This is a genomic window from Streptomyces sp. NPDC001027 (genome assembly GCF_040299045.1).
Classification (GTDB): domain Bacteria; phylum Actinomycetota; class Actinomycetes; order Streptomycetales; family Streptomycetaceae; genus Streptomyces.
Genome location: NZ_JBEPBI010000002.1, coordinates 1 through 57671 on the forward strand (window position 1 = coordinate 1; position 57671 = coordinate 57671).

At 72.9% G+C, this 57671-nt stretch carries 44 protein-coding genes and 1 pseudogene (1 of these 45 running past the window's edge); 16 read left to right on the plus strand and 29 right to left on the minus strand.

Annotated elements, in window-relative coordinates; translation table 11 throughout:
- Positions 1–1011 (minus strand): MMPL family transporter (locus ABT300_RS01195; protein ID WP_351670273.1); only part of this gene is annotated, 1011 nt, incomplete at its 3' end.
- Positions 1012–1371: 360 nt separating this feature from the next.
- Here ABT300_RS01195 and ABT300_RS01200 point away from each other — a divergent pair.
- From ABT300_RS01200 to ABT300_RS01210, 3 genes are all read left to right on the plus strand, one after another.
- Entirely contained in the window at positions 1372–2805 is a 1434-nt protein-coding gene (locus ABT300_RS01200; RefSeq protein ID WP_351670276.1) for a flavin monoamine oxidase family protein, read from the plus strand.
- A gap of 35 nt (positions 2806–2840) precedes the next feature.
- Positions 2841–3326: an SRPBCC family protein gene (locus tag ABT300_RS01205; protein WP_351670279.1), complete on the plus strand. Its 486-nt coding sequence runs from the start codon at positions 2841–2843 to the stop codon at positions 3324–3326.
- 75 nt (positions 3327–3401) lie between these two features.
- Complete coding sequence (locus ABT300_RS01210) at positions 3402–3989, plus strand: TetR/AcrR family transcriptional regulator (RefSeq protein ID WP_351670282.1); 588 nt, start codon at positions 3402–3404, stop codon at positions 3987–3989.
- A 96-nt stretch (positions 3990–4085) separates the two neighbouring features.
- Here ABT300_RS01210 and ABT300_RS01215 read toward each other — a convergent pair whose 3' ends face one another.
- The 3 genes from ABT300_RS01215 to ABT300_RS01225 all read right to left on the minus strand — a co-directional run bounded on the left by ABT300_RS01215 (position 4086) and on the right by ABT300_RS01225 (position 8815).
- Positions 4086–4856 (minus strand): helix-turn-helix transcriptional regulator, encoded by a 771-nt coding sequence (locus ABT300_RS01215; protein WP_351670285.1) that lies wholly within the window; start codon positions 4854–4856, stop codon positions 4086–4088.
- Positions 4857–4952: 96 nt separating this feature from the next.
- Complete coding sequence (locus tag ABT300_RS01220; RefSeq protein ID WP_351670288.1) at positions 4953–5981, minus strand: alpha/beta hydrolase; 1029 nt, start codon at positions 5979–5981, stop codon at positions 4953–4955.
- Positions 5982–6067: 86 nt separating this feature from the next.
- Positions 6068–8815: an AAA family ATPase gene (locus tag ABT300_RS01225; protein WP_351670290.1), complete on the minus strand. Its 2748-nt coding sequence runs from the start codon at positions 8813–8815 to the stop codon at positions 6068–6070.
- A 426-nt stretch (positions 8816–9241) separates the two neighbouring features.
- On the opposite strand from ABT300_RS01225, the gene ABT300_RS01230 reads away from it, so the two are divergent.
- On the plus strand, positions 9242–9988 hold the full coding sequence (locus tag ABT300_RS01230; RefSeq protein ID WP_351670292.1) for a phosphatase PAP2 family protein: 747 nt from the start codon (positions 9242–9244) through the stop codon (positions 9986–9988).
- Positions 9989–10048: 60 nt separating this feature from the next.
- Here the strand turns inward: ABT300_RS01230 and ABT300_RS01235 are convergent, their stop codons facing one another.
- The 22 genes and pseudogenes from ABT300_RS01235 to ABT300_RS01340 all read right to left on the minus strand — a co-directional run bounded on the left by ABT300_RS01235 (position 10049) and on the right by ABT300_RS01340 (position 39180).
- Positions 10049–11383 carry a glutamate-1-semialdehyde 2,1-aminomutase gene (locus ABT300_RS01235; RefSeq protein ID WP_351670295.1) on the minus strand — a complete coding sequence of 445 codons (1335 nt, stop codon included), beginning with the start codon at positions 11381–11383 and terminating at the stop codon, positions 10049–10051.
- 7 nt (positions 11384–11390) lie between these two features.
- The gene (rfbC, locus tag ABT300_RS01240; RefSeq protein WP_351670298.1) at positions 11391–11942 is read right to left on the minus strand and encodes a dTDP-4-dehydrorhamnose 3,5-epimerase; all 552 of its coding nucleotides are present in this window, start codon (positions 11940–11942) and stop codon (positions 11391–11393) included.
- Positions 11939–13237, minus strand: a complete 1299-nt coding sequence (locus ABT300_RS01245; protein WP_351670301.1) for a polysaccharide pyruvyl transferase family protein — start codon at positions 13235–13237, stop codon at positions 11939–11941. The genes rfbC and ABT300_RS01245 overlap by 4 nt, the downstream gene beginning before the upstream one ends.
- Positions 13234–14181: a glycosyltransferase family 2 protein gene (locus tag ABT300_RS01250; RefSeq protein ID WP_351670304.1), complete on the minus strand. Its 948-nt coding sequence runs from the start codon at positions 14179–14181 to the stop codon at positions 13234–13236. Before ABT300_RS01250 ends, ABT300_RS01245 begins: the two co-directional genes overlap by 4 nt.
- On the minus strand, positions 14178–15485 hold the full coding sequence (locus ABT300_RS01255) for an MATE family efflux transporter (protein WP_351670307.1): 1308 nt from the start codon (positions 15483–15485) through the stop codon (positions 14178–14180). The genes ABT300_RS01250 and ABT300_RS01255 overlap by 4 nt, the downstream gene beginning before the upstream one ends.
- Positions 15482–16765: a DUF4910 domain-containing protein gene (locus ABT300_RS01260; RefSeq protein ID WP_351670310.1), complete on the minus strand. Its 1284-nt coding sequence runs from the start codon at positions 16763–16765 to the stop codon at positions 15482–15484. Before ABT300_RS01260 ends, ABT300_RS01255 begins: the two co-directional genes overlap by 4 nt.
- A complete protein-coding gene (locus ABT300_RS01265) occupies positions 16753–17778 on the minus strand; it encodes an NAD-dependent epimerase/dehydratase family protein (RefSeq protein ID WP_351670313.1) in 1026 nt (341 codons plus the stop codon). The genes ABT300_RS01260 and ABT300_RS01265 overlap by 13 nt, the downstream gene beginning before the upstream one ends.
- Positions 17779–17781: 3 nt before the next feature.
- Positions 17782–18429: a PIG-L deacetylase family protein gene (locus ABT300_RS01270; RefSeq protein ID WP_351670316.1), complete on the minus strand. Its 648-nt coding sequence runs from the start codon at positions 18427–18429 to the stop codon at positions 17782–17784.
- A complete protein-coding gene (locus ABT300_RS01275; RefSeq protein ID WP_351670319.1) occupies positions 18426–19235 on the minus strand; it encodes a glycosyltransferase family protein in 810 nt (269 codons plus the stop codon). Before ABT300_RS01275 ends, ABT300_RS01270 begins: the two co-directional genes overlap by 4 nt.
- Positions 19232–20467 carry a class I SAM-dependent methyltransferase gene (locus tag ABT300_RS01280; protein ID WP_351670322.1) on the minus strand — a complete coding sequence of 412 codons (1236 nt, stop codon included), beginning with the start codon at positions 20465–20467 and terminating at the stop codon, positions 19232–19234. The genes ABT300_RS01275 and ABT300_RS01280 overlap by 4 nt, the downstream gene beginning before the upstream one ends.
- The gene (locus ABT300_RS01285) at positions 20464–21672 is read right to left on the minus strand and encodes a glycosyltransferase (RefSeq protein ID WP_351670325.1); all 1209 of its coding nucleotides are present in this window, start codon (positions 21670–21672) and stop codon (positions 20464–20466) included. The genes ABT300_RS01280 and ABT300_RS01285 overlap by 4 nt, the downstream gene beginning before the upstream one ends.
- Positions 21673–21674: 2 nt before the next feature.
- Positions 21675–22922, minus strand: coding sequence for an O-antigen ligase family protein (locus ABT300_RS01290; protein ID WP_351670328.1), 1248 nt, complete (start codon positions 22920–22922; stop codon positions 21675–21677).
- 1 nt (position 22923) lies between these two features.
- On the minus strand, positions 22924–24462 hold the full coding sequence (locus ABT300_RS01295) for a right-handed parallel beta-helix repeat-containing protein (RefSeq protein ID WP_351670331.1): 1539 nt from the start codon (positions 24460–24462) through the stop codon (positions 22924–22926).
- Between the two features lie 14 nt (positions 24463–24476).
- Entirely contained in the window at positions 24477–26420 is a 1944-nt protein-coding gene (locus ABT300_RS01300; protein ID WP_351670334.1) for a heparinase II/III family protein, read from the minus strand.
- Positions 26417–28609, minus strand: a complete 2193-nt coding sequence (locus ABT300_RS01305) for a bi-domain-containing oxidoreductase (RefSeq protein ID WP_351670337.1) — start codon at positions 28607–28609, stop codon at positions 26417–26419. The genes ABT300_RS01300 and ABT300_RS01305 overlap by 4 nt, the downstream gene beginning before the upstream one ends.
- 28 nt (positions 28610–28637) lie before the next feature.
- Positions 28638–30563 (minus strand): asparagine synthase (glutamine-hydrolyzing), encoded by a 1926-nt coding sequence (gene asnB, locus ABT300_RS01310; RefSeq protein WP_351670340.1) that lies wholly within the window; start codon positions 30561–30563, stop codon positions 28638–28640.
- 3 nt (positions 30564–30566) lie between these two features.
- Positions 30567–32087, minus strand: a complete 1521-nt coding sequence (locus ABT300_RS01315; RefSeq protein WP_351670342.1) for a Wzz/FepE/Etk N-terminal domain-containing protein — start codon at positions 32085–32087, stop codon at positions 30567–30569.
- A complete protein-coding gene (locus ABT300_RS01320; protein WP_351670345.1) occupies positions 32084–33460 on the minus strand; it encodes a Wzz/FepE/Etk N-terminal domain-containing protein in 1377 nt (458 codons plus the stop codon). Before ABT300_RS01320 ends, ABT300_RS01315 begins: the two co-directional genes overlap by 4 nt.
- Positions 33457–34721 (minus strand): annotated as a pseudogene (locus tag ABT300_RS01325) (glycosyltransferase family 4 protein). The gene ABT300_RS01320 and the pseudogene ABT300_RS01325 overlap by 4 nt, the downstream one beginning before the upstream one ends.
- Positions 34711–36027, minus strand: a complete 1317-nt coding sequence (locus tag ABT300_RS01330) for a nucleotide sugar dehydrogenase (protein ID WP_351670351.1) — start codon at positions 36025–36027, stop codon at positions 34711–34713. Before ABT300_RS01330 ends, ABT300_RS01325 begins: the two are co-directional and overlap by 11 nt.
- An 82-nt stretch (positions 36028–36109) precedes the next feature.
- Positions 36110–37588: a sugar transferase gene (locus ABT300_RS01335; RefSeq protein WP_351670354.1), complete on the minus strand. Its 1479-nt coding sequence runs from the start codon at positions 37586–37588 to the stop codon at positions 36110–36112.
- Positions 37589–38562: 974 nt separating this feature from the next.
- A complete protein-coding gene (locus ABT300_RS01340; RefSeq protein WP_351670357.1) occupies positions 38563–39180 on the minus strand; it encodes a MarR family winged helix-turn-helix transcriptional regulator in 618 nt (205 codons plus the stop codon).
- A gap of 112 nt (positions 39181–39292) precedes the next feature.
- On the opposite strand from ABT300_RS01340, the gene ABT300_RS01345 reads away from it, so the two are divergent.
- The 8 genes from ABT300_RS01345 to ABT300_RS01380 all read left to right on the plus strand — a co-directional run bounded on the left by ABT300_RS01345 (position 39293) and on the right by ABT300_RS01380 (position 48357).
- Positions 39293–39808 carry a YceI family protein gene (locus ABT300_RS01345; RefSeq protein ID WP_351670360.1) on the plus strand — a complete coding sequence of 172 codons (516 nt, stop codon included), beginning with the start codon at positions 39293–39295 and terminating at the stop codon, positions 39806–39808.
- 188 nt (positions 39809–39996) lie between these two features.
- Complete coding sequence (locus tag ABT300_RS01350) at positions 39997–40386, plus strand: cell division protein SepF (RefSeq protein ID WP_351670363.1); 390 nt, start codon at positions 39997–39999, stop codon at positions 40384–40386.
- A gap of 82 nt (positions 40387–40468) precedes the next feature.
- Entirely contained in the window at positions 40469–41836 is a 1368-nt protein-coding gene (locus ABT300_RS01355; protein WP_351670366.1) for an AAA family ATPase, read from the plus strand.
- The gene (locus ABT300_RS01360) at positions 41833–42162 is read left to right on the plus strand and encodes a nucleotide pyrophosphohydrolase (protein ID WP_351670368.1); all 330 of its coding nucleotides are present in this window, start codon (positions 41833–41835) and stop codon (positions 42160–42162) included. Before ABT300_RS01355 ends, ABT300_RS01360 begins: the two co-directional genes overlap by 4 nt.
- Before the next feature lie 302 nt (positions 42163–42464).
- Positions 42465–42944: a DUF6099 family protein gene (locus ABT300_RS01365; protein WP_351670371.1), complete on the plus strand. Its 480-nt coding sequence runs from the start codon at positions 42465–42467 to the stop codon at positions 42942–42944.
- A gap of 150 nt (positions 42945–43094) precedes the next feature.
- Positions 43095–44018 carry an LLM class F420-dependent oxidoreductase gene (locus tag ABT300_RS01370; protein ID WP_351670374.1) on the plus strand — a complete coding sequence of 308 codons (924 nt, stop codon included), beginning with the start codon at positions 43095–43097 and terminating at the stop codon, positions 44016–44018.
- A gap of 284 nt (positions 44019–44302) precedes the next feature.
- On the plus strand, positions 44303–45790 hold the full coding sequence (locus ABT300_RS01375; RefSeq protein ID WP_351670377.1) for a 3' terminal RNA ribose 2'-O-methyltransferase Hen1: 1488 nt from the start codon (positions 44303–44305) through the stop codon (positions 45788–45790).
- Positions 45787–48357, plus strand: coding sequence for a polynucleotide kinase-phosphatase (locus ABT300_RS01380; RefSeq protein WP_351670380.1), 2571 nt, complete (start codon positions 45787–45789; stop codon positions 48355–48357). Before ABT300_RS01375 ends, ABT300_RS01380 begins: the two co-directional genes overlap by 4 nt.
- Before the next feature lie 582 nt (positions 48358–48939).
- On the opposite strand, the gene ABT300_RS01385 is transcribed toward ABT300_RS01380, so the two are convergent.
- Both ABT300_RS01385 and ABT300_RS01390 read right to left on the minus strand, forming a co-directional pair.
- The gene (locus tag ABT300_RS01385; RefSeq protein WP_351670383.1) at positions 48940–49854 is read right to left on the minus strand and encodes an NAD(+)/NADH kinase; all 915 of its coding nucleotides are present in this window, start codon (positions 49852–49854) and stop codon (positions 48940–48942) included.
- Entirely contained in the window at positions 49851–51014 is a 1164-nt protein-coding gene (locus ABT300_RS01390) for an SPFH domain-containing protein (protein WP_351670386.1), read from the minus strand. Before ABT300_RS01390 ends, ABT300_RS01385 begins: the two co-directional genes overlap by 4 nt.
- A gap of 196 nt (positions 51015–51210) precedes the next feature.
- Between ABT300_RS01390 and ABT300_RS01395 the strand changes: the two genes are divergently transcribed.
- Complete coding sequence (locus ABT300_RS01395; RefSeq protein ID WP_351670389.1) at positions 51211–52434, plus strand: arginine deiminase; 1224 nt, start codon at positions 51211–51213, stop codon at positions 52432–52434.
- Between the two features lie 59 nt (positions 52435–52493).
- On the plus strand, positions 52494–53519 hold the full coding sequence (argF, locus tag ABT300_RS01400; protein ID WP_351670392.1) for an ornithine carbamoyltransferase: 1026 nt from the start codon (positions 52494–52496) through the stop codon (positions 53517–53519).
- A 53-nt stretch (positions 53520–53572) separates the two neighbouring features.
- Here the strand turns inward: argF and ABT300_RS01405 are convergent, their stop codons facing one another.
- Positions 53573–54034, minus strand: coding sequence for an ATP-binding protein (locus ABT300_RS01405; RefSeq protein ID WP_351670624.1), 462 nt, complete (start codon positions 54032–54034; stop codon positions 53573–53575).
- A 326-nt stretch (positions 54035–54360) separates the two neighbouring features.
- Here ABT300_RS01405 and ABT300_RS01410 point away from each other — a divergent pair, with 326 nt between their 5' ends.
- Together ABT300_RS01410 and ABT300_RS01415 are read left to right on the plus strand one after the other, a co-directional pair.
- Positions 54361–55188 carry an enoyl-CoA hydratase family protein gene (locus ABT300_RS01410; protein WP_351670395.1) on the plus strand — a complete coding sequence of 276 codons (828 nt, stop codon included), beginning with the start codon at positions 54361–54363 and terminating at the stop codon, positions 55186–55188.
- A gap of 299 nt (positions 55189–55487) precedes the next feature.
- Positions 55488–57671, plus strand: partial view of a bifunctional salicylyl-CoA 5-hydroxylase/oxidoreductase gene (locus tag ABT300_RS01415; protein WP_351670398.1) — the 5' portion only. 210 nt of this gene lie beyond the right edge of the window; only the first 2184 of its 2394 coding nucleotides appear in the window; the start codon lies at positions 55488–55490; its stop codon lies beyond the right edge, outside the window.

Sequence of the window (57671 nt, forward strand, 5' to 3'; positions counted from 1 at the left end):
GCCGGGCTTCGGGGTCAGCCGGGCGCCGGCGAAGCCGGCGAGGGCCGGGACCAGGGTGATCGCGGCCAGGACCGCGACGAGCACCGCTCCGGCGGCGCCGAGACCCATCACCGTCAGGAACGGGATGCCGATGACGCCGAGCGCGGCCAGGGCGATGATCACGGTGCTGCCGGCGAAGACGACCGCGCTGCCGGCGGTGCCGGTGGCCAGCGCGATGGACTCGCGCGGATCGATGCCGCGGGCGAGCTGCTGGCGGTGCCGGGACAGGATGAACAGGATGTAGTCGATGCCCACGGCCAGTCCCAGCATCAGCGCGAGTGTGACGGCGGTGGACGAGATGCTGACCGCCGGAGTCAGGGCGAGCAGCCCGGCGAGCCCCACGGCCACGCCGAGCAGCGCGGGCAGCAGTGACATGCCTGCGGCGAGCAGGGAGCCGAAGGTGACGACCAGGACGAGCAGGGCCACGGCGACGCCGATGACCTCGGACGGGCCTATGTGCACGCCATTGCTGCCGTAGGCGCTGCCGCCGACCGAGGTCCTGAGTCCGTTCCCCTCGGCCGCCTCGGCGGCCCCCTCGATCACGTCCAGGGACGACGGGCGTACCTCGGCCCGTTGCACCGAGTACTGCACCTGCACGATCGCCGTGCTCCGGTCGGCCGAGACGGCCCCCGTGGCTGCCGGGCCCATGACGGCCTTGACCTGGGGCGCCTTCGCGGCCGTCGCCTCGGCCCGGGCGATGGCCGCGGTGTAGCGGGCCTCGGTCACGCGGTGGCCCTCGGGTGCGACGAAGACGATCTGGGCGTCCGCTCCGGAGGCCTCGGGCAGTGTCCTGCCGAGCGTGTCCAGCGCGCGCTGCGACTCGGTGCCCGGCACGGTGAAGCGGTCGTCGAGCCTGCCGCCGAAGACGCCGGCGCATGTGACGAGCGCGGCGAGGACCACGAGCCAGATGCCGAGCACCAGTCGGCGATGGCGGTAGGCGCTTCGGCCCAGCCGGTGGAGCAGGACAGCCATGGCGAACTCCCAAGGTCGGTGAGGGATCTGCCGGACGTCACGTCACGTCGCGGACGAGCGGGGGCGGACGCGGGACGAACGGCGCAACGGGTGGCCTGCGCGGCGAAGGGCTGCAGGCATGAGGCGGTCGGATGCCGTGGCCCGGCATCCGACTGCTTCGGCAGCGACTTTATCACTTGCTCAAGTCGATCGACCGAATCATCTAACCGAGACGTACGACATTGTCACTCGACCATGTCGTCTGTATGGTGTGGGCCATCGGAGCCCGCAGCCCCGGGGAAGAGCCAGGTCATGGGCCTGTGCCGCCCCCGCGGCGCCTGTCCGCGGCGTCCGGACCCACCCTCGCGACAAGGAGTGATCATGAGCAGTGCGATCGGCACGGGCGCCACGGGCGGCGGGCAGAACGAGGGCGGCGCCACGTCGCACGGGGCCCGCCGGGCGGATGCGGTGGTGATCGGTGCGGGGCTCGCCGGTCTGACGGCGGCGCGGGAGCTCGTCGCTTCGGGCCGGTCGGTGGCCGTGCTGGAGGCCCGGGACCGGGTCGGCGGCCGGCTGCTCAACCACCACCTCGGCGACGGTCGGGTGACCGAGGTCGGCGGGCAGTTCGTGGGCCCCACCCAGGACCACATCCTGGCGCTGGCCGAGGAGGTCGGCGTGGACACGTACCAGGCCGCCGTGCCCGGCGACGCCGTCTACGTCCACGACGGCAAGGCCAAGCGGTTCACGGGGCACACCCCGCCGGACCTGTTCGCGCTGCCGGACATGGCCGTCGCCCTGACCCGCATCGGCCGGGCCGCGGCCAAGGTGGACCCGGCCGCCCCCTGGCGGGCCCCGAACGCCCGTGAGCTGGACGGCATGACCTATGAGACCTGGCTGCGCAAGGCCGAGATCGCCGGCGGCGCCGTCGACATGGTCAACATCTTCCTGAACTCCGCCTACGGCGGCGAGGCGCGCGACGCGTCCGCGCTGTTCAGCCTCTGGTACGTGTCGACGTTCGGCAACGAGACCCATCCCGGCACGATGGAACGCGGCACCGGCACCACGGGCGGCGCCCAGGACAGCCGTTTCGTCGGCGGCTCACAGCTCGTCGCCCAGCGGCTGGCGGAGGAACTCGACGGCCGGGTCCAGCTGTCGGCGCCGGTGCGGCGCGTCAGCCAGGACTCCTTCGGCGTGACCGTGGTCTCCGACGCCGGCGACTGGCGGGCCGACCGGGTGATCGTCGCCGTCCCGCCGCTGGTGGCGTCGCGGATCCAGTGGGACCCGCTGCTGCCGGCTCAGCAGGACCAGCTCCACCAGCGACTGCCGTTCGGGACGCTCATGAAGTGCGTGGCCGTGTACGACAAGCCGTTCTGGCGGGAGGACGGACTGTCCGGCATGGGCCTGCTGCGCGGCGGCTCCCCCCTCCGCGAGATGTTCGACAACACCCCGCCGGACGGCGGACCGGGCGTCCTCATGGGCTTCCTCGGCGGCGCGGAGTGGCGCAGGTGGGCGCACCGCCCGGCCGCCGAGCGCCGCGGCGCCGTCCTGCGCTGCTTCGCCCGGGTCGTCGGGGAGCGCGCCTTCGACACCGTCGACTACGTCGAGCAGGACTGGACCGCCGAGCAGTGGACCCAGGGCGGCCCCACCTCCGTCGCCGCCCCCGGCGTGCTCAGCGAGTTCGGCCGGTGGATGGGCCGCCCCCACGGCCGCGTGCACTGGGCGGGCGCCGAGTTCTCCCCCTACTGGAACGGCTACATGGACGGCGCGGTGCGCTCCGGCCGCCACGCCGCCGCCGAACTCCTCCACCAGATCTGAGTGCGAGCAGCACCTTCGAGCAAGGGATTCCCGTCATGAACCGTTTCGTCGTCGCCGAGACCGCCGTCATCGACGCCCCCATCGGGCGGGTGTGGGACGTCATCTCCCGCACCGACCGGTACGCCGAGTGGGTCGCCGGGGTCATCGAGGTCACCGACCACCACGGCGTCGCCGCCGTCGGCAGGACCTACGCCGAGCGCAACCGCACCCTCGGCCCGCTCAGGACCGCCTCGGTCTGGACCGTCGGGGAGATCGAGCCGTTCAAGCGCCGCGTCGACACCGGCGCCGGCTTCGCCCCGCTCCAGGACGTCACCAGCACCTTCGAGTTCCGCCCGGTCCAGAGCGCCGACGGCCGGGAGGTGACGGAGATGCTCTACCAGGTCGAGTACGCCATCGCCCTCGGCCCGCTGGGACTGCTCCTCGACGCCGTACAGCAGCCCGCGATGCGCGTCGGCATGCGCACGTCCATGGCGAACCTGAGCACCCTGCTCCGTTCCGAGGCGCCGAGGAGCGCCCGCTGAGAGGCGGCGCACGGCGCCCGGGCCAGGCATGGTCGAGCGACCTGTTCGGCAGACTGAGTCGGATAGGATCGTGACATGGCTCATGTGTCCGCGGCGGAGCGCCGTCCACAACTGATCAAGGCGGCCATCGGGCTCATGGCCAGGGAAGGCGTCGCCGCCGGCAGCACCCGCGCCATCGCCGCGGAGCTCGGCGTGGCCCAGGCGACCGTGCACTACACCTTCGGCACGAAGGAGGAGCTGTACCGGGCCGTCATGGAGCAGCTCACGCACGACCTGGTCGAGCAGGTGACCCGGGCCGCGCCCACGGACGCGAGCTTCGAGGAAACCGTCGTCGCACTGGCCGAAGCGCTCTGGCGCACCGTGCTCGAACAGCCCGCCTCGCACCAACTGCTCGGCGAGCTGAGCATGTTCGCGCTGCGCACGCCGCATCTGAAGCAGGCTCTCCAGAGCCACTACGGCGAGGTCCTGGCGGTGACGACGAAGCTGGTCGACGAGGCCGCCGCACGCACCGGCCACCGGCTCGCCCAGCCCGCCGGGACCATCGCGAGGTTCTTCCTGGCCGGCTTCGACGGACTGACGATGCAGCACCTGTCCCTGCCGGACGAGGAGGCCGAGAGCGTCTGCCTGCGAGCCCTGGTCTCCTCCGTCCTGGCCATGGCCTGAGGTCGTCGATTCGGCCTCCGGCCCATGGCCTGAGGCCGTCGAGTCCGTGGCTTGAGGCCGCGGAGTCGGCCACCGGTCACGCCGGCGCACTCCTGGTCAGAGCACCGAGTTCTGCCACTGCTTCGGGGACAGGCCGTAGGTCTGCCGGAAGACGCGGCTGAAATGGGAGGGGCTGGTGAAGCCCCAGGACTGGGCCACCACGGCCACGCTGCGCCGACGCCGGCGGAGTTCGAGACGGCAGGCGGCGAGCCGGTGCTGTCTGATCCAGGCGCCCACGGTGGTGCCGCTGGTCCGGAAGAGCTTGTGCAGGTACCGCACGGAGATGTGGTGCGCCCGGGCTATCGAGTCCGGCGACATGCTGCTGTCCGCGAGGTTCTCCCGGATGTGCGTCTGGACCCGCGCCAGCAGCTCGTGAGCGGGATCGGCGAGGTCGCCCGGTCGGTCGCTCTCCTGGACCTCGGTCAGCAGCAGGGCGACCAGGTCGGCGGTGTTCAGCGCGAGTCGTCCGCCGACCGTCGGGTCCCGGCGCCGCGAAGTCCTCGCGAGCGCCGACAGGAACAGCGAGACGCATTCCGCCAGGCCGTGCCCGCCGCCCACCCGGATCACGGGAGCGCACCTCAGCGCTTCCTCCGGCACGTCGAGGAGGAAGCGCGGCACCCGGAAGAAGGCCACGTCCTCGGCGACGTCGCCGGCAGGCGGGACCGTGCCCCAGACCAGGAGGTCGCCCGGTCCCAGCACATGCGGGGACCCCGGACGCAGGGGCAGGCTGCTGTCGGACAGGTTGACGCCCAGGTACAGATGTCTGCCGTCGCCTCCGGCGGGCCAGGGCATCTCCACGAACGGGCGGGAGCGGTCTCCTCGGGGCATCTGTGTCGTGGCGGCCTTCCTGTGCGGGGTGTGCGGGACTGCCGCCGAAGGCGGCCTCACGGCTCTCACCCTCGCAAGCCGCCCGCTCCGCACGCATCAGTAAGGTGACGGTCCGTCTTCGACGGGAGCCGAAGCAGGGTCGGCGAGCAGCCTTCCGAGGAAGCGGCCGCCCTGCTCGATCGCCGCCACGGTCGGCGGACTGTCCCGCAGCACGCTCAAGGACACGAAGTCGTGCACGGTCCCGAGGTACCGGGCGGCGGTCACGGGGACGCCGGCCCGTCGCAGCAGCCGGGCGTACTGCTCGCCTTCGTCCCGGACGACGTCCGCCTCGGCCGTGACGATCAGGGCGGGCGGCAGCCCCGCCAGATCCGCCGCGGTCGCCCGCATCGGCGAGGCCGTCGGCTCGGCGAGCGCGCCCGCGTCGTCGGCGTACTGGCCCCAGTACCAGTCCAGCGCCTCGCTCGGCAGCAGATAGCCGGAGGCGAACTCGTCCCGCGACGGGGTGGCGGAGTGCGGATCGGTCATCGGGTAGTACAGCAGCTGCGCCCGGATGCGGGGGCCGCGCCGCCGTTTGGCCATCATGGCGAGCGCCGTGGCCATCGTCGCGCCCGTGCAGTCGCCGGCCAGCGCCAGCCTGCGGCCGTCCAGACCCAGCTCGTCGGCCTGCTGCGTCACCGCGGTCAGGAGCGCGTACGACTCCTCCAGCGCGACCGGGTACCGGGCCTCCGGGGTGCGGGTGAACTCGGGCACCACGAAGGCGGCGCCGCTCAGGTCCGACAGCTGCTCCGTCAGACGCGCGTGGGTCCTGGCGTCACCCAGCATCCACCGTCCGCCGTGCAGGTACACGACGACGGGAAGCGGCCCGGTCTGCCGCGCCGGCCGGAACAGCCAGAAGCCGACGAGTCCGCGCGGGCCCACCGGCGCCACCCGGAACTCGGCCTCCGGGCCGAAGCCTTCGAACGCGTGACCCTGCATCTCCAGCAGGGCCTGCCGTCCGTCGGCCGGTCCCAGCCGGTGCAGGTAGGGCGGGCCGGCGCAGGCGTCGACGAGTCGCTGCACGAGGGGGTCGAGCACGACGGAAGGGCGTTCCCGCCCGCCGCGAGGCTCTGCGGGTTCGGAGTTCAACGGCGCACGTCCTTCCTCGTCATGACCGGCCCGCCGTGGAGTCACCGACCGTGGATCACCGATCGTGCATCACAGGTCGTCGTGCATCACAGGTCGTCGAACAGGTCGCGGAGCTGGTTGCGGCTGCTGACACCCAGTTTCGGATACACGTTGTAGAGATGGGAGCTGACCGTGCGCGGTGAGAGCAGCAACTGCTCCGCTATCTCCCGGTTGCGCAGCCCTCGGGCCGCCAGCCGCACGATGTGGCGCTGCTGCGCTGTCAGTTCGGACAGCGGATCGGCCGGGGCGGGAGCGGTGGCGACGCCGCTCGCCCGCAGCTCGGCGCGGGCCTCCTCGGCCAGGCCCGACGCGCCGAGCCGGGTGAACGTCTCCAGCGCCGTGGCCAGGAGCGGGCGGGCGTCCAGGAGCCGCCGCTGTCTGCGCAGCCACTGCGCGTAGTGGAGCCGCGCCTGGGCCCGGGCGAGCGGCCACTGGTCGCCCACCGGGTTCACCGTGGCGAGCCGGAAGTGGTGTTCGGCGTCCTTCGCCTCGCCGATCAGTGCGGCGGCGTGGTGCATCAGCAGCGTCATCCTGGTCGTCGGACGGTCCCCCGCCGCCGCGCGCACCGCGTCGAGGACGTGCCGCGCCTGCGCCTGGCGGCCCGTCCGCTGGGCCGCCGAGGCGAGATCGGCGACCGACCGGGGGGACAGGAAGTAGTGCAGCGCGGCGCCGTCCTCGTCGAACAGGGAGCGGAAGTGCCGGAACGCGGCGTCGAAGTCGCCGGCCGCCCGGGCGGCCGTGCCGGCGGCCCTCGACAGCCACGCACGGGTGGCGCGGTTCTCCTCCAGCGCCACCGCCGTCCAGGCCCCGTCCGCCGGCGGGGACCCGGGCTCGCCTCGCAGGGCCCGCAGGATCGCCTGAAGCGCCTCGACGTCGATCTGCATGTGCCGCCACTTGTGGACGGCCGCCAGCGCTCCCGTCGTCTCCAGATGCCGGTCGGCCTCCGTCCACCGTCCGGTGTCGATCAGCGTCGCGGCCATCGGCATGAGCGAGGGCGCGGCGGAGCCCATGGCGCCGTAGGCGTCGAGCGCGCGGTAGACCCCGCGCAGGGACTCCACGCACAGGTCGGACTCGTCGGCGTACCAGGCCAGCGCGCCGATGCCGAGGACCCGGGTCGTCTCCGCGATGTCGGGCGACTGTCGCTGCGGCGAGCCCGGCCGGCGGCGGACGCGCCGCAACAACTCGGCGGCCTCGCTCGGATCGGCCCCGGCCAGCGTCGCGGCCACCACGGCGTCGGCGGCGTCGGTCGTCTTCAGCTCGGCGTATTCGGTGTCCCCGCTCCCGCCCCGCACCCCGCGCAACAGCGCCGCTATCGGCTGCCTGACCTCGGGCAGGCCCGACTGGGACGCCACCGCGTTGAGCACGCTGGTCAGGGCGAGCACCGTCATCGCTTCGCCGGGCGGATCCGGCTCCAGGGCGCTCATCAGCACCTGGAAGGCCTCGCGCTGGCGACCGAACAGGGACAGGGCCATGCCCGCCGCGCAGGCCGCCATGCCCAGCAGGTCCCGGTCCTCGGTCAGCGCGGTGATCCGGTCGTAGAGTTCGCCGACCCACGAGGGGTCGCCGGCGTTCTGGGCGGCTCGCAGCGCCTTCGCATAGCGCCGCGCCCGGTCGGCGGCCGCGGGGCTGCACTCGGCGGACCGTTGCAGTGCCTCGCCCGCCGCGAAGAACCCGCCGATCCGTGCGGCGAGTTCGGCGGTGTCCTCCAGGGCCGCCGCCACGGACTCGTCGTGACCGACGCAGGCCGCGGCCAGGTGCCACGCCCGCCGCGCCGGGTCGGCCGTGAGGGCGGCCGCCAGGTCCCGGTGCGCCTGCTGCCGGAGGTAGGCGGGCGCCGCGTGGTAGGAGGCCGCGCGTGCCAGCGGATGGCGGAAGACCACCCGCCCGTCCAGGACGGTCACCAGGCCCGCCTCCTCGGCCGAGGCCCACGCCCACAGGTCCGGCCCGGCGCCCGCGGCCGCCATGATCGTGTCGAGGTCCTCGTACTGCGACGCCGCCGCGTAGAGGATCAGCCGCTGGGTGATGCCCGGCAGGTCGCGCAGACGGGCGGCGTACAGCTCCTGGATGCGCTCGGTCTGCGGCAGCCCGCCGCCGGGCAGCGTGCCCGTGCCGCCGTCCGCCGCCGCGGCGCGGCACAGCTCGATGACGGCCAGCGGGTTCCCGCCGGCCTGCCGCAGCAGTTCGATGCGCGTCCGGCCGGTGGGCACGTGCGGCTGGGCGTCCAGGAGTTCGGCCGCGGCCCGTTCGGTCAGGGGCCCCAGCAGCACGCAGGGCAGGGCCTCCGGCGCCCCCTCGGGCGGCGTCTGTCCGCGTGCCGCCAGCAGCACGTGCACGTCGGCGGAGGTGAGGCGGCGCATCACGAAGCCGAGCACGTCGAGGGAGTCCCGGTCGAAGTGCTGGACGTCGTCGATCGTCAGCAGCACGCGCCGCCGGCGTGCGACGTCGGTCAGCAGCGTGAGCACCGCGACGCGCAGCAGCATGGGGTCGGACGGTCCCTGCGCGGGAGCGACGCCGAACGCCGTCTCGAGCGCCGTGCGCAGATGGCCGGCCAGCGACGCCGCCTCGGGCAGGACGGGGAGGAGCAACTGGTGCAGGGAGGCGAAGGACTGCCGCGACTCGGCCTCCGTGCCCTGGCACGCCAGCACGAGCGCTCCGTTGTCCCGGGCGTGGTCGACGGCGACCGCGAGCAGCCGTGACTTGCCCGTGCCGGCCTCGCCGAGCAGGATCAGCATCCGCTGTTCGCCGCCGTCGTCCATGCTCCGGAGCAGCCGGGCGATCTCCGCCTGTCGGCCCACGGGGGGCGCCTGCGGTACGGGCGAGCCCCCGCCGCTGCCGCTAGTCCGCATGCCGGGCCACGCGCGTCACGCACGTGCGGTGTAAGGGGGGAACGCCCCTGAACGCTTCGGCCACGATGATTCCCTCGCCCTCATGTGCAGCACCCCGGCCGGTCATGACGAGCGAGGCGGATGACACTCATTTTGTCATCCTCGTGGCGTCGGGACGGTCCTGTCCGCCGCCGGAGCGCGGACGCGCCGACTGCGGTGCACGGCACGGCACATGGATGTTCCGGCCGTCGCGGGAGGCGAACGCGTCGTTGTTAGGGTGGCGGGCAAGGACTGGCTCCCGGGCGGGCCACGTCGGACACGACGGGGGGTGCGTCGGTGGGGAGTCGGCAGGAGGGACGCGCGGAACGCGGAGCACGCGCGGAACGCGTCGGGCCGGTGAAAGGCCCGTCGTCGCATACGGCGCTGCCCGCGTCGCTGGGTTCGACGCTTCGGGGGGTCGCGGGGCTCGCCGCGCTGGTGGTCGTCGTCCTCGGAGTGCTGTACGCCGGCGCCGGCGAGCCCGGCAGGGTGGACCGGTGGCTCGTGCGGCCGACGGCGGACAGCGTGCGGCCGCCGTGGCGGACCGTCGCACTGGCCCTGGACTTCCTGGGGGAGCCCGCGGGGGCGGCGCTGCTGCTGGTGGCCGTCGCGTCGGGCTGCCTGCTGTTTCGGCGTCCTCGCTCGGCGGTGCTCGTCGTCGCCGGCGCCGGCCTGACCGTGGGGGCGGCGACGCTGCTCAAGTCCCTGGTGGGACGCACCATCCACGGCGCCGACAACCTGTCCTACCCGAGCGGGCACACCGCGTTCGCCACCGCGGTCGCCCTGGCGGCGGCGCTGCTCGCGGCCGGCCGGCTCGGCCTCGCCAGGACGGCCGGCACGGCACTCGTGCTCACCGCTGCGCTGGTCGCGGGGGCGGCCATGGGCTGGGCGCAGGTCGCGCTGGGCGCGCACTATCCGACCGACGCCCTGGGCGGCTGGTGCACCGCGCTGACGGTGGTGCCGGCGACCGCGTGGCTGATCGACCGGACGGCCGACCGGGCGGCGAAGCGGTCGGCGAAGCGGTCGGCGGGCGGATCGGCCGTCCCGCCGGACGGTCCCGTCGCCGCTCCGCCGGCCGACGCCGGTCGGCGGGAGCGGCACTGACCCCACGGCACGCCTGGGGCACGGCACGGCCGGGTCACGCCACGGCTGGGCCGCCTCGGGTCACGCCTGGCGGCGGAACACGGGCTTGACCGGCCGTCCGCCCATCCACGGGGTGGGGTCGCCGGCGTCCAGGGCCTTGCGGTACACCGCGCACGCCTGGGCCGCCACGTCGACGGTGTGATCGATGTCGGCGTCGCTGATCGCGCTGCTCACCACGAACGACGGGGCCAGCACACCGCCCGCGAGGAGCCGGCGCAGGAACAGGGTGCGGTACTCCTGCGAGGGGCGCCCGTGCTCGTCGAGCGTGGCGAAGACCAGGTTGCTGGCCCGGCCCCGGACGACGACGTGGTCGCCGACGCCCATGCCGGCCGCCGCGTCGCGGACACCGGCGGCGAGCCGCTCGCCGAGGGAGTGCAGCCGCGCGGTGACGCCCTCTTCGACGTAGGTGTCGAGCACCGCCATCGCGGCGGCCAGGGAGTGCGTCTCCGCGCCGTGCGTGGTGGACAGCAGGAACACCCGGTCGTCCGAGTGGCGCAGCCCGCCCCGCTCCATCAGCTCGCGGCGCCCGGCCAGGGCGGAGACGGCGAACCCGTTGCCCAGCGCCTTGCCGAAGGTGGAGAGGTCGGGGACGACGCCGTACAGCCCTTGGGCGCCCGCCTCGGACCAGCGGAAGCCGGTGATCATCTCGTCGAAGACCAGGACGCAGCCGTGCCGGTCGGCCAGCGCACGCATGCCTTCGAGGTACCCGGGCGGCGGCTCGGCGTGGGTCGCGGGCTCCAGGATCAGACAGGCGACGTCGCCGGGGTGGCGGGCCAGCAGCTCCTCGGTGGCGGCCAGGTCGCCGTAGGGGAACGCGACGGTGAGTTCGTTGGTGGCGTCCGGGATGCCGGCGGACATCGGCGTGGTGCCGATGAACCAGTCGTCGGTGGAGAAGAACGGGTGGTCGGCGCACAGGGCCACCCGGCGGCGGCCGGTTGCGGCGCGGGCCAGGCGCACCGCGGCGGTGGTGGCGTCGGAGCCGTTCTTCGCGAACTTCACCATCTCGGCGGTCGGCACCGTGGCCAGGAAGCGCTCCGCGGCCTCGACCTCCACCACGGACGGTCGGACGAAGTTGCTGCCGCGGTCGAGTTGCCGTCGCACCGCCTCGACCACCCGGGGGTGGGCGTGGCCGAGGCTGACCGAGCGCAGTCCGGAGCCGTACTCGACGTACCGGTTGCCGTCGACGTCCCACACATGGGCGCCCTGGCCGTGGCTGATGACCGGGGCCAGGTTCTCGGGGTACTGGTCGTCGCCCTTGGCGTAGGTGTGCGCGCCCCCGGGGATCAGGGCGTGCAGGCGCTCGTTCGCCGCCCGCGACCGGGGCAGGAGGAGCTCTCCGGTGTCTTCGGTGTCCACGCCGACCTCAACTCTCCTTGTGCTTCAGGACTTCGGCGAGGCTCGGCGCCTCCCGGTCCCGCTGGGACATCGACGTGACCGGCAGCGGCCAGGGAACGGCCAGCTCCGGGTCGTCGAAGGCGATCGTCACGTCCTCGGCCGGATCGTGCGGGCGGTCGATCCGGTACGAGGTGTCGGCGGTCTCGGTCAGCGCCTGGAAGCCGTGCGCGCACCCCGCCGGGATGTACAGGGTCGTCTGCGTCTCGCCGGACAGCTCGAAGGAGGCCACGTTGCGAAAGGTCGGCGAGTGGGGCCGCAGGTCCACGACGACGTCGAAGATTTTCCCGTAGGAGCAGCGCACCAGCTTGGCCTCGCCGGCGCCGGAGCGCAGGTGCAGGCCGCGCAGCACGCCGCCGGCCGAGCGGGACAGGCTGTCCTGGACGAAGGCGTCCGGGTCGAGGCCCACCGAGCGGAGCACGTCGGCGTCGAAGGTGCGGCAGAAGAAGCCGCGCTCGTCGGCGTACGGCGTCGGCTCGAACAGGTATGCGCCGGAGATCTCCGGGACTTCGATCGCTTTCACGGAGTCTCCTGCCGGGTGCGGGCCTGGGCCCGGGCGTGATCGGTGTCGGGGGCGTGGCCGGTGTCGGGGTCGGGGTCGGTGTGGCGGGTGCTGCCGGTCGACGGGAACAGGGCCGCGGTCAGGGCGGTGAACTGGTCGTCGAGTCGCCGGGCGGCGGCCCGGTTGCGCTCGACGAGCGTCTGCCGCAGTTCCGCCGATCGCCCCTCCAGCGACCGGAACTGCTCCAGCAGCCGGTCGGCGTCGACCTCGCGCGCCGGATGGCAGTACGCGCCGAGGCCCATCTCCGCCATGAGCGCGTCGCTCTTCGCCGCATAGCTGAGCGCGAGCGTCGGGACGCCGACCCGAAGGGCGCAGACCAGGTTGTGGTAGCGGGTGGCCACCACGGCGTCGGCGGCCGCCGTCTCCTTCATCAGGTCGGCGAGCGAGGCCGCCTCGGCGGCGGTGACCAGCGGCGAGTCCACCGCGTCGAGGATCGCCGTGACCACCGGCGCGTCGCAGGCGTCGCCGGTGAGCAGCCGCACCGGTCTGCCGTCCTCGACCAGCGCGCGGACGAAACGGGTCGTCCCGTCGAGATACCGCCGGTGGATCTCCTCGGCGCGGTCGCGGTCGTCGTCGCCGCCGTGGAAGTCCATCACGCCGACGCAGACCCGCCCCGGCGTCGGCGAGGGCTCGGCGGCCGGCGGCGCCGGCAGGGCGAACGCGAGGTCCGGGTGGACCTCGTCGCGCGAGGTGTCCACGCCCATCGCCCGCATCGCGTCGCGGGATTGGGCGTCCCGGTACGATCGGTAGGCGGCCAGCCGTGCCGACCAGCGCACCAGCGCCCGGGTCGAGCGGTTGGCGATCGGGGCGGCGCCGACGCCGACCAGCGCGACCCGGGCGCCGGACAGCCGGCCGCTCGCGCAGAGCAGGAACAGCGCGTACGGGAAGCCCCACGGCCGCAGCGGCAGCGTGGCCTCCAGGACGCCCATGCCCGGCACGATCACCACGTCGTGCCGGCGCACCCACGCGGCGGTGCGGAAGGCGTCGACGATCTTGCCCAGCCCCTTCCCGGCGATCGCGCCCGCCCGCGACGCGGTCCGGTACTCCCCGCGGTACCAGTGCAGCCGCGTCGCGGGGATCCCGTACCGGGCCTCGACGACCTCGGGTCCACCGCACAGCGCGTCCACGACCGCCTCCGGGCGCCGTGCGCGGAGGTACCCGAGCAGCGCCTCGAGCGACCCGTCGTTGCCGAGGTTGCCGGAGCCGAGCAGCCCGAACACCCCGACGCGCACCGGCGCTTCGTCCGCCGACGTCATGACCGCCGCCCCTCGCGGCCGGCGACGAGCGCGTCCACGGACACGGTGAGCCGGGCCGGATCGACCGGGGCACGGTCCTCCACCCGCTCGCCGGCGCCGGGCCGCACCCGGCTGGTCATCCACGAGGCCAGGTGGCCGTAACAGGCACGCCGGTCGGCCGGGGACAGCGGCGCCCGCCGGATCGCCGAGACGAAGCCCCAGACGTACTCGGCGAGCAGCCGGGGCGTCGGGTGCAGCGGGCCCGCCCTGCGCGGGTCCAGGTTGACGCACCGGGAGCGCTTGGACGGGTTCGCCCGCTCGGCGCGGGTGGGATGGTCGCGGCGGAAGTACAGCAGCTCGGGCACCTGGTGGAAGGGCCCGTGCAGGGTGATCTCGGCGACGAACGTGCGGTCCGCGTGGTGGTAGCTGTCGTGCGGCTTCACCCGGCGCAGCATGTCGGCCCGCATCACCCCGTAGAAGTCGTCGCCGCCGGGCTCGAACAGCAGGCTGCGGAAGCGCTCCGGCGCGTGCGGAGAGTCCGTGGCGAGCCCGTACTCGTAGGGGACCTTCACCTGGCCGTCGCCGTCGATGACCGCCTGGCCGCTGTGCGCGAGGACCACGTCCGGCCGCTCGTCCAGCGCCTGCACACAGCGCAGCAGCAGGTCCCGCGCGTACAGGTCGTCGTGCGAGGCCCACTTGAACAGTTCGCCGCGGCACTCGGTGAACACGTAGTTGTGGTTCGGGGCGGCGCCGATGTTGCGGGCCAGCCGGATGTAGCGGATGCGCGAGTCCTTCGCGGCGTACCGGCGGCAGATGTCCTCGGTCCCGTCGGTCGAGGCGTTGTCGGAGACGACCAGCTCGAAGTCCTCGTAGGTCTGGCCGAGCAGGGCGTCGAACGACTCGGCCAGGTACTCCTCGCCGTTGTACACGGGCAGGCCGATGCTCAGCCTGGGGTGGGCGGTCATGAGGTCCTCACTTCGCTGATGGTGTTCCGGTGGCGCTCGCGCGACGCCGAGTGCAGCTGCAGCCACCACAGGGCCGAGCTGCCGACGGTCGCGGCGGCGACCCCCCAGGCCGAGCCGACCGTGCCGGCCACCGCCGCCCCGCCGAGTCCGCCGCCGACGTAGCAGGCGGAGGCGAACAGTTGACAGCGCAGGCTGCGCCGGGCCGCGGCGAGCGCGCGCAGCCCGGCCGCCGCGCCGGTGCCGAGGCCGGCGCCGGCGACGCCGAGCGTGGCCGGCACGATGAGCTGCGAGGCGGAGGGCCAGACGTCGCCGAGCACGAACGCGCCCGCCCGGTCCGGCATCAGCAGCAGCGCACCGCCCCAGAGCAGCGCCGCGGCGGCCTGGCCGCCTCCCAGCAGCAGACAGAACCTGTTCAGTCGGTGCGGGGCCCGCCGCAGCACGCGCGCCGCCTCCGCGACGGTGACCAGCGACAGCCCCATCAGCAGCGCGAGGAACGGGCCGAGCAGCAGCTCCGCGCCCCGCACCGCGCCCACCGCGCCGACGCCGACGATCGCGCCGAGCCCGTACGCCCGCAGCTGGCTCGCGCCGCTGAGGCTGACGTTCTCGACCAGGTACCGGTAGCCGAGGTCGCGCTGCTCGCGCAGCCAGCCGCGCGTCCCGGTCGCCCGGGGCCGGATCCCGGACTGGAAGCAGCCGTACCCCGCGGCCACCGCCGCGGACGCGCCCCAGGCGAGCACGAACGCGGCCACGCTGTCCACGCGGGCCGCCACCACCATCGCCGGGACGAGCGCGACGCCCCACACGAGGTCGTTGACGAACGCCTTGCGTCCGGCGCCGGCGGCGAAGAACGCGAACCGCCAGGCGTCCTGCAGCAGCAGCGCCGGCAGCACCACGCCGAGGCAGGCGAACGCGGGCCCCACGCGGCCGCCGAGGCCGAGGCCGATGAGCAGACACACCGCGCCGAGGGCGGCGCCGACGCCGAGCGCGGCGCCCGACGACCGGGCGGCCGCCGAACGCCACGTCGCCTCCGGCACTCCGCTGAAGCGCACCACGAGGGGATCGGTGGCCAGCCCGCGGGCGACGTTCAGCGCCACGCCGTAGGTCAGCCAGGCCAGGCTGAACACGCCGAACGCGGTCACCCCCAGCGAGCGGGCCACGTAGACGCCCACCGCGAAGTTGGAGATGCTGGAGGCGGCCTGGTCGGCGAGCCCCCAGGACAGTCGGCCGACGAGGGCCCGCTTGGCGGACCCCGCCGGTGGCGCCGTCGTCCGCGGAGTCCCCTCCCCGGCGGTCATCGGCGTCATGCCTTGATCAGCTCGGCGTCGTGCAGGGCGCCGGCCGCCGCGGCGACGGTGTCGAACGGCAGCCCGGACCGCTCGGCGACGTCCAGCAGACTGTGCTCGCCGTCGGAGAGGCTGAGCACCCAGAGCATGGCCATCTGGGCTTCCTTCGCGTCGCTGCGGCCGCCGAGCGAGTCGTACAGCCCGCGCCTGCCCAACTGCGGCTCGCCGTAGGGGCTGAGGTTGACGTAGCGCCGGTTGCGGTCGAGGACGGCGAACGCCTCGCGGCAGACGGCGAGCGTGTCCTCCATCGCCTCCGGGGAGACGAAGTCGGGGTTGTCCGCCGAGGTGTGGTACTCGGGGTAGCCCGCGTACGGGGTCCGGCTGAGCGAGCCCACGCCGAGATCGAATCCCGGCGAGCAGTACTGCCGCTCGTCGTAGCCGTACGGGGTGAACTCCTTGACGTCGTGCGGGCGTCCGGAGACGGCCAGCACATGGCGCAGCACCCGGTCGATCTCCGCGTCGCCCCGCCTGCTCTGCTTGTACGTCAGACGTCCCCGGTCGCCCGCGCAGGCCAGCACCAGCCCGTGCTTGACCCGCTCCACCCGTTCCGCGTTGCGGGCCAGCCAGGTGATCGCCCCGATGGTGCCGGGCGCGAAGATGAACCGGTAGGTGTAGTACGGGTTCTGCTCCGCCAGCGCCCGCGCGAGGAACACCGCCACCGCGACGCCGGCCAGGTTGTCGTTGGCCAGCGACGGGTGGCAGACGTGGCAGGACACGATCACCTCGTCGGCGACCTGCCCGGGGACCACGTGCTCGGCGTAGGTGAGGTGGCCGTCGGCGAGCGTGGAGTCGACGCGGACCTCGTAGTCGCCGTCCGGCAGCGCGTCCAGGGTCTCCTGGGCCAGGCAGAACCCCCACTCCGGCTTGTAGTAACTGGTGCGGTAGGGCACCCAGGACGGGTGCTCCGGCAGCGTGTGCAGGTGGGCGCGCAGCTCGGCCAGCGGCATGGTCGCCGACACCGGCACGCTGTAGCCGAGCACATGCAGGCTGGACGCGGCGAAGTCGACGACCCGCTTCCCGGCGGCGTCGGCGATGTACGCCTCCCGGATGTTCCACTCCTGCGGCACCGTCCAGTCGAGCACCTGCGTCCCCGTCGGCACCTCGTGCACCTGCAGCGGGACGTACTCGCCGACGATGTCCAAGGTGGCGCGCACACCGTCGCCGGTGATGCTCCGGCACAGCGGGTACAGCCGCTCCACCAGTGCGTGCATCTCCTCGCCGGCCACGGTCATCGGCGCCACCGCAGGGTGTCGTCGACGGCGCCGGCGTCGGACGCCGCGCGCAGCACGGCGAGCCGGGTGAAACGCTGCTCGAAGGCCTCCCGGGTCAGCCCGTGCTCGCGGTAGGCGTCGGCGAGTTCGAGCGCGCCCCGCTTCACCGTCCACTCGCAGTCGAAGCCGGGCACCGCGGCGCGGAACCGGGAGAAGTCCACCCGGTAGGACCGCGGATCGGCCCCGTTCTCCCCGGTGATCACCACCTTGGAGCCGGCCACCGCCTCGGCGACCTGCTCGGCGATCTCCGCGACCGTGACGTTGTTCGTCTCGCTGCCGATGTTGAACGCCCGGTCGTGCACCGCTTCCCGCGGCGCGACCAGCGCGGCCGCGAAGGCCCGCGCGATGTCGGCGGCGTGCACCAGCGGGCGCCAGGGGGTGCCGTCGGAGAGCACGAGCACCTCGCCGGACAGCAGGGCGTGCCCCACCAGGTTGTTCAGCACGATGTCGGCGCGCAGCCGGGGCGAGTACCCGAAGGCGGTGGCGTTGCGCATGTACACCGGGCTGAAGTCGCCGTCGGCGAGCGCGTGCAGGTCGTCCTCCACCCGCACCTTGGACTCCGCGTACGGGGTGACCGGGCGCAGCGGAGCGTCCTCTGCCACGAGTTCGTCGCCGCCGGCGGCCCCGTACACCGAGCAGGTCGACGCGTACAGGAAGCGCCGCACCCCGGCCTCTCGGGCCAGCCGGGCCAGCCGTACCGACGCGTGGTGGTTGATGTCGTAGGTGAGGTCCGGCGCCAGCGCCCCCAGCGGGTCGTTGGACAGCGCGGCCAGGTGGATCACGGCGTCGACCCCGGCCACGTGCTCGGCCGTGACGTCGCGCAGGTCCACCCGGCGCCCCGGCGGGTCCGCGGGCGCCGGGCCGAGCACGCAGTCGGCGAACAGGCCGGCGTCGAGACCGACGACCTCGTGCCCGGCGGCCGCGAGTACGGGGGCCATCACGGTTCCCAGGTAGCCCTGGTGTCCGGTCAGCAGTACGCGCATGGTTCATTCCCCCAGGTCGAGAGTGAGTTTGGTGACGGCGAACGCCTCGGCGTAGCGCGCGTGACATTCGATGCCGCGGATCCGGGCCAGCCCGAGGAAGGCCTCCCGGTCGTACCAGGGCCGGTGGCGCTGCGAGGGGTAGTGCTCCTGCAGCAGCCGCACCTTCTGCTCGGCGATCTCCGTCGTCAGCGGCTGGTAGGCCGTCGGACGGCCGAGGTCGCCGTCCCACTTGACGATCTCGTAGCCGAGGACCAGGTGGTCGCGGAACGCGGTGGGCATCAACTGCGCCAGGCCTCGGTGGTCCTGGTGCGCGTCGTCGGTGCGCGGGGCCAGGACCAGATCCGGGTCGCTGCGCAGACGCAGCTCCTCGACCGCGGCCTTGGCCTCCTCCCAGTACGCGGGCAGCCGGCCGTCCGGCAGCTTGTGCACGGTCAGCCGCAGGTCGGCGCCCGGGCAGAAGGCGGCGAGCGCGGCCTGCTCCTCCTGCTCCCGGTCGGTGCCGCCGCCGGACAGCACCAGCGCGTCGACGCGGATGCCCGGCCGCGCCAGGCACAGCGTCAGCAGGCTGCCGCCGGCGCCGATGGCGATGTCGTCGCAGTGCGCGCCCACCGCGACGATCCGCTCCGGGCGCCGGGCGCCGAGCCGGATCACAGGGCCCCCGCCCCGGCGCTCGCCCCGGCGCCGTCGCGTTCCCACACGGCCCACGGGCGTTCGCCCCGCGTGTAGGCGTCGTCGAGCGCCGCCCGCTCCTTCACCGTGTCGGTCGGCTTCCAGAAGCCGCGGTGCTGGTGCGCCACCAGCCGCCCGCGCTTGGCCAGTTGGGCGCATCCGTCGGCCACCAGGTCGCCGCCCTGCGGGATGTGGTCGAAGACCTCCTGGCGGAGCACGAAATAGCCGCCGTTCTCCCACAGCGGCATGTCGCTCACCGCGGTGATGCCCCCCACCAGGCCGTCCTCGCCCAGATCCACGCAGTGGAACGAGGACTGCGGCGGCACCACCATCATCGACGCGCCGGCGTCGCGCCGGGCGAAGTTGTCGATCATCTCCGGCAGCGGGGCGTCGGTCAGCACGTCGGCGTAGTTGGCGAGGAACATCTCGTCGCCGTCCAGGTGGCGCCGCACCCGGCGCAGCCGCTCCCCGATCGGCGACTCGATGCCGGTCTGCGCGAACGTGATCGTCCAGTCCGCGATGTCGGTGGACAGCAGCTCCGTCCGCCCGCCCCGCAGCACGAAGTCGTTGGACGTCGTCTCCTCGTAGTTGAGGAAGAAGTCCTTGATGTGGTGGGCCCCGTACCCGAGGCACAGGATGAACTCCTTGTGCCCGAAGTGCGCGTAGTAGCGCATGACGTGCCAGATCAGCGGCCGCGGGCCGACCATCGCCATCGGCTTGGGCACGTCGTCCGCGGCGCCGCTGCGCATCCGCATCCCGTATCCGCCGCAGAACAGTACGACCTTCATGACGTGACCTCGACGATGCTCAGTTCCGGTATGGGAAAGACGAGTCGGCCGCCCCAGGCGTGCACGAACGACAGCTGCTCGACCAGCTCGGCCCGCAGGTTCCACGGGAGGACGAGGACGTAGTCCGGCCGGTCGAGGGCGATCTGCTCGGGCGCCAGGATCGGGATGCGGGTGCCCGGGGTGAACCTGCCGTGCTTGTAGGGGTTGCGGTCGACCGTGTAGGGGAGCAGGTCGGGCCGGATGCCGCAGTGGTTGAGCAGGGTGTTGCCCTTGCCCGGGGCGCCGTAGCCGACGACCGTCTCGCCGCGCTCGGCCGCCTCGATGAGGAACTTGAGGAGGTCCCGGCGCACCTTGGCGACCCGGGCGGAGAACTCGGTGTACCCGGACAGCTCCTGCAGTCCGGCCGCCTTCTCCCGGTCCAGCACCTCCGCCACCCGCCGGGTCGGCTCGCCGGCCGCCTCGGCCGGCCTCGCCCACAGCCGGATGGAGCCGCCGTGCGTCGGCAGCAACTCGACGTCCACCAGGGCAAGTCCACCGCTCGCCAGCGCCCGGATCGCGGACGCCACCGTGTAGTACTGGAAGTGCTCGTGGTAGATCGTGTCGTACTGGTTGTCCTCGATCAGGGTCAGCAGGTGCTGCACCTCGATCGACACCCAGCCGTCGTCGGCGACCAGGGCGCGCAGCCCCTCGGTGAAGCCGACCACGTCGGGGATGTGCGCGTACACGTTGTTGGCCACGACCAGGTCCGCCGGGCCGTGCTCGGCGCGCACGGCAGCGCCGGTGTCCGGGCTCAGGAACGCGGTGAGCGTGGGCACCCCCGCGTCCCGTGCCGCGGCGCCGACGTTCACCGACGGCTCGACCCCGAGGCAGCGGATCCCCCGGTCCACCACATGCCTCAGCAGGTACCCGTCGTTGCTCGCGACCTCGACCACGAAGGCGTCGGGGCGAAGGCCCACCCGCTCCACGGCGTCCGCGACGAACGTCCGCGCGTGCTCCACCCACGACGTCGAGAACGAGGAGAAGTACGCGTACTCCTTGAACGTCTCCTCCGGCGTGATCAGCGGAGGGATCTGCGCGAGCCAGCAGTCGGTGCAGACCCGCAGATGCAGCGGGTACGCCGGCTCAGGATCGTCCAGTCGGTCCGCGGCGAGGAAACTCTCGCACGGCGGGGTCGCCCCCAGATCGACGACGCTCGCCAGCGCCGCCGAGCCGCACAGTCGGCATCGTGTCATCTACTGCCCCCCATTGATTCCGTCCGACCCGCGATCGCGGTGCGGTACCCCTCCACCAGGCGCTCCAGGCCGACGGCCGGGCTGAAGCCCTGCTCGTACCGCCGCCGGGCCGCCCGGCCCATCTCCTGGTTGCGGACCGATCCGTCCGCGATCCGGCGCAGACACGACGCGAGCGAGGCCGCCTCGCCCGGCCGGTGCAGCAGCCCGGTCGTCCCCTCCTCGACGAGCTCGACGAAGGCGCCGTGCCCCGCGGCGACGACCGGGACCCCGGCCGCCATCGCCTCCACCACCACCAGGCCGAACGCCTCCAGCCAGGTGGAGGGAGCCACCACGGCCACCGACCGGGCGATGGCCTTGCGGCACTCCGCCGCGTCGTACAGGCCGACGTACCGCACGTCGTCGCGGTCCGCCGCCCACGCGGCCACCTCCCGCTCCAGCGGCCCCGTGCCGGCGATCACCAGCGGCACGCCCACCCCGCCGCCGGCGGCGATCTCGTCCCAGGCGGCCATGAGCAGCCGCACGCCCTTGGCCTCCGCGAGCCGGCCCAGATAGAGCAGATGCTCGCCGTCGCCCACGCGGCGCTCGTCCGGATCGGGCACGAAGTTGTGCTTCACCGCCAGCCGCTCGGTCGGCATGCCCGCCCGCGCCAGCACGTCGCGCTGCGCCCCGGAGATGCAGAAGAAGCGCTCCACGCCGGACCACCACCGCCGCCGGTTGACCGACAGACTGACCGCGAGCGGCGCCGTCGCCAGCCGGGAGCCCCGGTAGCAGCCGTGCCGGACGGCGGGCAGCGGCGTGGACCCGACGCACTCGGTGCACGGCCGGCCGTCTCGCTGCAGCGTGCCGGGCGGACAGATCTGGGTGTAGTTGTGCAGCGTGGCGACGGCGGGCACGCCGGCGTCGGCGCAGGCCGCCAGCACCGCGGGCGACAGCAGCGGGAAGACGTTGTGGACGTGCACCACGTCCGGCCGCTCGGCGCGCAGCCGCGCGGCGAGCTCCTTGCGGACCGCCGGATTCCACGGCACCAGCAGCGGTATCGCGGCCTTGCCCGGCAACGACCGGGCGGCGATGTCGTCGCTGCGCCGCTCGAACAGCCCGACCCGGTGTCCGGCGCCGCGCAGCAGCGCCACCTCCTGGTCGACGACCTTGTTCTCCCCGCTCGGCTGCGCCGAGGCGTAGCGGTTGTGCACCACCAGTACGTGCATGCTCAGGTCGCCTCCGATGTACGGGCCCAGCGCGGGACGGAACGCCGAGGGACTTCGGGCCCCGGCGGGGGAGCGGGTTCGGCGGGCGTCGCCAGCAGCGAGGCGGCCACCGCCAGATGCAGCAGATACGGCGAGGCGTCCCCGAGACCGGCCTCGGTGTACGAGGCGATCGCGCAGTAACTGATCAGGAAGATCGCGCAGGCCCTCGACAGCGACGGCGGCCGCAGCAACGCCACGCCGCCCAGCACGACGATGATCGCCGCCACCAGCGCGATGCCCGTCACGCCCTGCTCGTTGTAGACGGCCAGCCAGCTGTTGTCGATCGGCAGCCCGCCGAACGACTTGTCGCCCAGACCCGTGCCGAACAGGTGCTCCGAGGGCGTGCGGGGCGCCGCCAGCAGGGCGTGCCAGACCTTGGCCCGGCCGGTGAGGCTCGCGAAGTTCTCCTGGCTCTGCCCGCGCAGGAACCACGCCTGGAGCGCGGAGCTGAACCCCACCGCGGCCACCGCGGCGCACAGCACCGCCCAGGAGAAGACCCGGCGGGCGGCGGCGCTGGTCAGCACGAGAGAGGTGATCGCCAGCACCAGCGCGATGATCAGCCCGAGCGTGGCCGTGCGGGTATGGGTCAGCGCGAGCAGGGCGAGTGAGGGCACGACGACCACCGCCGCGCTGGTCCGGTCGGTGCGGCGGCCCAGCAGGAGCAGCACGGTGAGCCCGGTGATCACCGCGGCGTACTGACCGATCTGCGGCGGGGTGAGCGGCCACAACGCGCCCACCAGCCGCCCGCCGTAGAGGTCGGGCATGGCGGCGCCCGGTGAGACGACCAGGCCGGCGGCCACCGACCCGAGCACCGCGAAGTACATCCGGATGTGGTGCCGGACGAACGTCGGGCCGCCGTCCCACCAGCGGCTGAGCAGCCACAGCGTGCAGATGAAGAGAGCCAGCCGGAAGCAGCGGAACAGCGCGCCGAGTCCGGCCCCCTGGTGCACGCTGGAGATCAGGCTCGGCACCAGCAGCAGGGTCAGCAGGAACACGTAGGCGCTGGGCCGGATGCGCACCCGGGGGTTGACCAGGAGCGCCAGCGCGAACGCGGCGACCAGCGAGCCCATGGTGACCATCTGGATCAGCGAGCGGGGCAGCGGGACGATGGTCACGGCCCCGGCGGAGCCGAGGGTGTTGAGGACGAGCAGCCCCCAGACCGCCGCGACGATCTTCGACGTGGGGTCGGTGCGGGTCTTCGCGGACCTCATCTCACCCACCGTCCTTGGCGCGGAAGGTGCTGCCCGCGTCCTGCCGGTACGGCGCGGCCTGCCACTCCTTGACGTTCACCGTCCGGCTCGCGTCGTGGACGACGAAGGTCCACGGTCCGACGTAGACGTTGTCGTGCCAGCGGTTGTGCTGCCGGCCGGTGATCGCCTCCGCCACCCGCTCGCCCTGGTACGGCGACCAGTCCGGATACGTGCCGTAGTTGGAGAGCACCGCCATCAGGTCGCACTTCGCCGTGCAGCCCACGACGGACTTGTCCAGCACGAAGCGGTTGTCGTGGATGTCCACCCGCTGGGTCTTCCACCGGCAGTCCGAGTACAGCGGCTCCTCGGCGATCGCGGGCTGCACACAGCGGCCGGTGTCCTTCACCAGCAACGTGCAGTCACCGGAGGAGGTGTTGGCCGGGCTGTTGCAGAACCGGTCGGCGTTCTCCCACAGGGTGATCCCGGACCAGTTGTCCTCCAGCACGTTCCGGTAGATCTCGATCCTGTCCGTCCGGGCCTTGATCCGCGGCTCGCCCCCGGACTCGGACAGATAGACCGTCGCGAAGGGGAAGGTGTCGCCGCCGGCCGCGTAGGCGCGGCCCTCGACCCAGTTGTTCCGCCGGATCGTGTTGTTCCGGATGATCGCGTTGTAACTGATCTCGTAGATCAGCGCCGCACCGTCGTTGTCCTCGATCAGGTTGCCCTCGATGAGGAAGTCGTTGTTGTTCGTGTCCGCCCACAGCCCGGTCCCGCGGTTGCCGTGCACCCAGTTGCCGCGTACGACCGCGCCGTTCACGGCCCAGAACTTGACGCCCCCGCTGCAGCCGCAGTCCGGCCGCTGCCGCTCCCAGTCGTCCGTGTTGTTGCCCACGATCTCGTTGCCCTCGACCACCAGGCCGCTGACATCCCCGGCCTTGTACGCGTTCATCCCGTACTGGCCGTTGGCGCGCAGGCAGCTGGCGCGGACCTGCTGGCGGGCTCCGGCCATCAGCCCGGCGCCCGAGTTGTTCTGGATCGTCGCGTGCTCGATCACCCACCCGTCGGCCGAGTCGTGATTGACGACGCCCTCGTCCCGGGGCGCGACGAAGTTCTGCACGGTCAGGGAGCGGATGGTGACGTCGGCTGCGTCGCCGCCGAACGCGTAGTGGTTGCTCCGCCGGCCGTCGAGCACCGCGCCCGGCGCCCCCACGTAGACGTCGCCCTCCTTGGGGATCACCTGGTCGTAGCGGTTCGACAGGAGCGTGTGCCTGCCCGGCCGCAGCCAGAACGTGGTGTGCGCGGGACTGCTCTCGGTCTTCGCGGCGAGGTCGCCGGGCACCGCGGGGTCGACCGTGACCGCGCCCGTCGGCGCCTTCGCCGGCCCGGCGGCGGGCCCCGCACACACCCGGGCCGCGGACTTCGGGGGTGCGGAGGGCGCGGAGGGCGCGGCGGTCGGTCTCGGCGTCGCGTCCGTCGTCCCGCCGTCGCAGCCGGTCGCCGTCAGCAGTGCCAGAGCCAGCGATGCCGCCGGCAGAGCCCGGCGCCGCCACCTGATCCCCACGCGCCCTCCCCTCCTCAACCCTGGAACCTGAGCACGGTGGTGAAGCCCTCCGCGCCGTCGGTGAAGCCGGCGCCCACCAGGGCGGTGGCGGGCTCCTTGCGCCCGAAGCCGGCGGAGTACCAGCCCAGCGGCGGCTCGCTCTCCCCGCGGTGCGCCTCCCAGGACAGCTCTTCGGGCAGGTCCAGCACCGCGGAGCGGTCCTCGCCGTCCCGGGTCCAGGTCAGCCGCGCCCGGTTCCCCGCCAGGTCCGCGGTGATCGCCGGACCGAGGTGGAACGCCAGGCGCACGGCCCGCCGCGGGCCGCGCACCTCGTCGACGATCCGCAGCTCCCCGCTCGCCGCCGTCAGCTCCACCCGGCGCCGGTGCACCGAGCCCTCGTAGCCGTCGTGCTCGGCACTCCAGCGCGTCACGCCGTCGCCGAAGGAGTCCACGGTCAGCACACGCGTCTCGGCGTGCCGGGTCCACAGGAACGGCCCGCCGGAGACGGACTGGTCGGCGCCGTCCAGCTGGAGCGTGTTGTGGCCGAGGGTCGACCGGAAGTACTGCCGCCACTCGGGCTGGCCGTGGTAGCAGTACGTCCCCGGGTCGGCGAGGACGTCGACCCCGTCGTGCCGGACCTCCACGGACAGCGCGTCCGCGTGGGCGTGCGCGGCGATGGACAGGAAGCCGTGCGGACCGCCGTCACAGCGGCACCAGATCTCGCCCGGCCCGCGCAGGATGGTCATGCCCGCGTCGGCGAAGTGCGCCGGCCTCTGCGCCGGGCGGCGCGTGGAAGGCTCGGTGCGTGCGACGAGCGCGGCCAGCAGCGGTGTGCGCACGTCGGCGCCGGTGACCTCGGGCCACCAGGCCAGCCGGCCGAACACGGCGTCGCCGGTGGCCAGCAGCGAACCCCAGCGGTCCGTGCCCGCACCGTCCACGACCAGGCCGTGCCCGTCGTCCGCGTCCCCCTGACGCGGCGGCCGCAGCCGGTTGTCGACGACGGCCGCGAGCGCGTCGGTCATCCGCAGCAGCACCAGACGGATCGACGCGGGGACCGGTACGCCGGCGGCGTCGGCCTCGGCCACGGCGGCCAGACCGAGTTCGAGGACGAGCCCGTGGTACTCGCTCGCCAGCTCACGGTTGAGGCCGGAGAGATAGGTGTTGCCGCGCAGGTGCCGCTCCAACGACCGCAGCGCGTCGGCCCGCCAGCGCCCCGACGACGGGAACCAGCCGAACGCGCAGGCCGCCGCGAGCTGTCCGGCGGCCTCCGCGATGACGTGGTTGTTGGCCGAGGATCCCCGGCTGGGGAAGGCGGCCAGCCAGCGCTGGTGGTGCCAGATCTGGTTCAGCGCCACCGGGTTGTCCTCGAACAGCGGGGCCGCGCCGGACCAGCCGTCCAGCAGCCGGCGGATCCACACCCAGGACAGCAGCCGGATGCCCAGCTCGATGCCGCTGATCCAGTGGACGCCGCGCAACGGCGGGTTGGTCTCCCACCAGGACCGCAGGTGCTCGGCCACGCGCTCGGCGTACCGCTCGTCCCCGGTGACCGCGTAGGCGGCCGCGAGCTGGGTGAGGTACTGGTGCCGGGACGGCTCCCAGATCTGCTTGACGTCCCCGACCGCGTCCTCGCTGCGGTACGGCACGTCGAAGGCGTACCCCGCGGGAGCCCGGCGCCCCGTCCTGGGGTCGCGCCACCAGTCGGGGGCGGCCAGGTCGTCGCGGACCACGCCGAAGTACTCGGCGTGCCCGTCCATGAGCCGGTCCGCGTCGGCGACGAGACGCTTCGCGGCGTCGGCGGGCACGGCGGCGACCGTCCCGGCCGGCAGGACCGCGGTGAACCGGGCCCCGGTCACGCGCGGGCAGTCGGGCGGCGCCGACCGCCACCGGCGCCGGCGCACCGCGTCGCCCGCCCGGCCCGCGACCTCCTGGGGCCCCATCCGGGACAGCCGCCGCAGGTACCAGCCCGCGCTCATCGTCATGGCGTCCCCGCCAGCGTCACCGGCGCGCCGCCGGCGAGAGCGGTCTGCACGGCGAGGGTGGCCGTCGTCGTGGCGACCAGCGACTCCAGCGGCACCGGCATCGGCCCGCCGGTCCGCACGGCCCGCACGAACGCGGCCAGTTCGGCGGACTGGCCCTTGTCCCGTGCCTTGGGCAGCCGTGAGCTGACCCACCGCTTGCGCCCGTAGACCGAGGCGCGGACGAAGTCGTCGAGCCGCAGCACCTTCCCGTCCGCGACCAGGTCCAGCGTCTCCTTGGGGAAGCCGGGCGCGCCGGTGGTGACATAGCTGACGGTGGCCGTGGACCCGTCCGGGTAGCGCAGCACCACCTGAAGGTCCTCGTTGCCGGGCGCGGCCGTCGCGTACACCGACACCGGATCGGCGTCCAGCAGCCAGCTCGCCGTGTCGATGAAGTGACCGCCCTCGCCGGCGAACCGCGAGCCCTCGGTGCCCTGCCTCAGATACCAGCTGCCGTGATCGAGACGGCCCGCATTGACCAGGTAGCGCAGGCTCGCCGGTCCGGTCCGGGCCCCGAACTGCTTGCGGGCCTGAGTGAGCAGCGGCGCGAAACGGCGGTTGAAGCCCACCTGCAGCCGGTCGTTGCCGGACTCCTCCACCGCGGCGAGCACACCGGCGAGCTCGTCCTCGGACAGCGCCAGCGGCTTCTCCACGAACACCGTCTTGCCGGCCAGCAGCGCCTTGCGGGTGAGCTCGGCGTGCGAGCTGTGGCGGGTGACCACGAACACCGCGTCGACGGACGAGTCGCCGAGCACCGCGTCGAGATCGGTGGTCGCCGCGGCGAAGCCGAACTTGCGCTGCGCGTTCGCCGCGGACAAGGCCGTCGTGGTGACGACCGTGGACAACTCCACGCCCTCACGCTGCGCCAGGTGCGGCAGCAGCATCGACGTCGCGTAGTTCCCCGCGCCGACGAACGCCAGCCGCACCGGCGCCCCCGCGGCCCGGGCCGGGGCGGACGCCGCCGCGCCGCGCCGCACCGCGGGCACGGTCACCTCGGGGACCGCGGCCGTCCGCGCCGCTTCCTCCCGCTGGCCCGGATACCGGAACAGCACGGCCACCGCCTTCAACTCGCCGTCCTTCAGGCGTTGATACGTCTCGACGGCGTCGTCGAAGTCGGCGATGTGGGAGATCAGGGGCTCCACGTCGACACGGCCCCGGGCGGCGAGGTCGAGGAAGCACGCCAGGTTGCGGCGCTCGGTCCAGCGCACATAGCCGATCGGGTAGTCCCGCCCCTCCAGCTCGTACGCCGGGTCGTAGCGCCCGGGCCCGTACGAACGCGAGAAGCGGACGTCGAGCTCCTTCTCGTAGTACGCGTTCCACGGCAGGTCCAGACGGCACTTGCCGATGTCGACGACCCGGCCGCGGTCCCGGCTCAGCCGGGCGGCCAGCTCGACGGGCTGGTTGCTGCCGCCGCCGGCGGCGAGATACACCTGGTCCACGCCGTGGCCGTCGGTGAGTTCGGCGACGGCGTTCTCCACGGCCGCGGAGCCGGGATCGCCGCAGGCCGCGGCGCCCAGACGCTCGGCGAGCTCGCAGCGCGCCGGGTCGGGGTCGGCCCCGACGACGCGGACCCCCGAGGCGGCGAGGAGCTGCACCACCAGCTGGCCGATCAGCCCGAGACCGACGACCAGAGCCACCTCGCCGAGCCGCGACTCGCCCTGCCGCACGCCCTGCATCGCGATCGACCCGACGGTGCCGAACGCCGCGTGCCGCGCCGCGAGGCCGTCGGGCACCGGGGCGTAGAGGTTCTTCGGCACCCAGTTCAGCTCGGCGTGCAGCGCGTGCTCGTTGCCGGCGCAGGCCACGAGGTCGCCGACCTTCACGTCGTCGACGCCCGCGCCGACCTGCTCGACCACCCCGCACAGCGAATAGCCCAGCGGCGTGTACGAGTCCAGCTTGCCCATCACCTTGCGGTAGGTGGCGGGCACCCCGTTGGCGGCCACGCTCTGCACCACCTTGGCCACCTGGTCCGGCCGCGAGCGGGCCTTGCCCACCATCGACATGCCCGCCTCGGACACCTTCATCAGCTCGGTGCCCGTCGAGATCAGCGAGTAGGCGCTCCGGACCAGCACACCCCCCGCCTTGCACCCCGGCGCCGGCACGTCGAGCAGCGCCAGCTCACCGCTCTTGTAGTTCTGTACGACCTGTTTCACCCGAAGTCCTCTTGTCTCTACGCCGTCGTCAAAGGGAGTTCCGGCCGGACCCGGAGGTCGCGCCGCGATACCAGTGCTCGAGGGTCAGCACATGCCACAGATGCTTGGAGAAGTCCCGCTGCCCGGCGGCGTCCTCGGCGACCATGCGCGCCAGCGCGTCGCGGCGCAGGATCCCCGAACGCACCAGCTCGCCGTCGTTCACCACCTCGCGCACCAGCGGCGCCAGATCCCGGCTCATCCAGGCCCGCAGCGGCGCGCTGAACAGCCCCTTGGGCCGGTACACGATCTCGCGGGGCAGGACCGAGACGGCCGCCTCCTTAAGGACGGCCTTGCCCTGCCGCCCGACGATCTTGCGGGCGCCGGGCACCGCGAACGCCGCCCTGACCACCTCGACGTCCACGTACGGCACGCGCACCTCCATCGACGCGGCCATGCTCGACCGGTCGGTGTAGGCGAGGTTCAGGCCCGGCAGGAACATCCGGGCGTCGCCCAGGCACATGCGGTTGACGAAGTCGTCGAGGTCGTTGTCCCGGTAGACGTCCGCGTGCTCGGTCAGCACGTCGTCGACCGTCCCGGCCAGGTCCGGATCGATCAGGTCCAGCAACTCGCCCCGGTCGTACATGGTGTAGCTGCGCCGGAACGCGGTCTCCTCCGGCAGGTCGGCGAAGGACAGGAACCGCTTCGCGAAACGCACCGACCGGTACCCGCGCCGGGCCGTGGCGACCGGCAGCCGGTCCACGGCCCTCGACAGGCCCCGCCGCAGCGGCCGCGGGACCCGCTGGTAGCGCAGCGCGATCAGATTGGCCAGGTGCTTGCGGTAACCGGCGAACAGCTCGTCGGCGCCCATCCCCGAGAGCATCACCTTCACCCCGGCCTCCCGGGCGGCCGAACAGATCAGGAACGTGTTGATCGCGGCCGGGTCGCCGATCGGCTCGTCCAGGTGGTACGTCATCTGCGGCAGCAGGTCGAGCACGTTCGGGGCGATCTCGATCTCGTGCAGGTCGACGCCGAACCGCGCCGCCACCTGCCGGGCGTAGCGCAGGTCGTCCGGCATCGCCTCGAACCGCGCGTCCTCGGCGCGGAACCCGATCGTGTACGCGGAGATCCCGGGCCGGTCACGGGCCGCGAGCGCGGTCAGATAGCTCGAGTCGAGCCCCCCGGACAGGAACGTCGCCACCGGCACGTCGGAGATCAGATGACGCCGGGTCGACTCCTCGACGACGGCGGCCAGATCCGGCTGTTCGCCGCTTAGCGCGCGCTCCTGACCCTCGGCGGCGACGTCCTTCAGACGCCAGTAACGGCCGCGCTCCACCCGGCCGTCGGGCCGGCACCTCAGCCAGCTCCCCGGCGGCAGCTTCTCCGCCTCGCGGAACGCGCACCGCGAGTCCGGCACCCAGTAGTACAGCAGCGAGGCCACCAGCGCCGCGTGGTCCACCTCGAGCGATCCGCCCGTCACGGCGGCGAGCGCCTTGAGCTCCGAGGCGAACACCAGGCCCTCGCCGCGCCGGAGCAGGAACAGCGGCTTGATGCCGAGCTGGTCGCGGGCGAGGACCAGCTCACCGGTGCGCTCGTCGAAGATCCCGAACGCGAACATGCCGCGCAGCCGGGGCAGACAGTCCGTGCCCCAGCGCCGCCAGGCCTCCAGCAGCACCTCGGTGTCGGACGTCCCCCGAAAGCGCACCCCGCCCGCCGCCAGCTCGGCGCGCAGCTCGGGCGCGTTGTACAGCTCGCCGTTGTACGTCAGCACCAGGCCGTCCGAGACCATCGGCTGGGCGCCGGTCTCGGACAGGTCGATGATGGCCAGCCGGCGGTGTCCGAGGTGCACTTCGCCGTCGCCGACGGCGTGGCTGTAGCGGCCCGCCCCGTCCGGACCGCGGTGCGCGAGGGTGTCGGTGAGCCGGTCGGTCACGACCTTTCCGTCCGGCCATCGGTACGTTCCTGCGATGCCACACATGTGCTACTGAGCCTCCTGGTCGCTGTCCGGCACCCGTGCCGCCCACATCGGCTGCCGCTCCGCCCGCCGCGGGACCGTGCCCTTGTGCCGCACCGGCCGCTCGCTGCGGTCGCGCGGCGCGGCGGGCGGCCCGTCCCACAGCGTGCCGTCGGTCCGGTCCCGCGGGTCGGGGTCGATCAGCACCACGCCGATCACCGCGATGTGCTGGTCCGCGAGCTGCCGGGCCACGGTGTGCAGCCACGCGGCGCTGCCGTGCCCGGCCCGCACGACGAGCACGGCCCGCGTGCCGAGGTACTGCAGGTCGGTCCACGCCGTGCCGGGCGCCACCGAGCCGACGCCGATCCGGCGCCCCTGCGGCGACTCGGCCGCAGCGCGCTCGCCGGTGACCACGGTCGGATCCCCCGGCTTCGGGCGGCGATCGGCGAGCTGCCGGCCCGGCAGGCCGTCCACGACGACCACCGGACCCTCCGCCGCCAGCGCTCCCGCGAGGTCCAGGGCGATCGCGCTCGTGTTGCGCGCGCAGCCCAGTTCCAGCAGCGACACCGGCTCCGACCCACCGCGCACGACCCGCGCCAGGGACGTCGTGAGCCGTTCGCGCGACGCCCGGACCCGGCGGCGCTGCCACCGCCCGCCCGGCCGGTGCGGCAGCTCCGCGACGACCGAGGCGCCGAGGTTCGCGGCGATCTCCCGGCGCAGCACGGGACGGTCCGCCACCACCGCGCCGACCGCCGCGAGCGCGAGCCCGACGAACAGCCCGAGGAAGAGACCGATCGCGGCGTCGGTGGCGACGGCCCTGGGCAGGGAGTACGGCACCACGTACGGCGCGTCCACGATCTGCGTGCCGGCGACGAGCCGCGGCGTGCCGATGCTCGCCTCCCCGGCGCGCTGACTGAAATCGGTGATCTGCGAGGTGAGTTCGGCCCGGCGGGCGTACAGGGACTCCAGGTCCGCCGACGCCCCCGGGCCCTTCGCCTCCGTTCCGTCCCCGATCGTCCTGTTGACCTGCGCCAGTTGCTTCTTCAGCTCGTCACGCTGGTCGAGCAGGGCCTTGGCCTCGGCCTTCGAGGCCTCCTGTATCCGCCGCACATGGTCCGCGACGAACGCGTCGGCCAACGCCCCGGCACGGGCCACCGCCTCCGCGTCGCTGTCACCGGTCACGGTGATCTGCAGCACGTTGTTGGTGATGCCCATGCCGCTGTAGTCCTGCATGAAGTCCTCGGCCTTCTCCCCGGACCGCAAGGACTTCAGGGCCTGCTCCGCGATCCGGGTCGTCTGCAGCAGCGCGACGTCGGTGCGGATCAGCGTTCCCGGGTCGTTCGGCTGGTCCTCCTCGTGCGCGACCAGCACCTTGGTCACCGCGGTCGGCGGCTGCGGCAGCAGGAACGCCGCCGTCGCGCCGGCGAGCAGCCCCAGCAGTGCGAGGGAGCACCACAGGCGGCGCCGTCTCCGCACCGCCGCCACCAGCGCCTGCAGATCCAGCAGCGGAGCGGCGGCCGACGACTCCGCGGTCGTACTCGTCGTCACCCTGTGACTCCTGTCGCGTCGTCCCGTTCGCCCTCGATGCCCGCGCTCGCGGGCGCGGCGGTGCGCCGAGGCCGGCCCGCCGGACGCGCAGCCCGGACCGGACCGGCCAGGACCACGCCGACGACCGCGTGCTTGGCGTCCGCACACGCCTCGGAGACGCCGGCGAGCTCCGCCGCGGTCCAGCTGCCGGCGCTGAGCACGACAAGGGCCCCCGACTCGCGTTCGCGGTCCGGCACCATCGGCCGGGACACCGGCACCGGCACCGCCCGCAGCAGCGGATCGGTCCCGGCCACGGCGACGAGCTGCCCCGCGGCCCGGCGGGCGATCTCGTCCCCCTCGGGGAAGACGACCAGCAGCCGCTGCGGCGCCGGCAGCCGGTCCCGCAGCCGCGAGCACACCCGCCGGTAGCGGATCTGCCGGCTGGCCTCGTCGCCGGACATCTGCGGCGCCGGAATGTCCCACCGCACGTCGAGGCCCAGCAGCCGGCGCAACCACGACCGCGGGCCACGGCCCTCCCGCCGGTGCACGGGCCGTTCGACGGGCACGTCGACGGTGCCCAGCAGCGCCGAGCCCAGCGCCGCGGTGATCTCGGTCTCGCCGCGCAGCCGCCGGCTCATCCGCCCGACGGTGAGATGCCCGATGACCGCGATCAGGAAGAACAGCAGCGCTCCACCGGCGACGAGCTGGGTCCTCGTCGGCGGCGCCTCGCCGGTCGGCCGGGCCGCCGACCCCATGACGACCATGTTCTTCGCCTCGTCGTCGACCGGGTCGGCCTGCTTGATGGTGCTGATGGCCTCCCGCAGCGCGGTGCGCAGCTTCTCCAGCTCCGTACGGGTCTGCACGCTCTCGACGGTCTCTCCCGGGTCGGTCGCGTCGGCGAGCTTGCTGATGCGGCGGCTGGTGTCCTCCACCGACTGTTGGAGCGCGGCGAGCTCCTCCGCCGCGCCGGGGTCGGCGGTCTCGCTTGCGATCCGGGTGGCGTAGGAGACGAACTCCTTGGCCACCTGGTCGGACAGCCGCTGCGCGCGCTCCGGGGTGTCGGCCGTGCCGGAGATCTTGATGATGTTCCCGTCGGTGGCCTTGGCGCCCACCTGGTCCCGCAGGTCGCTGCCGCTCACCCCGCTCCAGCCGAGCGTGGCGGCCGCGCGGTCGACCACCACCGAACTGGTCGCCACCTCCGTCTGCGTGAGCAGCTCGCGCTCCTCCCACGTCCCCGGCAGCAGCACCGACGTCGAGGTCGTGTAGCGCGGCGGGAACAGCAGCGACGCGCCGTACCCGACGAGCGCGCCCAGCAGGGCGAACACGGTGAGCAGCCGCCAGCGCCGGCGGACAATCCGCCCGATGGTGACCAGGCGTATCGTGTCATCGCTCAACGGTGCGGCCTTCTTCTGCCTCGTCAGGGTCGCGCGCCGTCACCGCAGCCCGGTCACCGCAGGCGGCCTCGTAGGCGGCGAGCAGCGATCGCTGGGAGTTCCGCCAGGACAGCGGACCGCCGATCCGTTCCTGGCCGATCTTGCCCATCAAGGCCCGCTTCTCCGGGTCGTCCAGCAGCAGGGCGACGAGCCGGGCGAACTCGCTCTCGTCGTCGGCGGCCGCGTACACGGCGGCGTCGCCGGCCGACACCCGCGCCTCCCGGAGGTCGAACGAGACCACGGGCCGGCCCATCACCATGTACTCGAGGACCTTGTTCATGGTCGACACGTCGTTGAGCGGATTGTTCGGGTCGGGGGAGAGGCACACGTCCGCGGTGGACAGGTAGCGCACCAGGTCGGCGTCCGGGATGCGCCCGGTGAACTGCACCTGGTCCGAGAGCCCGAGCCGTCCGGCGAGCTCCACCATCGCGTCGAAGGTGTCACCGCCGCCCACGAACACCGCGTGCCAGTCGGTCCGCCCGACCTCGTCGCGCAGCTTCGCCAGCGCCCGCAGGGCGTAGTCGACCCCGTCCTGCGGGCCCATCACACCGAGGTAGCAGAGCAGATGAGGCTTGCCGCGCTTCAACTCCGGCTCGGGCGGCACCGGGTGGAACCGCTCGACGTCGGGCGCGCTGCGCACCACGAAGACGTCCGCCGGCCGCTTGCCGCCGCGGCGCACCGCGACGTCCCGGTAGCTCTCGTTCGTGGCGAGCACGACGTCGGCGGCCCGGTACGTCCGCCGCTCCAGCGCGCACACGGCGCGGTAGAGCAGGTCCTTGCCCCGGCCGAACCGGGACAGGTACAGCTCGGGCACCAGGTCGTGCTGGTCGAAGACGAACCTGGCACCGCGCCGCTTCAGCCACAGGGCCGGCAGGAACAGCAGGTCCGGCGGGTTGCAGGCGTGGACCACGTCGACCGGACCCACCTTGCGGGCCAGCCGCACCGTGTGCCACAGCGCCGATCCGTACTCCCGCAGGTAGCCGGCCGGCCCCCCGGTCGCCGCGCGCAGCGGGTAGCGGTGGATCCGCACCCCGTCGACGACGGCCTCCGCCTCCGTGTCCCGCTTGCTGCCCTGCGGACAGATGACGTGCACCGTCCAGCCCGCGTCGCGCAGCGTCGTGCACTCCTGCCACACCCGCCGGTCGAACGGCACCGACAGGTTCTCCACCAGGATCAGCGCGCTCCGGCCCGGCCGGTCGCCGCTTCCCGTGTCACCAGGCAAGGCCCACGTACCCCTGTTCGGCCCGGCGCGCGTCGGCGTCGGGAAGGTGGACGAGATCGATGATCACCGGGGCGTCGCCGTGCGGCAGCGCCGCCAGCACGGCCGGATCCTTCGTCCCGACCAGACACACCTCGGCGTGCTCGAGCACCTCCTCGACGGAGTCCGCGAGCAGTTGCGCGAGATGCGGCAGCCGGGTCTCGATGTATTCGCGGTTCGCGCCGAGCAGCCGGGACAGGCTCACGTTGGCGTCGTAGATCTTCAGGTCGTACCCCTTGCCGAAGAGCCGCTCCGCCAGCTCGACGAGCGGACTCTCGCGGAGGTCGTCCGTGCCGGGCTTGAAGGACAGCCCGAACAGGCCCGCCCGGCGTTTTCCGGTGCGCTCGACCAGCTCCACCGCGCGCTGCAGATGGTCGGCGTTGGACGGCAGCACATGCGACAGGATGGGCACCGAGACGTCGGCCCGCTGCGCCGCGTGGACCAGGCTGCGCAGGTCCTTGGGCAGGCAGGAGCCGCCGAACGCGAAGCCGGGCCGCAGATAGGCGGGGCTGATGTTCAGCTTGCGGTCGGCCAGGAAGACGTCCATCACCTGGTGCGAGTCCACCCCGAGCGCCTGGCACACCGCGCCCAGCTCGTTGGCGAAGCCGATCTTGAGGCCGTGGAACGCGTTGTCCGCGTACTTGATGGCCTCGGCCGTCGGGACCGGCACCCGGAACACCTCGCCGGGCAGGTCCTCGTACAGCGCCGCCACCGCGTCGCCGCTCGCCGCGTCGAGCTCGCCGATGACGGTCTTCGGCGGGTCGAAGAAGTCCCGCACGCTCGTGCCCTCGCGCAGGAACTCGGGGTTGACCGCGACCCCGACGTCCACCCCCGCCGTGCCGCCGACGTACTTCTCCAGGATCGGCACCAGCAGGTTCAGGCAGGTGCCCGGCAGCATCGTGCTGCGGAACACCACCGTGTGCCGCCCGCCCCGCTCGGCCAGGGCCGCGCCGATCTCCTCGGTGACCCGCTCCAAGTACGTCGTGCACAGGCTGCCGTTGGGCTCCGACGGCGTGCCCACACAGACCAGCGAGATCTCGCTGTCCATGATCGCCTCGCGGACGTCGGCGGTGGCGCGCAGCGCACCGGTCCGCACGACGTCGGCGATGAGCTCGCCGATCCGCTCCTCGACCACCGGGGCCTTGCCGTCGTTGACCAGGTCGACCTTCACCTGGTTGACGTCGACCCCGACGACCTCGTGACCCATGCTGGCAAGGCACGCGGCCGACACGCAGCCCACGTAGCCGAGCCCGAAAACGCTGACCTTCATGACTCGTTCCTCCCCCCGCGCAGGCCCTCGCGGCCTGCGGTCCGCACGTCGGCGGGACCGCCTGGTCCCAGCTCCCCGCGCATCAGTAGGCCCCCTGGCCGTAGAGCACCGCACGCAGCGTCTTCCACAAGATCACCGTGTCCAGGGCGAGCGACCAGTCCTCCACGTACCGCAGGTCCAGCCGTACCGCCTCCTCCCACGACAGGTCACTGCGTCCGCTGATCTGCCACAGACCGGTGAGGCCGGGCTTGACCAGCAACCGCCGCCGGATGTCCGGGCCGTACGCGGCGGACTCCTCCGGCAGCGGAGGCCGCGGACCGACGAGCGACATCGATCCGGTGAGCACGTTGAACAGCTGCGGGAGTTCGTCGATGGAGTACCGGCGCAGCACCGCTCCCACCCGGGTCACCCGCGGATCCCGGCGGAGCTTGAACAGCGGCCCGGCGCCCTCGTTGAGATCGGCCAGCTGGGCACGCGCCCGGTCGGCGTCGGCGACCATGGTGCGGAACTTGAGGATCGTGAACTCGCCGCCGTCCTTGCCGACTCTGCGCTGGCGGTAGAACACCCCGCCCCGGCTGTCCATCAGCACGAGCAGCCCGACGACCGCCATCAGCGGCGCGAACAGGACCAGCAGGACCGCCGCGCCCATCCGGTCGACGACGCCCTTGACCGCCCTGCGCCCCCCGGTGAAGGTCGGCATGCTGACCCGCAGCAGCGGTATCCCGAGCACCGCGTCGATGTGCAGCCGCGGGCCGGCCACCTCCATCAGCACGGGAGCCACCACCATCTCGGCTTCGGTGCCCTCGAGGTTCCAGGCCAGCCGCTGCAGCCGGTGCGGCGACCAGTGCGGATCCGGGGTGACGGCGACGACGCGGTAGCCGTCCCCGTGGACGTGCTTGGCGACGTCCGCGAGCGTGCCCACCACCGGCACCCCGTCCAGCAGGTCGCCGTCGACCCCGGGACCGTCCGTCGTGCACACCGCGTCCACCCGCCAGCCGAGGTGGGGGAACTTGCGGGTGCGGGTGATCAGGTCGTGGACGGTGGCCGGGCTGCCGGCGGCGAGCACCGGTCGCAGGCACTGTCCTTCCTTGCGCTGCTTGTGCAGCGAGAGGCGCAGCACATAGCGCGCCGTCATGGTGACGATCGCGATCGCGGGGATCGCGACGAAGATCCAGAGCTTGATGTTGCGCGAGGTGAGCGCGATCCCGCCGAGTGCCAGGACGACGGTCGCCGCGAACAGCGAGCGTCCGAGCCGGCGGAACTCCTCGGCGCCCTGGCCGAGCACGGCCGGCGCCCACGACCGGCTGACCGCCAGCGCCCCCAGCACCAGCAGTTCCGTGCCGAACGCGAGAATGCCCCACTTCTCATGCCAGTTGGCCGCGTCCCGGGCCCCGAAGAAATTGCCGATCCCCGCCACCACGAAGGCGGTGGCCACGGTGTCGCTGATGATCACGGTACGTCTGTACCGCTGCTCCCAGTCGAGCGCGGGCCGGCTGATCGTGTCGTTCTCCAGACGCCCGCGTGCCGACGGAAACGGGCTGACTAGCTCCCCTTGCCGCACAGAACCCCCCAGGTTCCCCAGTGGTTCGACGTGTTCGCCTAACACTGATTCCTCCCCCGGGAGGCCCCCGCCCCCCGTACTGTCCCTCCCCTCGGAGGCCCCCGCCCCCCGTGTCGCGCTGTTCCTCCCGCAGCAGGCCCCCGCCTCCCGCGCATGAAGTCCCGGTATCCCAGCGCTATGTGAACACCCACCCCGGCGGCAGTGGACGCATGCGTCCTGCCCGTCTCTCGAGGTGCGCGGCGACCCGTCGAAGACCTCGGACGCTCCCCGCGTCCAAGCCCCTCCAGGGCCCAAAGAATTGATCACCCCCACGTCCGGCGTCGAGGACCGCTCACCGGCCTCGCACAGTGCCAGACCAATAGATCATTACGGGTCGCCTCGTGTTCGAACGGCCGAAGCAAGGTCAATCTAGACCATGAGGAGCCGGTATGAAGAGAGGATGTGTGTAATTTGTGTTTAAGGTTTGGGGCTGATCAGTCGACCGGTGACCGCCCTTGGGTTCGTTGTGGCCGACGCGCGTTGCAGCAGCTCGTCCGGCCCTTGGCTTCGGCTTGCGTCCGTCGGCGGACGGCGCGCCGCAACGGGCTTTCGGTGCGCCCGGCTTCGGCGGCGACCGCCCGGCGTTCGTGCAACTCGGCTCGCGGCCGCGGGTGTCCGAGGTGGCAGGCGATCGACCGGCCGCCGCGACCGCGCAGCAATTGATCATGAACGGCCCGTGACGCCTTCCCCGGCGGCGGCGAAACCCGTCCGGGTCTTTCGTCTTGCATGCCGCCGGGCGACGGTCGGCGAATCCTTCTGGGCTTGCTTATGGAATATGCCAAAGGCAATTCGCTGCACTCATGGCGTTCCGGGGAGGCGGGAGCGCCAAGAGGGGTAACCGGCTTGCTTTACCCGCGGGAACCCGCCGGCCGATCGGCCGGACGACGTGAGCGCTCATGACGGCGCCCCGTGCGAGGGTCGTCAGTCGCGGGCCGTCAGTCGCGGGCCGCCGGGTCCGGATCCGCGGCGGCGCGGGCGCCGGCCCCGGCGCTCGCCGCGTGTGCTTCCGCGTGTGCTTCCGCGTGCGCTTCTGTGCGTGCTTCCGCGTGTGCCTCGGCCCTGGCTCCGGCGTCGGGCAGCAGGCCGCTCAGGGCGGCGCACTGCTCGGGCCCCATGACCTGGTCCAGTGCCGCGGTGACCGTCTCGGCGAGCGCCGCGGAGGCTTCCTGCAGCAGTCGGCGGGCCTTGTCGGTGAGGGCTGCCTCGACCCCCCGCTTGTCGCCGCAGACGGACTGGCGGGTGACGAGGCCGGCGTGCTGCAGGCAGGCGATCTGGTACGTCAGCCGGGTCTTGGGGCGTCCGAGCAGCTCGGCGACACGGGTCATGCGCAGGCCCTGCCCGGGCTGCTCGGCCAGCAGGCACAGGACCAGGAACTCGTCGTGCGAGACGTCCAGCCGGTCCTTGACCACGGAACGCAGCCGTTGCTCCACCGCTCCCGTCGCCGCCAGCAGCAGCATCCACCCGCGCAGTTCGGGAGGCAGCAGGCCGCCGCCGGGGCCCTGCGCGGACGGGCAGGCGGGCAGGTCGGCGGGCTGATCAGCGGGTTCTGCCATGGGGCCCAGTGTATCCGTGGTCCAAATTTGCACGACTTGGTTGTTCAGATTTGGATTACCCGCTAGCGTGGCAGTCACATCATCCAAATTTGGACCACCGAGGAGTACCGCCATGACCGTCGCCGTGGAAACCGGACTGTGGCAGCTCGACGCGGGCGCCTCCACCGTCGCCCTCGCGCACCGGACGATGTGGGGCCTGGTCACCGTCAAGGGCGTGTTCACCGCCGTCGACGGCGGCGGCGAGGTGGCGGCCGACGGCACCGCCACCGGCGCCCTGACCCTGAAGGCGGCGTCCCTCGACACGAAGAACGCCAAGCGCGACGCCCATCTGCGCGGCGCCGACTTCTTCGACGCCGACAACCACCCCGACATCACCTTCGTGGTGCGCTCCGCCGCACTCGGCGCCGACGGGACGGCCGAGGTGACCGGTCAGCTCACCGTGCGCGGCATCAGCCGGCCGCAGTCCCTCACTGCGCGCGTCAGCGGAGCGGACGCCGACGCCCTCACCCTCGACACGGAGTTCGCCGTGGACCGCGGCGAGTTCGGCCTGGGCTGGAACCAGCTGGGCATGATCCGCGGAACGGCCGCCGTCACCGCCGCCCTCCGCTTCATCCGCAAGCCGGCCTGACGAGGACCGGACTCCGGCGGGGCCGGTCGGGGCGGGCCGGGGCAGGCGGGGCGGTCGGGGAGAGACGGGCGGGGCCCGTGGTGGGACCGGTGCGGTGGCGGTCCGTGTCGCTGTTGGGCCGAACGGGTGACTTGGCGTAAGAATTGACTGGTGCATGCATTGAAGGCGAGTCAGTTCTGGGGGTGCCGGTGAACCGTTACGACGTCACCGATGAACAGTGGGAAGGGCTCGCTCAGGTCGTTCCGCTGCGCGGCCGGGACGCGTGGCCCTCGGCGGTGGACCACCGCTCGCTCCCGGACGCCGAGACGGAGACCCGGCGCCGCTTCGTCGTCCTGCGGGTCAACGTCTTCGCGGACGCCCGCGAGGTCGCCGAGACGCTGATGGCGGGCATCCCGGTCCTGCTCGACCTGACCGGGGCGGAGACCGACACCGCCAAACGGGTGCTGGACTTCTCCACCGGGGTCGTCTTCGGCCTGGCCAGCGGTATGCACCGGGTCGACCGCAACGTCTTCCTGCTCACCCCGCCGGGCACCGAGGTCGGCGGGATCATGGAGGAGGCGGGCGCCCCGGGCGGCTGAGCGCGCGGGGCACGTCGCTCGATGGTGGGAAGCTCGTCCGGGCGTAACGGTTCGGCTGACGGCGGAGTCCTACCGTCCGGACATGCCCTCGTCGCTTCCCCCCTCCGCCCCGCTGCCGCACGCCGCGCCCCGGCCGCACACCGCGCCCGACGCGGCGCCGACCGGGGACGCGCCCCCCACCGTGCCCGCGCAGACGCAGGCGCACTGCGGGGCGCAGCAGCAGGCCGCGCCCCACGGCGGCGTGCGGACGGCGACCGTCGGCGGGCTCGCGCCACCGCGCGCCCCTCTGGCGCCCGAGCCCGCCGACACCCTGCCCGCACCCCCGCGGTACCCACGGTCCTGCGTCACCGAATTGCGGCTCTCCGCCTTCGCGGGACATCGGCGCGCGCGCTTCCTGCTGGGGTCCGTCACCCTGTTCACCGGAGCCAGCGGCAGCGGCAAGAGCACCGCGCTGCGGGCCTACGAGGCGCTGGCGCGGCTCGGCGGAGGGGCGCGGCTGGCCGCGGTGTTCGCCGATCCGGCCGCGTGCGTGCCGCAGGGCGCGCGGCCCGACGCCCAGCGCCGCCGGGGGTTCCGCATCGGCTGCACGGCCGACGGCCCCGCGGGGCCGGTCCGGCTCGACGTCGCCGTGCAGGCCGAGCCGGAGCTGCGCATCGTGGGCGAACGGCTGAGCGCGGGCGGCGTCGTGCTCCTGGAGACGGCGCTGCGCGATCCCGGACGGCGCACCGTGCAGGCCGCCTGGCACACCGGCGGCTCCGCGCCGGTGACGCGCGCCCCGCTGCCCGACGACCGGCTCGGCACCGCGCTGCTGCCGCTGCGCGTGGCGGGCAAGACCGAAGGCCAGCGGCAGGTGCTCGCCGCCGCCGAGCAGATGGTGGTCGCCCTGCGGTCGGTCTTCGCCTGCGACCCGCAGCCCGACTGGATGGGCGTCCCCGTCCCCACCGGCTCCGGCCGCCTGCTGACCGGCTGCGACAACCTCGCCGACGTCCTGTGGCGCACCCGCGAGGAGTGCGGGCGCCGGCACGCGGCGCTGGTGGCCGCGCTGTCCGCCGGATCCGCCGGACCCGCGGGGCCGGTGCTGGACCTGCGCGCCGAGCCGCTGCCCGACGGCACGGTCCGCGCGGTGCTCGACCGCGCCGGCGGCGGACGCACGGAACTCGCCCGGCTGGGATACGGCGAACTGCGCTACCTCGCGCTCGCCCTGGTGCTGCTCACCGGGCCGGGCGTCCTCGACGTGGACCCGGCCGGCGAGGTTCCGGCCGCGACGCAGACCCTCACCCTGCTCGCCGACGGCCTCGACCGCGGCCTCGACGTCCGGCAGCGCGCCGAACTGCTGCGCCTGGCCGTCCGGATGGCCGACCGGGGGCACATCCGCTGCGTCGGCGCGGTCAGCGACGGATCCTGGGCCGCCCGTACGGACGGGGTGACGGTGGTAGACCTGGGTCCGTGACAGAACGACACCTGGATGTGGCGAAACTGCAGCGCAGACTGGCCGAGTTCGCGGCCGTGCGGAACTGGCAGCCCTTCCACACGCCCAAGAACCTCGTCGCCGCGCTCAGCGTGGAGGCCTCGGAACTCGTCGAGATCTTCCAGTGGCTGACGCCGGAGGAGTCGGCCCGCGTGATGGACGACGCGGACACCGCCCACCGGGTGACGGACGAGGTCGCCGACGTGCTCGCCTATCTGCTGCAACTGTGCGAGGTGCTCGGCATCGACCCGCTGGCGGCGCTGGACGCGAAGATCGACCGCAACGAGCGCAGATTTCCCGCTCCTTAGCCGTCGCTCGTCAGTGCGGCCTTCAGCGCGGCCCTTCAGCGCCAGCCTTCAGTGCCGCTCCTCGTGCCGTCCCTCGGTGAGGTCCCGTGGCGGCGTGGCGGCAGGGCGGCAGGGCGACGTCAGCGGAGCCTTCTCATCCGTTTTCACTCTCCGCAGTCGAACGGCGGATCGAAATCGATTTGTTGTCCACAGATTTCCGTCATCCTCTGGCTTTTCGCCCCTCGCACCCTCACTCTGGGTAGTGAACAAGGGTGTTCGGGCGGACGTGCGATCCAGCACGTCGGGGACAGACGGGGCGGCGTATGGACGCGGTGCGGCTCATCCTGACGAGCAGACGCGAGCTGGCGGGCAGCGGCGAAGGTGCGGAGATCCTCACGCAGGTGTGGCAGGCGCAGGCCCTGGCGCAGGCGATCGGCAGTCGCCTCGCCGTCTCGGGCCCGCCCGAACTGCGCGGCGAGGCGCTGGGCCTGACCGAGCTGGCCGGCCGGGGCTGCGGTGTGCTGGGCGCTCCGGACCTCGATCCGGGCGATCTGCTCGCCGCCCGGCTGACCGAGCTGGCGGACGCCCGGCAGGCGCTGCTCGATCTGGCAGGCCTGCTCGGCGAGGTCGGCATCGCCCTGGTGGGCCTGGCGAGCTCGGCGGACGACCAGGGCACGTACTGGAAGTGCATGGAGGCCATCGACGCGGCGGACGAGTCCAGGGACCGGGTCCTGGAGATGCTGCGCAAGCTGGCGGCGCGCGAGGAGCGCGAGGAGCGGGAGGCCGCCTTACCGGAGCGGTGAGCGCATCGCCGCAACGGTTGGGTGTCGGCGCCGGAAGGGCGAGCGTGTCGCCGGGCGCGACTTCGTCCTCCCCGAATCGGCCGGCGGCCGGACCGGCGGGGTCGACGGGCCGATGGCGTCGACGGGCCGGTCGGCGTGCAGGATGGGGACATGGATCTTCGCATCTTCACCGAGCCCCAGCAGGGGGCGACCTACGACACCCTCCTCACCGTGGCGAAAGCCACCGAGGACCTCGGGTTCGACGCCTTCTTCCGGTCCGATCACTATCTGAAGATGGGCGACGTGAGCGGTCTGCCGGGCCCCACGGACGCCTGGATCACCCTCGCCGGTCTCGCCCGGGAGACCAAGCGCATCCGCCTCGGCACGCTGATGACCGCCGGCACCTTCCGGCTGCCCGGCGTGCTCGCCATCCAGGTGGCGCAGGTGGACCAGATGTCCGGCGGGCGCATCGAACTGGGCCTGGGCGCCGGCTGGTTCGAGGAGGAGCACAAGGCGTACGGCATTCCCTTCCCGAAGGAGAAGATCGGCCGGCTGGAGGAGCAGCTGGAGATCGTCACCGGCCTGTGGGCCACCGAGCTCGGCAAGACCTTCGACTTCCACGGGACGTACTACGAGCTCGCCGGTTCGCCCGCGCTGCCCAAGCCCGCACAGGCGAAGGTCCCCGTGCTGATCGGCGGCAACGGCGCGACCCGCACCCCGCGGCTCGCCGCCCGGTTCGCCGACGAGTTCAACATGCCGTTCGGCACGGTCGCGGACAGCGAGCGGCAGTTCGGCCGGGTGCGGGCCGCCGCCGAGGAGATCGGACGCGACGCGGACACGATCACCCTGTCCAACGCCCTCGTCGTCTGCGTCGGCCGGGACGAGCAGGAGCTCGCCCGGCGGGCCGCCGCTATCGGCCGCGAGGTCGACGAGCTCCGCGCCAACGGGCTGGCCGGCTCCCCGGCCGAGGTCGTCGACAAGGTCGGCCGCTTCGCCGAGATCGGTTCCCGGCGGATGTACCTCCAGGTCCTGGACCTGCACGACCTGGACCACCTGGAACTGATCTCGGCCCAGGTGCAGACGCAACTGCCGTAGCACCCCGGGTGAGTCTGAGCCTGGGGCCTGGGTCCGAGCTTGGTCCCAGGCCCAGGCCCAGGCCCAGGTCCGGGTTGCCGGGCCCTGGGACGCGTCCCGTTCCGCTCCCGTCCCCGGGGCGATCAGGACCGACCAGGGGCTTACCAGGGCTGACCAGGGCCGACGGCCGCTCGGCGGCGTCGAAATTCCCGCGTGCCGACGAAGGGATGTCGCTAGGTTGGAGGGCGCGTGAGCATGCGACAAGCGCCCCCGCACCCCATCCGCACTCTTCCGAGGCACCCACCGTGTTCCTGACGATCAGCACCGCCGGCGCCCCCGAACGCCCCGCCACCGACCTGGGCTTCCTGCTGCACAAGCACCCGGAGAAATCGCAGGCGTTCACGACCTCCTACGGCACGGCCCACGTCTTCTACCCACAGGCCGACGCCGAGCGCTGCACCGCGGCGCTGCTGCTGGAGGTCGACGCCGTGGCGCTCGTCCGGCGCGGCAAGGGCAAAGGCCGCGGCGGCGCCCCCGACGCGGCTCTCGCCCAGTACGTCAACGACCGCCCCTACGCGGCCTCCTCGCTGCTCGCGGTGGCGCTCAGCGGCGTGTTCTCCAGCGCGATGCGCGGCGTCTGCGCGACGAAGCCGGAACTCCCTTCACAGACGCGGCAGTTGCGTATCGAGGTGCCCGCGCTGCCCGCCCGCGGCGGCCCCGGCCTGGTCCGCGCCCTGTTCGAGCCGCTCGGCTGGACGGTGAGCGCCGAACCGGTCGCCCTCGACACGGAGTTCCCGCAGTGGGGCGACTCCCGGTATGTGAGCCTGGTCCTGGAGTCGCAGAGTCTGACCCTCGCCGAGGCCCTGCGCCACCTCTACGTCCTGCTGCCCGTCCTCGACGACGCCAAGCACTACTGGGTGTCCTCCGACGAGGTCGACAAGCTGCTGCGCGCCGGAGAGGGCTGGCTGCCCGACCACCCCGAACAGAAGCTGATCACCAGCCGATACCTCTCCCGCCGCTGGTCGCTGACCCGGCAGGCGATGGAGCGGCTCGAACTGGTCCGGCTCGCCGAGGCCGACGACAGCGAGGTCGAGGACATCGACAACGCGGTCGAGGCGGAGGCCGAGACGGAGAGCAGGCCCACCCCGCTGGCCGTGCAGCGCCGGGACGCGATCGTCGCCGCGCTGACCGGGGCGGGCGCGGCCCGGGTCCTCGACCTCGGCTGCGGCCAGGGCCAGCTGGTGCAGGCCCTGCTCAAGGACCCGCGGTTCACCGAGATCGTCGGCGTCGACGTGTCGATGCGCGCGCTCGCCATCGCCTCCCGCCGGCTGAAGCTCGACCGCATGGGGGAGCGGCAGGCGTCACGCGTGCGGCTCCTGCAGGGCTCCCTCGCGTACACCGACACCCGCCTCAAGGGCTACGACGCCGCCGTCCTCAGCGAGGTGATCGAACACCTCGACCTGCCCCGGCTGCCCGCCCTGGAGTACGCGGTGTTCGGCTCGGCCCGCCCGCGCACGGTCCTCGTGACCACCCCGAACGTCGAGTACAACGTGCGCTGGGAGAGCCTGCCGGCCGGTCACGTCCGGCACGGCGACCACCGCTTCGAGTGGACCCGCGAGGAGTTCCGCGGCTGGGCGACCCAGGTCGCCGAACGCCACGGGTACGACGTCCGGTTCACCCCCGTCGGACCGGACGACCCGGAGGTCGGCCCGCCCACCCAGATGGCCGTTTTCGAGATGAGCACCGCCGGCGCCGGCGCCGGCGACGAGAAGAAGGAGGCGAAGGCAGCATGACCGACACCGACGTTCCCCCGAAGCGGGCCCGTGTGCTGCCCGTCACCGACCTCTCCCTCGTCGTGCTCGTCGGCGCGTCCGGGGCCGGCAAGTCCACCTTCGCCCGCCGCCACTTCAAGCCCACCGAGATCATCTCCTCCGACTTCTGCCGGGGTCTCGTCTCCGACGACGAGAACGACCAGAGCGCCACCCGGGACGCCTTCGACGTCCTGCACTACATCGCCGGCAAACGGCTCGCGGCCGGCCGCCGCACGGTCGTCGACGCGACCAGCGTGCAGCCCGAGGCCCGACGCCGACTCGTCGACCTGGCACGCCAGTACGACGTGCTGCCCATCGCCGTCGTGCTGGACGTGCCCGAAGAGGTGTGCGCGCAGCGCAACGCCGCCCGCACCGACCGCGCCGACATGCCGCGCCGCGTCATCCAGCGCCACATCCGCGAACTGCGGCGCTCCCTGCGAGGCCTGGAACGCGAAGGCTTCCGCAAGGTGCACATCCTGCGGGGCGTCGAGGACGTCGAGAACGCCGCCGTCGTCACCGAGAAGCGCTTCAACGACCTGACCCACCTCACCGGACCCTTCGACGTCATCGGCGACATCCACGGCTGCGCCGTTGAACTGGAGTCGCTGCTCGGCAAGTTGGGGTACGCCGACGGCGTCCACCCGGAGGGCCGGCAGGCCGTGTTCGTCGGCGACCTCGTCGACCGCGGCCCGGACAGCCCGGGCGTGCTGCGCCGCGTGATGTCCATGGTCAAGTCGGGCAACGCCCTGTGCGTCCCCGGCAACCACGAGAACAAGTACGGCCGGTTCCTCAAGGGCCGCAACGTCCAGCACACCCATGGACTCGCCGAGACCATCGAGCAGATGGAGGGCGAGAGCGAGGAGTTCCGTGCCGAGGTAAGGGAGTTCATCGACAAACTGGTCAGCCACTACGTCCTCGACGGCGGCCGGCTGGTGGTCTGCCACGCGGGCCTGCCGGAGAAGTACCACGGCCGCACCTCCGGCCGCGTCCGCTCGCACGCGCTGTACGGCGAGACCACCGGCGAGACCGACGAGTTCGGCCTGCCGGTGCGCTACCCGTGGGCCGAGGACTACCGGGGCCGCGCGGCCGTGGTCTACGGCCACACGCCCGTGCCCGAGGCCACCTGGCTGAACAACACCATCTGCCTGGACACCGGCGCCGTCTTCGGCGGCAAGCTGACCGCGCTGCGCTGGCCGGAGCGCGAGCTGGTCGACGTCCCGGCGGAGCAGGTCTGGTACGAGCCGGTGAAGCCGCTGCGGTCCGAGGCTCCGGGCGGTCACGACGGCCGTCCGCTGGACCTGGCCGACGTCCACGGCCGACGCATCGTGGAAACCCGTTACGAGGGCCAGAGCCGCATCTCGATCCGGGAGGAGAACGCCGCCGCTGCCCTAGAGGTCATGAGCCGGTTCGCCGTCGACCCGCGCCTGCTGCCCTACCTCCCGCCGACCATGGCCCCCACCGCCACCAGCCGGGTGGACGGCTACCTCGAGCACCCGGCGGAGGCGTTCGCACAGTACGCACGCGACGGCGTCGCGCGAGTCGTGTGCGAGGAGAAGCACATGGGCTCGCGGGCGGTGGCCCTGGTCTGCCGGGACGCGGAAACGGCCCGTAAGCGTTTCGGAACCGTCGGCGGCGACCAGGGCCCGACCGGGTCCCTCTACACCCGCACCGGCCGCCCGTTCTTCGACGACGCGAAGGTCACCGAGGAGGTCCTCGGCCGGATACGGACGGCGGTGGACGCGGCCGGCCTCTGGACGGAGCTGGACACCGACTGGCTGCTGCTGGACGCCGAGCTGATGCCGTGGTCGCTGAAGGCGTCCGGCCTGCTGCGCTCGCAGTACGCGGCCGTGGGCGCCGCGTCCGGCGCGGTCTTCCCGGGTGCGCTCGCCGCGCTGGACGGCGCCGCAGCCCGGGGCGTCGACGTCGCGGACCTCCTCGCCCGCCAGCGTGAACGCGCCTCGGACGCGGCGGCGTTCACCGAGGCCTACCGGCGCTACTGCTGGACCACGGACGGTCTCGACGGCGTGGCGCTCGCCCCGTTCCAGATCCTCGCCGTCCAGGGCCGCAGCCTCGCCGCCCTGCCGCACGACGAGCAGCTCTCGCTCCTCGACCGGCTGGTGGAGCACGACACCACAGGCCTGCTCCGCACCACCCGCCGCCTCTACGTCGACACCGCCGACCCCGAGTCGGTCCGGGCCGGCGTCGACTGGTGGCTGGAGATGACCGGACGCGGCGGCGAGGGCATGGTCGTCAAACCGCTGGGCGCCCTGTGCCGGGACGGGGAGGGCCGCCTGGTGCAGCCCGGCATCAAGTGCCGGGGCCGCGAGTACCTCCGGATCATCTACGGCCCGGAGTACACCCGCCCCGACAACCTCGCCCGCCTGCGCGGCCGCTTCCTCAACCACAAGCGGTCGCTGGCGATCCGCGAGTACGCCCTCGGCCTGGAGGCCCTTTCCCGGCTGGCGGAGGGCGAGCCCCTGTGGCGCGTCCACGAGGCCGTCTTCGGAGTCCTCGCCCTGGAATCGGAACCGGTGGACCCCCGCCTGTGAGGCCCTGACCGACAACCCCCACCCCACCCCGCCGGATCCAGCCCACCCCGCCGGATCCGCCCCGTCCGGCCCGGTTCGGCCCGGTCCAGCCCGTCTGGCCCGTCCGGCCGGGTCAGCCCGTCCGATCCGGGCCGGCCCCCGTCCGACGCGTTCGATCGGGTCGACCCCGGTCCGACGCGTTCGACCGGGGCAGCCCGTCCGGCCCGTCCCGCGACGCACCGCGTGCCGTCGCGGAGGCGGCGTCGGGGCGGGCCGCGAACGTGTCCCACCCCGAGCGGCACGTGCGGATCGCTCACTCCGGTCGCTCGGACCACCGGCCCGGGCCCCGCGTGCCCGCGATTCCGCTGCGCGCACGCGCCGCCGCAGAACGCGTAGGGAATCTCGTCGCCGACCGCACTGCGACCGACCAGGCAGTCCCCGTCGTCGTCCGCGTGGTGGACCGGGCGAGGTTCCGGAGCGTGTCCGACCGGGGCGGTCGGTCGGGGCGGACGACCGGGGCGCAGGCGGTCCCCGTGACCGTCGACCGACAGCGCGGGGGACCGGGCGAGGCGGGGGCCGCGAGGGCGGGGACGCCGACGCCCGTCACCCCGCGAGCCGCAGCCGCTCCCCGCACACCCCCACCCGCACCCGCTGCCCCCATGTCAGCTCCAGCGCGTCGCTCTCGATGCCGTCGCCGAAGGCGATGAGGCGCTCCGACTCGACGGTCAGCGTCAGCCGGCCGTCGGCCGCGAGCTCTCCCGCGACCAGGGACGTGCCGGTCGCCGGGGACGGCCAGGCCTCCCGGACGAACCACACCAGCCGGTCCTCCGTCGGCCCCGGCAGCCGCAGGCGACCCTCGCCCCCGGCCCCGCCCCGCTCCTGCCACACCGACCGGAGCCAGCCGGTCGCCCCGGTGCCCGTGCCCACCAGCACCCCGGAGGAGGCCTGGGCCTCGACGGCGCCCCCGTCGCCGTCGAGGCCCAGGCGGTAACGGGCGGTCTGGTGACCGGCGGCGCCCAGGTAGATCTCATTGAGCGCCAGCAGCCGCTGGGTGTCGTCGGCGACCGCCTCCACCATGGTCAGCTCCTCCGTGCCGGCGCCCGCCGCCGCCACGGAGCGCAGGAGCGACGCGGCGTCCTGCGGCCGGTGACGCACCAGTACGCCCGGGTTGCGGCCGGGGTCGCTGTCGATGCCCACCACCGGTTGCCCCGTCAGGTACTTGGCGACGTTCGCCACCAGGCCGTCCTGGCCGACCACGACCACCACGTCCTCCGGCGCGAACAGAAAACGGTCCAAGTCGCCCCGCTCCACCCTTGTCTGACGCCATGTCAGGGGAATGGCGGCCGTCACCTCCGCCAGCGCCCGCCGGGTGCGCCGGTGGCGTTCGGCGACCTCCTCGATGTCCCGGCCCCGCGAGGAGAGGAAGAAGGCGGCCTGACCGTGCGTGCCGTGCCGGGCCGTCAACTCCTCGTACTCCGTGGTGCGATGGACCAGCACGGCCCGCGGGGCGAGACTCACCGAGCCGCTCCCAGCTTGGCGAGCAGCCCCGTCAGCACGTCCGGCGAGATCGTCACGCTGTCGATGTGCGGCAGGTTCTCCGCGAGTCGCGTCCCGGTGAGGGCGTGCAGCGTCGCCACGTCGACGTCCCCGTGCACCCGCAGCCACGCGGCCTGCGCCTGGGCGCGTGCCTCGCCGACCTCGCGTGCCGCCTGCGCCTCGGCGCGGGCGAGCTGCACCGAGCGTGCCGCCTCCGCCTCGGAGAGCCGGGCCAGTCGCACCGCCTCCGCCTGCGCCAGCCGCTCGGTGCGCAGCGCTTCGGCGTCCGCCAGCTGTATCTGCTTCGCCGCCTCCGCCTCCGCGAGCTTCACCGACCGGGCCGCCTCCGCCTCCGAGAGCCGCACGGTCCGCGTCGCCTCGGCCTCGGCCCGGACCTTGTCCGCGGCCGCGCTCTCCTCCGCCTCACGACGGGTGTTCGTGCCGCGCTGCTCGACCAGCTGCTCCTCACGGCGGGCCAGCTCGATCTTGCTGGCCAGCTCGTTCTCGGCGATCGTCCGCTCCCGTTCGACGGCCACCGCCCGCCGCTCGTACGTCGCCCGGTCGGCCTCCTGCTGGATCAGCTCGCGCGCCGGAGTCCGCAGCGCCCGCTCCACCTCGGGCTCCGGGCGGAGCGCCACCACCCGCACGGCCACGATCTCGATGCCGGTGGCCGGCAACCGCGGCTCCGCCGCAAGCCCCGCGGCGACCCGCTCCCGCACGGCCGTCACGCCGTCCACCAGCGCTGACGACAACGAGGTGCGAGCGAGGACGTCCAGCGCGTGCTGCTGCGCCGTCTCGGTCAGCAGGGTGCCGAGCTGTTCGAGCGGCGCGCCGCGCCACGCCCCGGTGTCCGGGTCGATGGAGAAGTCCAGACGGGCGGCGGCCACGGCCGGGTCGCTGATCCGGTACGTCACCGTGGCCTGGACCGCCACGTCCTGGAAGTCGACGGTGCGGGCGTGGAACGTCATGGCCAGCTCGCGGTCGTCGACCGGCACCTCGGAGAGTGCGGCGCTCAGCGCGCGGTACCAGAAGCTGAGCCCGGGCCCGTCGTGCGCCAGCTTGCCGGAGCGGTGGTGGCGTATGTGCGCGGTCGGAGCGCCGCGCAGATGGCGCCAGCCCAGGCGCCGGGTGATGTCGGCCATGAGTGACCCCCCTCGGTCTCGTTTCTCGTCAAAGCGACGATAAGAAAACGATAGTCCGCCCTCCCCTTGTCGTCAAGAGGACGAAAACCGGGGTGGGGCAAGCCGGTGAGCGGTACGAGGCCGGTGAGTGGAACAAGCCAGTGCGGAAACGGTCCGGTAGCGGGTGAAGCCGGTCCTCGGTGGTCAGGATGGAGGCATGGGATTCCATGTCGACTCCGAAGCCGGGCGCCTGCGCCGCGTCATCCTGCACCGGCCGGATCTCGAGCTCAAAAGGCTCACACCCAGCAACAAGGACGCACTTCTCTTCGACGACGTGCTCTGGGTGCGCCGGGCGCGCGCCGAGCACGACGGGTTCGCCGACGTGCTGCGCGACCGCGGCGTCGCCGTCCACCTCTTCGGCGACCTCCTCACCGAGGTCCTGGCGATCCCGGCGGCCCGCGCGCTCGTCCTGGACCGCGTCTTCGACGAGAAGGAATACGGGGTGCTCGCCACCGACCACCTTCGCGCCGCCTTCCAGGACCTCCCCGCCCCGCAGCTGGCCGAGGCCCTCGTCGGCGGCATGACCAAGCGGGAGTTCCTCGAAGCGCATCCCGAACCGACGTCCGTGCGCTTCCATGTCATGGAACTCGACGACTTCCTCCTCGACCCGCTGCCCAACCACCTCTTCACCCGCGACACCTCTGCCTGGATCTACGACGGCGTCGCCATCAACGCCATGCGCTGGCCGGCCCGGCAGCGCGAGACCGTCCACTTCGAGGCCATCTACCGGCATCACCCCCTGTTCCGCGGCGAGACGTTCCGCGTGTGGTCCGAGGGCCAGGCCGACTACCCGTCCACCATCGAGGGCGGGGACGTCCTCGTCATCGGCAACGGCGCCGTGCTGATCGGCATGAGCGAGCGCACCACCCCGCAGGCTGTCGAGATGCTCGCCCACAAGCTGTTCGCCGCCGGCTCGGCCGAGACCATCGTGGCGCTCGACATGCCCAAGCGGCGGGCCTTCATGCACCTCGACACGGTGATGACGATGGTCGACGGCGACACCTTCACCCAGTACGCGGGCCTCGGCATGCTCCGCTCGTACACCATCGAACCGGGCGTCGGCGAGAAGGAGCTGAAGGTCACCGACCACCCGCCGGAGCACATGCACCGCGCCATCGCCGCGGCCCTCGGCCTCAGCGAGATCCGGGTGCTCACCGCCACCCAGGACGTGCATGCCGCCGAACGCGAGCAGTGGGACGACGGCTGCAACGTGCTCGCCGTCGAGCCGGGCGTCGTCATCGCCTACGAGCGCAACGTCACCACCAACACCCACCTGCGGAAACAGGGAATCGAAGTGATAGAGATCCCCGGCAGCGAACTCGGCCGGGGGAGAGGGGGCCCGCGCTGCATGAGCTGCCCGGTCGAGCGCAGCCCTGTATAGAAATGCCAATCTTCGTATAGAGTTCCAGTGTCCTGTTCTCGTACCTCTGGAGCGCCCCCATGGCGACTGTCCCGACCGCCCTCGCCGGCCGCCACTTCCTCAAGGAGCTGGACTTCACGGGGGAGGAGTTCCGCGGCCTGGTCGAGCTGGCCGCCGAGCTGAAGGCCGCCAAGAAGGCCGGGACCGAGGTGCAGCACCTGCGCGGCAGGAACATCGCCCTCATCTTCGAGAAGACCTCGACGCGCACCCGCTGCGCGTTCGAGGTCGCCGCCGCCGACCAGGGCGCCTCCACCACCTATCTGGACCCGGCAGGCTCCCAGATAGGCCACAAGGAGTCGGTGAAGGACACCGCGCGCGTGCTGGGCCGCATGTACGACGGCATCGAGTACCGCGGCGACAGCCAGCACAAGGTCGAGGAGCTCGCCGCCCACGCGGGCGTGCCGGTCTTCAACGGGCTCACCGACGACTGGCACCCCACCCAGATGCTCGCCGACGTGCTCACCATGACCGAGCACTGCGCCAAGGGCCTGGACGGCCGCATCGCCTTCGCCTACCTCGGCGACGCGCGCTTCAACATGGGCAACTCCTACCTGATCACCGGGGCGCTGCTCGGCATGGACGTCCGCATCGTCGCGCCGAAGGAGTACTGGCCGGCCGAGGAGGTCGTCGCGAAGGCCCGCGAGCTCGCCGCGGACAGCGGGGCCGCCGTCCTGCTCACCGAGGACGTCGCCGAGGGCGTGCGCGGCGCCGACTTCGTCGCCACCGACGTCTGGGTCTCCATGGGCGAGCCCAAGGAGGTCTGGGGCGAGCGGATCGCCGCCCTCGGCCCCTACGCCGTCACCATGGACGTCCTGCGCGCCACCGGCAACCCGGACGTCCGGTTCCTGCACTGCCTGCCGGCCTTCCACGACCTCGGCACCGCGGTCGGCCAGGGGATATTCGACAGCCACGGCCTCGACTGCCTCGAGGTGACCGACGAGGTCTTCGAATCGGAGCACTCCGTCGTCTTCGACGAGGCGGAGAACCGTCTGCACACCATCAAGGCCGTCCTGGTCGCCACCCTCGCCGGACACCCGCGGCGCTGAACCGGCACGCGCCGCTCACGCCGCACGCGCCGCTCACGCCCGGGGCGCGCCGCTCACGCCGGGCGCGGGCTGCGCTGCGGCGGCACCGCGGCCAGCCGGAACCACACCGCCTTGCCCTGATCGGTGGGCCGGTGCCCGCAGGACGAGCTGAGCGCGCGGATCAGCAGCAGCCCGCGTCCGTGCTCCTGCCAGGGGTCGGGCTCCACGCCGGCGGGACGGGTGAGGTCGCCCGGCGGCTCCGGGTCGGCGTCGTGCACCTCGACCTGGCAGCCGCCCGGATGCAGCTCCACGACCAGCTCTATCGGCGCGTCCCCGGCGGTGTGCTCCACGGCGTTCGCCACCAGCTCGGCCGTGAGCAGCTCCGCCGTGTCGCTGTCCGCCCCGTGCTTCAGCTCGGCCAGCGCGGTACGGACCAGTGCACGCGCCACCGGCACGGCCGCGGCAGAGTGCGGCAGTGCGATTCGCCAGGAGGCGGCGGAGTCGGAGGGGCGTTCGTGCAAGGCGAGTCCGTTCATGGCGCAGGTTCCCGTGATCGACATCAGGCGGTCCTGCCTTCAATTTCAGGAATGGTACGGCGACCTCCGGCAGAGGTGCTCGGCGGGCACCGCGCGGGACGTTCAGACCCCGCTGTCGAGCGGCTTACCCGCGTGAACGCCCTCCCTCGCGCACCTGATCCGCTTGTTACCGCCTTATCGACGACCGGTGACGTGTGTGACGGGCGCACGCCGTGCCGTGACACGGCGATACAGGGCGATTGTGCCCCCCTCGTATATCGCGCACTCATGACGACAGTCACGGGAGGGTGATAACTTCGAAGGCGACCGTCGAGGAGGCCGCCCTCATGAGTCCCTTCACCGGCTCCGCCGCCCGCACCCCCGACTGGCGTCATCTGCACGTCGAGCACGACGACGGCGTCGCCACCGTCACCCTCGCCCGCCCGGAAAAGCTCAACGCCCTCACCTTCGGCGCCTACGCCGACCTGCGCGACCTGCTCGCCGAGCTGTCCAGGGAGCGGTCGGTCCGCGCCCTGGTGCTGGCCGGCGAAGGCCGCGGCTTCTGCTCCGGAGGCGACGTCGACGAGATCATCGGCGCCACCCTCGGCATGGACACCGCCCAGCTCCTCGACTTCAACCGGATGACCGGCCAGGTCGTACGGGCCCTGCGGGAATGCCCGTTCCCGGTCATCGCGGCCGTGCACGGGGTGGCGGCCGGCGCCGGCGCGGTCCTCGCACTGGCCGCCGACTTCCGGATCGCCGACCCCGGCGCCCGCTTCGCGTTCCTCTTCACCCGCGTCGGCCTCTCCGGCGGTGACATGGGAGCCGCCTACCTGCTGCCCCGGATCGTCGGACTCGGCCACGCCACCCGGCTCCTCATGCTCGGCGAACCCGTCCGCGCCCCCGAGGCCGAGCGGATCGGCCTGATCAGCGAACTGACCGAGGAAGGGCAGGCCGACGAGGCCGCCCACGCCCTGGCCCGCCGCCTGGCCGACGGCCCGGCACTCGCCTACGCGCAGACCAAGGCGCTGCTGACAGCCGAACTGGACATGCCGCTCGCGGCCTCCGTGGAACTCGACGCCTCCACCCAGGCCCTGCTCATGAACGGCGAGGACTACGCCGAGTTCCACGAGGCGTTCACCCAGAAGCGCCCCCCGAAGTGGCGCGGCCGATGAAACCGCCTTCGAAAACAACGCCTTCCACGACACCGCCTTCCGGGACGGTGGCTGCGGGGGTGAGGGCTGGGTCGACGGCGGACATTGCGACACCGGTTTCCGAAACGAAGCCTTCGAGGAAGCCGGTCTCGGAAACGGCAACGGCGAGGGAATCGCTTGCGGAAACGGCTACGGCAACCTTTGTGAAGCCGGTTTCCCGGACTACGGTTCCCGGGGCAGCGACGGACTCCGAGACACCGCTTACCGAAACGGCAAAGCCGGCGACACCGCTTTCCGGGACGGAGGCCGGCAGCACGTCGATGCCGACGGCGTCGACGGCGGCGACGGCTCCCGCGCTTCGGAGCGACGTCGATGCCGAAGCCCGCCGCAGCCCGCGACCAGCCCCGCCCGGACACCCGCAGCCGTCCGCCCCGCCCGGCCGCCCGCGGCGTATCGCGATCATCGGCGGCGGCCCGGGCGGCCTCTACGCGGCGGCCCTGCTCAAACGCCTCGATCCCGGCCGCGAAATCACCCTCTGGGAGCGCAACGCACCCGACGACACCTTCGGCTTCGGCGTCGTCCTCTCCGACGAGACACTGGGCGGCATCGAGCACGCCGACCCGGTCGTGTACCGCTCCCTGCGGGAGGACTTCGTCAGGTGGGACGACATAGACATCGTCCACCGCGGCGTCCGCCACACCTCCGGCGGACACGGCTTCGCCGCGCTCGGCCGCCGCAGACTGCTGGAGATCCTGCACGAGCGCTGCCGCTCCCTCGGCGTCGACCTGCGTTTCCGTACGCAGGCGCCCGCCCTGGCCCGTCTGACACAGGAGTACGACCTCGTCATCGCCGCCGACGGAGTGCACAGCGCCACCAGGGAGACGTACGCGGAGGCGTTCGGGCCCCGGGTCACCGGCCACCGCTGCCGTTACATCTGGCTCGCCGCGGACTTCGCCTTCGACGCCTTCCGTTTCGAGATCGCCGAGACCGAGCACGGCGTGATGCAACTGCACGGCTACCCCTACGCGGCCGACACCTCGACCGTGATCGTCGAGATGCGCGAGGAAGTGTGGCGAGCAAACGGTTTCGACGAACTCGACGAACCCGAGTCCGTCGCACGCTGCGCCAAGATCTTCGCCGACGCGCTCGGCGGCCGGCCCCTGAAGTCCAACAACTCCGTCTGGACCACCTTCCGCACGGTCGTCAACGCACGGTGGTCGCACCGCAACGTGGTCCTCCTGGGCGACGCCGCACACACCGCCCACTTCTCGATCGGCTCCGGCACCAAGCTGGCCGTCGAGGACGCGCTGGCGCTCGCCGCCAGCCTGGACGAACACCCCGACCTCAACACGGCGGCAACCGCTTACGAAGAGGAACGCAGACCCGTCGTCGCCTCCACCCAGCGGGCTGCCCGCGCCAGCCTGGAATGGTTCGAGAACCTCGGCCTCTACCTCGGTCAGCCGCCCCGCAGGTTCGCCTTCAACCTGCTCACCCGCAGCCGCCGCGTGACCCACGACAACCTGCGGCTGCGCGACCCCCGCTTCACCGGAGCCGTGGAGCGCGAGTTCGGCTGCCCGCCCGCGACGCCCCCGATGTTCACCCCGTTCCGGCTGCGCGGCCTGACCCTGCGCAACCGGGTCGTCGTGTCCCCCATGGACATGTACTCGGCGGTGGACGGTCTACCCGGCGACTTCCACCTCGTCCACCTCGGCGCCCGCGCCCTCGGTGGAGCCGGACTGGTGATGACGGAGATGGTGTGCGTGTCCCCTCAGGGACGCATCACCCCCGGCTGCACCGGCCTCTACACCGACCGGCAGGCCGACGGCTGGCGGCGCGTCACCGACTTCGTGCACGAGCACGCGCCGGGAGCCGCGATCGGCGTGCAGCTCGGCCACTCCGGCCGCAAGGGCTCGACGAGGCTGATGTGGGAGGGCATGGACGAACCGCTGCCGGACGGCAACTGGCCGCTGGTGGCAGCGTCCCCTCTGCCGTACAAGCCGGGCAGCCAGACACCGAGCGAACTCGGCCGCGACCAACTGCCCGAAGTGCGCGAGCAGTTCACGGCGGCCGCTCGTCGGGCCGCACGAGCAGGCTTCGATCTCCTCGAACTGCACTGCGCGCACGGCTACCTGTTGTCCGGCTTCCTCTCCCCGCTCACCAACCGCCGCACGGACGCCTACGGAGGCTCTCTCGACGGACGGCTGCGCTTCCCGCTCGAGGTCTTCGACGCGGTCCGGGAGGTATGGCCTGACCAGCTACCGATGACCGTCCGCATCTCCGCCGCCGACTGGGCCGAGGGCGGCACGTCGGCCGACGACGCCGTCGGCATCGCCCGGGCGTTCGCCGAGCACGGCGCCGACGCCGTCGACGTCTCCACGGGGCAGGTGGTGGCCGAGGAGCGGCCCGACTACGGACGGTCGTATCAGACGCCGTTCGCCGACCGCATCCGCCACGAGGCGGGCGTCCCGGTCATCGCCGTCGGCGCGATCTCCTCCTGGGACGAC

What these genes read in the sequence shown, in the direction of transcription:
- ABT300_RS01285 (WP_351670325.1), bottom strand. Translation starts at nt 21,672, where the DNA reads ATGCACGTACTGGTGGTGCACAACCGCTACGCCTCGGCGCAGCCGAGC.
- ABT300_RS01410 (WP_351670395.1), top strand. Translation starts at nt 54,361, where the DNA reads ATGAGTCCCTTCACCGGCTCCGCCGCCCGCACCCCCGACTGGCGTCAT.
- argF (WP_351670392.1), top strand. Translation starts at nt 52,494, where the DNA reads ATGGCGACTGTCCCGACCGCCCTCGCCGGCCGCCACTTCCTCAAGGAG.
- ABT300_RS01340 (WP_351670357.1), bottom strand. Translation starts at nt 39,180, where the DNA reads ATGGCAGAACCCGCTGATCAGCCCGCCGACCTGCCCGCCTGCCCGTCC.
- asnB (WP_351670340.1), bottom strand. Translation starts at nt 30,563, where the DNA reads ATGTGTGGCATCGCAGGAACGTACCGATGGCCGGACGGAAAGGTCGTG.
- ABT300_RS01250 (WP_351670304.1), bottom strand. Translation starts at nt 14,181, where the DNA reads ATGACCGCCCACCCCAGGCTGAGCATCGGCCTGCCCGTGTACAACGGC.
- ABT300_RS01215 (WP_351670285.1), bottom strand. Translation starts at nt 4,856, where the DNA reads ATGCCCCGAGGAGACCGCTCCCGCCCGTTCGTGGAGATGCCCTGGCCC.
- ABT300_RS01290 (WP_351670328.1), bottom strand. Translation starts at nt 22,922, where the DNA reads ATGAGGTCCGCGAAGACCCGCACCGACCCCACGTCGAAGATCGTCGCG.
- ABT300_RS01330 (WP_351670351.1), bottom strand. Translation starts at nt 36,027, where the DNA reads ATGAAGGTCAGCGTTTTCGGGCTCGGCTACGTGGGCTGCGTGTCGGCC.
- ABT300_RS01265 (WP_351670313.1), bottom strand. Translation starts at nt 17,778, where the DNA reads ATGCGCGTACTGCTGACCGGACACCAGGGCTACCTGGGAACCGTGATG.
- ABT300_RS01300 (WP_351670334.1), bottom strand. Translation starts at nt 26,420, where the DNA reads ATGACGATGAGCGCGGGCTGGTACCTGCGGCGGCTGTCCCGGATGGGG.
- ABT300_RS01395 (WP_351670389.1), top strand. Translation starts at nt 51,211, where the DNA reads ATGGGATTCCATGTCGACTCCGAAGCCGGGCGCCTGCGCCGCGTCATC.
- ABT300_RS01205 (WP_351670279.1), top strand. Translation starts at nt 2,841, where the DNA reads ATGAACCGTTTCGTCGTCGCCGAGACCGCCGTCATCGACGCCCCCATC.
- ABT300_RS01405 (WP_351670624.1), bottom strand. Translation starts at nt 54,034, where the DNA reads ATGAACGGACTCGCCTTGCACGAACGCCCCTCCGACTCCGCCGCCTCC.
- ABT300_RS01210 (WP_351670282.1), top strand. Translation starts at nt 3,402, where the DNA reads ATGGCTCATGTGTCCGCGGCGGAGCGCCGTCCACAACTGATCAAGGCG.
- ABT300_RS01200 (WP_351670276.1), top strand. Translation starts at nt 1,372, where the DNA reads ATGAGCAGTGCGATCGGCACGGGCGCCACGGGCGGCGGGCAGAACGAG.
- ABT300_RS01365 (WP_351670371.1), top strand. Translation starts at nt 42,465, where the DNA reads ATGGACGCGGTGCGGCTCATCCTGACGAGCAGACGCGAGCTGGCGGGC.
- ABT300_RS01280 (WP_351670322.1), bottom strand. Translation starts at nt 20,467, where the DNA reads ATGACACGATGCCGACTGTGCGGCTCGGCGGCGCTGGCGAGCGTCGTC.
- ABT300_RS01390 (WP_351670386.1), bottom strand. Translation starts at nt 51,014, where the DNA reads ATGGCCGACATCACCCGGCGCCTGGGCTGGCGCCATCTGCGCGGCGCT.
- ABT300_RS01245 (WP_351670301.1), bottom strand. Translation starts at nt 13,237, where the DNA reads ATGACGTCGGCGGACGAAGCGCCGGTGCGCGTCGGGGTGTTCGGGCTG.
- ABT300_RS01380 (WP_351670380.1), top strand. Translation starts at nt 45,787, where the DNA reads ATGACCGACACCGACGTTCCCCCGAAGCGGGCCCGTGTGCTGCCCGTC.
- ABT300_RS01345 (WP_351670360.1), top strand. Translation starts at nt 39,293, where the DNA reads ATGACCGTCGCCGTGGAAACCGGACTGTGGCAGCTCGACGCGGGCGCC.
- ABT300_RS01370 (WP_351670374.1), top strand. Translation starts at nt 43,095, where the DNA reads ATGGATCTTCGCATCTTCACCGAGCCCCAGCAGGGGGCGACCTACGAC.
- ABT300_RS01355 (WP_351670366.1), top strand. Translation starts at nt 40,469, where the DNA reads ATGCCCTCGTCGCTTCCCCCCTCCGCCCCGCTGCCGCACGCCGCGCCC.
- ABT300_RS01275 (WP_351670319.1), bottom strand. Translation starts at nt 19,235, where the DNA reads ATGAAGGTCGTACTGTTCTGCGGCGGATACGGGATGCGGATGCGCAGC.
- ABT300_RS01255 (WP_351670307.1), bottom strand. Translation starts at nt 15,485, where the DNA reads ATGACGCCGATGACCGCCGGGGAGGGGACTCCGCGGACGACGGCGCCA.